A 56,766-nucleotide genomic window follows, 5' to 3' on the forward strand; every position below is an offset into this window, starting at 1 on the left:
TGACGGTAAGAACAGGGCATGATCGATCGCGAAGGGTTGGCGGCGTTCCTGGTCGGCCGTCGGGCGTTGTTGCAGCCGGAGGACGTGGGGTTGCGGCGTGGTCAGCGGAGGAGGACTGCTGGGCTGCGGCGTGAGGAAGTGGCGGAGCTGGCTCACATGTCCACGGACTATTACGCGCGGTTGGAGCGCGGCACCGGTCCTCGGCCGTCCGCCGAGATGATCGCGTCCATCGCTCAAGGGCTGCATCTGACGCTGGCGGAGCGTGATCACATCTTCCGTCTGGCGGGACACAGTCCCCCGGCGCGGGGGTCGGCGAGCGAACACGTCAGCCCCGGGTTGCTGCGGATCATGGATCGGCTTCAGGACACTCCTGCCGAGGTCATCACCGAACTGGGCGAGACGTTGCGGCAAACTCCTCTCGGTGTGGCGCTGACCGGCGATGCTTCGCTACGCAATGGGCCGTCGCGAAGCCTCGGCTACCGGTGGTTCGCTGATCCTGCCGCTCGTGAGCTCTATCCACCCGAGGAGCGTGAATTCCTGTCGCGGCTCTACGTTTCGGGCTTGCGTGAGGTGGTGGCGGTGCGGGGTCCGGGGTCGCCTGCCGCGACGATGGTGGAGATGTTGGAGTCGGAGAGCGACGAGTTCGCGCGGCTGTGGGCGGACCACGAGGTGGGCCTGCGTCCGCCGGACGTCAAGCGATTCGATCACCCCTCCGTCGGCAGGCTGGAGCTGCAGTGTCAGACGCTGCTGGACCCGGACCAGTCGCATCGCCTCCTTGTCTACACCGCTGTCCCCGGCAGTGAAAGTTACGAGAAGCTGCAGCTCCTCGCGGTCGTCGGCGCCGAGCCTGGTCTGTGAGCGGATAGAGGTGGATCGGTAGGTCCTGGTTCGTCGGGTTCCATGCGCCGAAACTTGTGTTCACACATCCACTTCGACGGGAGCTGCATCATGGCACGCAAGATCAGTACAGAACTTCTCGACTCGACAGGCAAGCTGGCTGTCGTCACCGGCGCCAGCGACGGTATCGGCAGTGTCATAGCGACGCGTCTCGCTGCCGCGGGCGCCGAAGTGCTCTTACCCGTGCGTAATTCGACGAAGGGCGAGCGGGTCGCGGAGCAGATCCGAGCAACTGTGCCGGGGGCCAACGTCTCGATCAGGGCGCTGGATCTGTCGTCTCTGGAATCCGTTGCAGCGCTTGTCGATCGACTGACCACCGAGGCGAGGCCGATTCACATCCTCGTCAACAACGCCGGTGTGATGCAGCCACCGAACAGGCAGGTCACCCAGGACGGTCTGGAATTGCAGATGGGCACCAATCATCTCGGTCACTTCGCGCTCACCCGGGGACTTCTACCGCTGTTGCGCGACGGTCGCGCCCGGGTCACCAATCAGACGTCCATTGCTGCTCGTAGCGGCGGAATCAACTGGGACGACGCGAACTGGGAACGCAGTTACGACGTCGGCAAGGCGTACAGCCAGTCGAAGATCGCGGTCGCGCTGTTCGCGCGTGAACTCGATGCTCGGAGCAAGCAGGGCGGGTGGGGGATTACCAGCAACATCGCGCATCCGGGTGTGTCCCCGACGAATTTGCTTGCTGCTCAGCCTGGAATGGGGAGGAACAAGGACACGCTCGCGCGGAGGGCCGTCGACGCGTTGGCCCGCGTGGGTATCGCCGGCAGCGTGGACAGTGCAGCGATGCCTGCGGTGGTCGCAGCGGCGGGTATCCACGCCGAAGGGGACGAGTTCTACGGCCCTACCCGCGTCGTCGGCGGCCCTCCCGCGCTTCTGTCGATGTGGAAGACGATGACGGGCATGGACGACGCCCGACGGCTGTGGGACCTGTCGGAGGAGTTGCTCGCCCGGTAGCCGATGCCGAGATCGGGCGGTGCTCGCCGGTCTGCGCCGGTACCGTGGGTGATATGGCCAGCAGAACCATCGACGACGGTTCGCGCTACGGCGCGGGCGGGTGGCGATGGAACGCGGGCGATGTCAGGCTGGTCGTCACTGCTCTGCTGGTGGCCGTCATGGCCTTGGGCCTGGTACTGCGGTTCTGGTTGTTGTTCGGTGCGGTTGCGATCCTGGCCGTCGCGCTGTGGTTGATTCAGGACAGTGCGGTTCAACGTCAGGCTCGACGCGAGCTCGAGGAGCGCCGTCGCGCGGATCTCCGGTCGCGCGCCGACGCCGAGCATCAGGCGTTCCTGCGTGGTGAGCCTCGCGGGTTGTACGGCCAATACGAGCCACCCGAGGTCTGACTCCGACAATCTGGACAGCCAAGGAAGGTTAGTCTAACCTCCCTCTCGGGCGCCGCTGTGGCGTTCGACGAGTCCGGAGGATCCCATCACGATGAACGTTTCCACCAGGATGTCTGCTGCCCTTCGTGGTGTCGCGGTCGCGTCGATTACCGTGATCGCTCTTGCGGGGTGCTCCGGGAACAGCGACTCGGCGGCGGAATCCACCGCGGCTGCGGACTCCTTGCTGCCGGCGGCGGAGGGCAAGACCGTGTATCCGCTCACCGTGGACACCGCGACCGGTCCGGCAGTGATCGAGGAGCGTCCCGAGCGCGTGGTGATGGCAAGTTCCTGGGACGCGGACCTTTTTGCTGCACTGGGTGTTACGCCGGTGGGGACCGACGAGCAGATCGACTTCTATCCGTGGGCGGTCGAGAAGATCCCGGGTGAGATCGAGACGGTCTGGCCCATCGGCGACACCGCGTATCCGGCGGAACAGGTAGCCAACACCACGCCTGACCTCGTCGTCGACACCCTGGCGGCGGACCCCGTGGACACCGAGCAGTTGGCCGACATCGCACCTGTCGTCGGCGCACCGGCCGGCATCGAGGCACCCCTGTGGGAAGACCGGCTTCGTCTTCTGGGTGAAGCTCTGGACCTGTCCGACCGCGCTGAGCAGTTCATCGACGAGTACGGCACCACCTTCGAGAACATCCGCGCCGAGCACCCCGAGTTCGAGGGCAAGACCGTCGACTACCTCGTGTACTGGGGAGGCGGCAGTGGCACCGGCTTCATGAACACCATCGACAGTGAGCCCGAGGCGCTGCTGACCTCCTTCGGATTTGCGGAGAACACCAACGCCGCAGTGCTGCCGCAGGACGGAGAACTGAGCGACGAGTTGCTGGGCACGTTGACCGGCGACGTTCTCGTGATCTCCAATCAGGCTGCCGACCAGGCGGAGTTCGACGCCTGGTATTCGAGCCCCCTGCTTCAGCGGCTCCCCAGTGTGCAGGAGGGCCGGACCGTGATTCTGAACCTGGCGGCCGACAACACTGTCACCTACGACGGTGAGCGTCAGGACTTCACCGGCCACTTCGGTCGAGCGTGGTCCGTCGGCCCTCTCGCGCACGAAGAGCTCGCCGACTTGCTGGTGCCCAAGCTGTCTGCGGTTCTGACCTAGACCGGTCCGGCGGGGCCGATCCATTCGCGTTGTGCCGGTGGTCCCGGGGCGGAAGTCGACCGATTCGATTAACCTGATTCGGGACGAATCAGTCCAGAAAACGGGAACATTCAGGAGTCACATGAAGAGTGTTCGCGGCGCAGAAGTGACCGGCCGGGAGCACGTGAGGATCGGGAGTGGTCATGTCGCGTGAGGACAAGGCTCGTGCAGGGGCGCAGGCGGCCGTCGGTGGTGATCGGATTCTCGACGTCGCGTTGACTGTTCCGAAGGGGTCGACGTTTGCCGGGGCCGTGGGTATGGGTCTCGGCGCGGGTGTGGGCGGAGGCGGTTCTTCGACCACGGCATGGGAGGTCGGTGGCCTCTTGGCTGGCCGCGGTATGGCCGAACGCCGTCAGAAGATGCCGCCGTCGGTCGTGCTCGCCCTGTCGGAGACGACGCTGTATGCGTTGGCGCGTAAGCGTTCAAGTCTGTTCGGTTCGTGGAAGAACTTGGGGTTGCTGGTGAAGATTCCACGCCGCCACCTGAATGTGACACATCGCCGTCGCGGAACTGTTCTGCATCTGACGTTCACGGACACCACCTCGGGTGTTGCGCTCGAAGTCGAAACAGCCCCGGTTGGAAATCTGGGGATCGACGACTTTGTGAAAACTCTCGACAGCACCTCGCAGGGCTGACCGACACGAACGGTCCGCCCTTCGACCGAAGGTGACGGACCGTTCGTGGTTTTCACGCTTTGTCAGGTATTGCGGTTCCGAAGCCGCAGCACCTCGGATCGCGCGAACTGCACAGCCGGGGTGTTCGCGCCGCGGTCACGTGCAATGTGGTCGGCGAGGTCGCTAGCGGCAGCGATGATCCATTTTTCGCGGTGTTTGGCGGCTCGACCTTTCTGCGCTGTGCGGAATCGACGTCGCTGCTTACGATCTCCGGTGATCGCCGTCAATTCGTCCTCGGTGAGAACACCGTCGGCTGCTTCGGGCGCGAGGATGTCTCGCAAGTACCCTCGTTCCTTGCTCACTACCAGGTGGAACACCCAGATGACGATGGCGAGGAACACGACTACGGCGATCGCGATGTGCGCCATCGACACTGGGAAGGACGAGGACGGGAACAGCGCGGACATCGAATCCCACACCCCGTGCATCAGCATTGCCAGCACGATCAACCCGAGTCCACGTGCGAGGTTTCGTGGCTCACCAGGGCGACGGCCGAGTAGATAGACGACGCCCGCACCGAAGATCGCCGAATATGCGATGTGGCCGGAGAGTCCGGTGACCATACGCACGACTGCGTTGAGGAACGCGTGCTGTCCGGGATCGACCCCGAATCCTGACGCGGCCACGTTGAGCGCATACAGCAGGTCTTCGACTATCTGGAACCCGAGTCCGACGAAGGCGCCGACGACGAACCCGTCGAACGCGGTTCGAATCACTTTGGGCGCGATATACATCAGCAGTACGACGCCGAGGCCCTTCGATATCTCCTCGGTGAACGGCGCGGCCAAAGCGGCACTCCAGTCGGCCGCGAACTGCTGTCCGAACAATTTGGCGTAGATCGACCCGAGAGGTGTGTTGGCCCAGATCGCAATCCCCATCGTCGCAGCGAAGCCACCCCATACAAGCGCGGTGAGAATCAGCTTTCCCGGTACCGGCGAGTATCGGTCGATGTGACGGGTGAACCACCACAGCACGATTCCGTAGATCGCCAGCAGTGTGATCGACGCGCCGATGGCGGCGCCGTAGACCTTCAGGGGTGTCGGGAACTCGGTGAATGCGCCGAGCACACCGTAGCCGACGAATACGACGAAGACCCACCAGCACAGGTTGCGTGGTTGGGCGAAGTGGAAGCGTGCGGCACGGCCCGAGGCTTCGATCGCATCGAGTTGCGCGCGCACCTGTTCGGCGGTTCGGCCGTTGTCGACTGCACCGTCGGTGGAGTCGTCGGTCGCGGTGGAATGCCTTCCTTGTGTTGTACTCACTGGTTCTCCCCGGAGATGGTGATGCTCTCGATCATGCGGGCGACGTCGTCGGTCGACTGTTTGTCGTAGTTGGTCGGTGACACTGCGACGACTTCCAGCCCGGTGCCGTTGCCTACGAACGCGGCGATGATGCCGTCGATGTTCGGTCCGTCGTAACTGGCCATGACACCCCGATGCCCGTCACCGGTGGTCACTGCGACGGTGTTGCTTTCGACGACCGGCGATTCGATTCCGTAGGCCTCTTGGTTGTCTCGAATCCGATCGAGCAGGTCGTCGGGCGTGCCGTCGTACGAGGCCGCTTGAAGTTCGAACGTCACACCGCCTTTGGTCAGCACCGCCTCCGTCGGGTACTCACCACCTGCGGCGGGCTCACCTTCACGCAGTCCTGCTATGACGTTCCACCCCGGGATCGGGGTGAAGGTGACGTCCTCGCCGACGGCGATGACGTCCCCGGACACAGTCGGGTCGTCGTAGTCGATCCGGCCGTCGAGCGCGGTCGGTCCGAAGGAGATGAACGCGGCGATCACCAGCACCACGAGCCCGGGGATGATCGTGCGGCGGTCGAGTCCGAGCTTGCGTTGATCGGCGGGTATCCACGAGTCCGGTGGCTCGTATGGCGCAGGCGTCGAATCATCGAAGGCGGGCGATCGGGGCGGGGATGTCGTCGACATGGAACTCCTTGTCCAAGTGTGTGGTCGGTGCAGTGCACAGGTCAGGTTGCGGATCCGTGCGGTTCGATGTGGCGTCGGCGAACGAAGAGCACGATGGCCAGGACCACCATGGTGAGGATCGCGAGGAGGCCGAGCGGGTAGAGCTCGTCGGGAATGACCTGGCCGGAGATGAGCGAGAAGTCCCAGAGTCCGTGGATGAGTGCGGGGATCAGAAGTCCTCCGGTACGTCGTCTGATGATGTAGAGAAAGTAGCCGGCCACGATGGTGGTGAAGACCTGCATGAACGCTTTGGGGCCCTCGGAAATCAGGTTCGTGGAGTGCGCGACTCCGAACAGGACGGTGCTCCACAGCGCTACCTTGCCTTCGGTGAAGCCGTTGCGCCGAAAGACGGTGACTCCGATCCCGCGGAACATTGTCTCTTCGGTGAGGCCGACCAACAGGCACATGACGAGAAGCAGGATGGAGAACGTCGCGCCCTTGTCAGCCAGTGCGCTGTAGTCGGTGACGACGACGATCGTGAGGACCATCAGGATCGGTACGAAGATCAACCAGCCCTGTACGGGGCGGTCGTCGATCCATACCGGTCGCCACCACCCCAGATAGGCGACGACGCCGTAGGCGAATACGCAGGAGACCGCGACCGGCAGGAGATATGCACTCCATAGCTGTCCCACATCGGCTGGGGCTGCGTATTTCACGTCGTCGTTCCTGGACATGAAGAAGCTCAGCCCTTGGACTATGACCAGATAGATCACGGCGATGGCAACGAATCCTCCCACCGAAAGTCGGCGTCCGGAAACGGTCGGGGATGAGGGCGCTCGGCTCGTCATAACAGTTCACGTTAGGGCTAGGCGTTCCATCCTGCGCGGCGAAACCCGACTTCGGTTGAAGAATTCGTCATCGATGCCGATGGGTGGCGTTGTTTGCTAGGTTTTCAGGACCTCCAGAATCCAAAGAGCTTCTCGCACAGTCAGCTACAGGAAACCTGGTTCCAGGACCGAATTGCAGCGCTACGTCCGATCAGGTCAGAAAAGGATACCGATGACTCACGAACGCGTCGACGATCCGGCATCGCAACGGTTCGGCCGTCGCATCGAACGCCAGGACGGCCTCGACTTTCCGTATTACAACGGCAAGCCGGTCTGGGTGAGCGGTCATCAATGGATTCTGGTGGTCGTCGCAGTTCTCGTCGCCTATGCCATTCTGGTCACGGTCGAGTTCGAGAATGAAATCCTGTCTTTCATCCCGATAGTGGCGCTTCCCCTGTTGCCGTTGGTTGCTCTCGCCGTTGTGACTCGCGGCCGGTGGACGGCTCTCTACCACCGCGTCGCGATCCGAGATTTCGGACTGGTTGCCGGTTTCATCGCCCTCGGGTTGGTAGTGGCGGCGGTCATGGACGTGATCGTGCGTGCCACCGTCGGTACGGCAGGCAACCCGGAAGCCGACGAACTCGTCGACTCCTCCCTTGGAGACGCTCTGCATTTCTTGGTAAGCAGCGCCATCCAGATCATGGGCGAGGAGCTGTTCGTGATCCTTCCGTTCCTGGCGCTGCTCTATCTGTTCGTGCAGAAGTTCGGGTTGGGCCGAAACTCAGCTGTGGTGGTGGCGTTGATCGTCACCTCGATCGTGTTCGGGCTCTCGCATCTGCCGACCTACGACTGGAACTGGGCGCAGTGCTTGCTGGTTATCGGTGTGGGACGAATTTTCGACACCTACGTCTATATCCGAACCAAGAACCTCTGGCTGTCGTACGCAACGCATCTTCTGGGCGATTGGCTTCTGTTCGGCACACCGCTCGTACTCGGCGCAGTCGCAACCTGATACGCGATTTCGGTCCTCGGCAATCGTCACCGAGATGCCTTGGTGGTGAAACGGCGAACGACGTACAGCAGGACGCCTACGGCCAGGAGTAGTGCTGCGCGAAGCCAGGTTTCGGCGGATTGCTGGGTGGCCAACACCACGCAGGTCACAAGCGCGAGGATCGGCAGGATCGTCGGCGCGCGGAAGTGGTCCTCGCCGGTGTGGTCGCGACGCAGGACGAGGACGGCGACGTTGGTGCTGACGAACACGAACAGCAACAGCAGCACGACGGTTTCCGCCAGGGCTGCTACCGATCCCGTGAGGCAGAGTCCCATCGCGACGACGGTGGTGGCGATGATTGCCGTCCACGGCGTGCGGCGTCCGGGAAGGACCTTGGCGAGGACGGAGGGGAGCAGGCCGTCGCGAGCCATTCCGAAGGTCAGCCGTGAGGCCATGATCATGGTCAACAACGCTCCGTTCGCCACGGCGACGAGTGCGATGAGACTGAAGAACCACGCGGGGATGCCGGCGTCGGCGGCGTCGACCACTTCCAGGAGAGGCCCGCTCGACGCGGCGAGGGCCTCCGGCGGTACGACGGTGGTGACGGCGAGGCCGACCAGTGCGTACACCGCTCCGGCCGCGGCGAGTGCCCCGAAGAGTGCCCGCGGATAGACGCGACGGACATCCTTCACCTCCTCGGCGATGTTGGCGGAGGTCTCGAATCCGACGAACGAGTAGAACGCCAGCAACGCTGCACCGAGCACCGCCAGGGCGGGCGTGGAGCTGTCGTCGAACTCGAGAACGCGGGACGGGTCGCCGTCGCCGCGCCCGAGCACCAGTCCTGCAAGCGCGATGATCAGGACCAAGCCGGACACCTCGACCACCGTCATGACGAGGTTGGCGCGGAGAGACTCGGTGATGCCGCGTGCATTGAGGAGGGCGACGATGACCAGGAATGCCAGTGCTGCGGGCACGGTGGGAACGCCCACGAAGACCTGCAGGTAGTCGCCGGAGAAGGCAAGTGCCAGGCCGGCTGCGCTGGTCACGCCGGCCGCCAGCATGCAGAAACCGACCATGAACGACACGATCGGGAGTTTGTAAGCGCGCTGAGCAAATACGGCGGCGCCGCCGGCGCGGGGGTACTTGGTGACCAGTTCTGCATAGGACGCGGCGGTGAGCATCGCCATCACCAGGGCGACGACGAGGGGGACCCAGACGGCGCCGCCGACTTCTCCCGCGATTTCGCCGACGAGGGCGTAGATGCCGGCTCCCAGCACATCGCCGAGGATGAAGACGAACAGCATCTTGCCGCTGATCGCGCGAGCAAGAGGTGTGGTGTCCTGCCGATCCTGCGTCGCGTCGATCGCTCCGTCGTGGGTCCGTCTCGGTCGCATGCGAACCTCCGTGATGTGGTGGGGAAACACGTGGAGGGCGACGCGGTGTCACCGCGTCGCCTCCACCTGTCTTGATTCAGTTGTATTACTTGACCTTCGGGTCGTTCGCTGCAGCGATCTCCACCTCGGCGGTGGCCTGGATCAGCGCCAGAAGATCCTTGTCGAGGCCCGGTGAGAACTCCTCGCGCCGCTCGGGCGAGATCTTGATGGGGACGCCTTCCGGCATGATGGCCGTGGACAATTCGGTTCCGTCGTTCGACGGTGAGGCGCCGCGGTAGAGCTTGGCCGCCTGGCTCTTGTCGTCGGCGCTGAAGGTGTACTGGATGCTCTGCAAGCCCTTGTCCAGCAACTTCTTGACCTCGGGGAACCGTTCCGCGTTGGTCTTGGGGATCGGCAGCACCGAGCCCCAATTCACGCCCAAGCTTTCCAGTGCTTTGGCGAACGCGTTCTCGTGCGCCTGGTCGCGGACGATCAGGTACGAGATCGTCGAGCGGGCAGTCTTGTTGTCGGTCATCTCGTAGATGCGGCACTTCTGAAGTCGGCCCGTCGATTCCAGCATCAGGTTGTACAGCAGGTCCAGCACGAGGTTGCCGCTGTTGTAGACGTAGGAACCCGACCATGGGTTTCCTGCAGCATCGACCGGGAGGGCACCCTGTGCGCCGACGAGGTAGTGGTGAATGTTGCTGGTGTCCAAAGCAATCTTCAGGGGTGTAGCGCCCTTGGCGCCGGGCTTGTCGACGGGGTCCGTCTTCTTGCCGTTGTATTCGGGGGATCCGTCGAGCAAACGGGAGATTGTGGTGCCGATGAGTTCGACGTGGCTGATCTCTTCCGTACCGACGCCCTGCAACAGGTCCTTGTACGGCTTCGATGCCGGATCTCCGCGAAAGTTCATGGACTGGAACAGGTATTGCATCATGGTGCGCATTTCGCCGAACTGTCCGCCCAGGCCCTCCTGAAGGGCGTTGGCAGCGGCCGGATCCGGCTCGTCGACGGCGATGTCGTTGATCAATTGTTCGGTGTGTAGATACACGATTCTCCCTAGGACAGCAGTGCATCGAGCGTGAACGATCGGGTTGTCTGCGACGCCGAGACTTGACTGTCGCTTTTCCGCCTTCGGAGGCGTGCTGGGAATGCATCAGCCCTCCGGCTATACCCCTGGATGGCAGGGAGAAACATCACATCCGACCGGAGGTCCGGTTTGGTACCGCAGTCTTCGGGGCACTCCTGCATTTGCGCGACACGGCTACCGAAGACGGCGGAGGGCAAATAAACGTATGCATGACGAGCACGACGTAGTGGTATGGAAAGAAAACGTTCAGCGGCAGGCGTGGTGGGAATCGATTCTCGGGCTGGCTCCCGAAGCTCGGTCTCTCACAGTTGTGCCGCCTCTCGATGCGGACGACGTCGCAGCCGCGTAGTTGTGACCACCTGAATCGACTTGTGTATCCCGGCCGCCGGAAAACCGGCGGCCGTTCTGTTGCGTCCGGCCGGTCCCGAGCTGCCCGTCTGTCGAGCGTGCGTAGGCAAAGTTCGGGGTGTGCCGGATTTGCCCAGGCTGTAGTGTCCGCATTCATGATCAGATCAGCTGTGGCGAGGTCGGTGGCGATTGCCGGTGCAATCGTGGCGTCGGCTTTCGGTGTACCGGCCGTGGCGCACGCGCATCACCAGGAGTTCACGCCACTACCGGTGGCGTACTCGCTGGGCGAGAATTTCTCGGTCCCGTGCAGCGGGCAGCTGACCGGTTTTGTGCACACCCCGCACGACAGGCCTGGCCAAGTCACCGTAAGCGTCACGTGGCTTCCGTTCTTCACCGGTCCGTGCCACAACGCAATCTCAGTGAACTACTTGTCCGCTGCTGGTTCGGATGGTCCCGGAAGTGGAAATCCGTCGATCCTGCTTCCCTTCGATTCCCGGGCGTTCGTTCCATTGACCGGTGAAGTCACTTTCCCGATGCCATCCGGTGGAGGCTCGGTCGTCGTCACGCCCAACGCGGTGAGCACGACATACCTGAACCCCTTGGCGAATACTGTCAGATTCACGGTCGCCTGAGATCTCTGGAATGGCATCCCGCGGACTGGCTCACCTGACCGTTTTCGTCGGTGCGTTCACGGCAGTGTGGGCGGTGGTAGTCACGCCGGCGCATAACTTCGCGTACGTCGCGGGAGGGGACCGCCTCGACGTCTTCGTCGGAAGTGCGGCTGCGGCGGCCACAGTGGCAGCCGTCGTGGCCGTCGTGGTGGCTGTGTTCGTGACTGGCCGTCGAACTGTGTACGCGACAACGGGTATCGGCGTCGTGCTGCTCGCGGCTGTGTCTTTCGGTTCGTTCGACGTGCAGATGCATCTGCGTGCGCTCGCGGGTGGGTTGATTCTCGGTGGTTGTGCGGTGCTCGCCGGTTGTGGCAATCGTCGAACCATGCAGTGCGCGTTGGTAGTCGGTGTGCTCGCCGGCATGGTGCTGGTGCCGCACATCGAATCGAGCCCGGTCCGCTATGCCGAGTACCTCTCCAACGATTCATCCGGGCACTACATTATCGTAGCTCTTGCGGTGTTGGTCGTGCTGCTGGTTCTCTCGAACGTCGACGGGGTTGTCGAGCGGGTGCAGCACCGCACACGAGTGCTGACCGTGGGAGTTCTCGTCCCTGTCGGCGGTCTGGTTCTGTACTGGCTGTTCGTGCGCTCGGTGGACCGGCTCGGTTCGGACGGAGCGATGCAGGATCGCTGGCTTCTGGGCATCGCCGTGGTGCCGTTGCTCGTCGGCGCGGCGTTCGCTCTGCCCCGGACGACCGGCACCGTCGTACTCGCCGCATTGGCGTGCGTGGCGGCTCAGACGACGGGTTCGATGGGATTCGCTTCCGCGGTCGTGTTCGTTGCATCGTCGATCGTGGGCGTCGTGGTGGGGTGGCGGCGTCCGCTTCCCCTAGTGGGTTTCCTACTGATCGCGCTGGTTGCAGCGATGGGACTGTTCGCCGATTCTCAGCTCGACGCCATCGAATCGGCAGCCACCGTAGTGATCCTGCCCGTCGCCCTTGGACTCCTTTTCTCGTCGCTGCTTCCGACGAGCCCACCGGCCTCGGTGATCGCCGTGACCACCCCGATCGCAGTGACGGTCCCGATCGTCGCCGAGTTCGGGTGGACGGCCTACACGCCACTGACACGCGCGCAGCCTGTCTTTTCTCCGAGCGGGTGGGAGTGGACGTCGACGGCAATCAGCGTCGGTTCCGTCCTGGCCGCGGCGGGGGCGTACCTGCTTCTTCAAGCGCGCCGAGGGCGGCCGAACGGCACCACTGAGGATGTAGGTGAGGTTCCCGGAGGCTCGTAACACGGATTCGGACTGGGCGATACGTGAGTATGAATACAGTGCGCGCCACGTTCGTTGCATGTGTCATCGGAGTGATCCTGGTCGTCACGTCCGGACCCGCCAATGCGAGTCCCGGCAGTCCGTCGGCTCCGCAGTACGAGTGGCTCCCCGACTTCCTCTATCCCGTGTGGTCGTGGCTGTGGTGGTTCGGTTATCTCGCCGACAAGGGTGTCAACCCGTTCCCGATCATGTTCGGATCGAGCTGAAGTCGTGTCGTTCTCGTCATCGGGCGGTCGTATGAGGATCAAGGTTGTACTCGGCGCAGGTGCACTGACTGTCGGTCTGGGTGTGTTCTTTGCGCCGACGGCGTCGGCGCAGGACGCGGGTTTCAGTGACTATGCATGCAGCGACCAGTTCGCGGTCCCCTGGTCGCTGGATGCGTGGACTGGAGAGCGCAGTGCGGTGATCAGTCCGTACGGAACCGCTGACATCCGCTGCTCGTCGTTCCACGGGCAGACGTCGGCGTATCAACTCGATCCGCAGGGGCGTAAGCATCTGTTGAATCCCTTCGGCATCCTCGGACCCACGCTGTACATCTGGGACGTCAACGGTCGTTGAGCACCCGTATTCGTCCTGCCTTTCCCTTCGGTTGTGCTCCTGTAGCGCCCTTATACGACTGGCAAGACGAAAGTCTGCGACTACCCTTCGATCATGAGCAGCGTGAGGTCTCTCCTGTGCCTTGCAGCTGTTCTGGCGGTGGTGTCTTCATCGTGCTCATCTGGTCTGAATCCGTTCGTCGACAGCGTCTCGTACCGACCACCGACCGCAACGGTGGACTCGTCCCAGGACTGTCTGGCGGAGAACATCTACACAGACCTGACCGGCTTGGGACCGTGGGATCCGGCGTTGACGTCCGATGCGTCGCCTCCGGGATACCCGCCGGCTGCGTTTGTGCCTGTTGCGGTGGTTCGCTGCGAGCGTGGCACCGACGACGCTGGGTTCATGACGGTGGATTCGGTGCGGCTCGAAGGTGACATCGACGCCGTGGATGCTGCGTTCTCTGCGAAATCGGAGCGCTTTCCCGACGGCGTGATGGCGTCGTGTGCGTATGCAATGAAGCCTCCGGTTGGTCTGTGGTTGGTCGACGACGTCGGCAAGGCGTTTCGACCGGCTTGGCCGGCGAGCCCGTGCGGACTTCAGAACGCACCGATCGAGGCCCTCGCCGACCTCACCGAAGTCTCTCGCGTCTCTCACCCGACCGGTTACACCGACCGATACGACACCACGTGCGCTGCCGGTGCTTATGGATGGGAATTCGAGAACACAACACCTGAGGACGTAGCTGCCGCCGAGGAACGCGAACAGTCCCCCGACAGCACTGTGGTGCCGTCCCTGGTGATGCCGATGGACGATGTGGACAAACTCCAGTTGTGCACCGTCCCCACATCGACCGAACAGCCCCTCGACCCCTCTATCTCGGTGGTCGGACAGGCGATGACGCTCAGCCGAGAGGACAGTGCGTCGACTGTGAGATCCGTGGCGAACGCGCCCTTGGCGCCGGCCTGCGACAGACGAAGTAGCCGCATTGCGTCGACCGAATTGCGCCGTCCAGACGGCTCTGGCAGCTCGTTCGTGTCGTTCGAGCTCGATGGTTGTCAACGTGCAACCGGGTTCGGGTATTACCGCGCAATCCCCGCCGATGTGCTGTCGATCCTGACGCGAACCGAATGAAGTTACTCCAAAACTGTTGATGCGCCGTCATGCCCATGGCAAGCGTCGGTCCCACCATTGCAACCCGGCAGGTGCGTCGACTTCTATCGTTGCCTCGCGGTACCTCTCGTCGAGATGAGTGACTGCTGCCCTGAGGCGGTGGGCTTTGCGGCTGTTGCCCCGCATTATCCGTTCGAGGCGGTCTCGGGTTCCGTTGCCCGTGAACGGGCTGTCACATGCGGGACAGCCGGTCGGTCCCGCGACGATGGCCGGGTAGGTATCGAAGTTCGATGTGGGACGGCACTCGAAAGCTACGCGCCGCTCGACGCGTTCCACGCGTCGGCGCCACTGATCGAGCAAGTCGAGGGTCCCGTTGTTCGTGCGTGGTCGCCTGCTTCTGTGCTGTACGCGGGTCATAGTCGATGCGTCATGACGGAGACGCAGGCCCGGTGAGTGGATCGAGTTGTACTGTGGTGTGCGCGCTACACCGTGATGCGTCGAATATGCTGAGCCAGTGTCTATTCGGGCGCTTCTCGCCGCGCAAGAGGTCGGTCCGATCTTCGTCGACCGCGGAACGTGCTCGCTTCTGCGAGTTTCATGATCTACACCCCGGTTCGCTGGGACCGAAGGTGGTGAACGTGAAGGCGCTCATGCGCCTTTCGACGTGTCGAATGAAGTCATAGGAAATTGGTACCACAGATGAGGATTGTCGGTCTACCCCACGAACGGCCCGGGACTGCCGTAACAGTTGCGTACCCGTCAGGCGGGATCCCGGCTCACGCGTGCGCAATTGTTACACCAGGACCGGTGTGCGCTTATCTCCTCGCGCTCTCGACGTCGAAGTCGTCGAGATCCGCGTGTCGTGTCATGTTCCAGTAGTCGACGATGCGCCAGGGGAGTGTGGAGACGACTCGGCCGGCGTCGTTGCGGTACCAGTTGTCCATGCCCTGGTGGGTCCAGATCATGCGGGAGTGGGCGTCGTCGTGGCGTCGGACGTAGTCCTGTTCCACTTCTGGTTTACATTCGACGGCACCGATGTTGTTGTCCGCCATGGTGCGTAGCAGGTCGACGATGTAGCGCACTTGGCATTCGGCGATGGTGATGTAGCTTCCGCCGTGACCGAGCACGGTTCCCGGTCCGCAGGTGAGGAACAGGTTGGGGAAGTCGGGGACGGTGATGCCGAGGTGCGCGTGGGCGTCTTCGGGTCCCCAGAAGTCCTTGATCGATACGCCGGATCGTCCTCGAATGTCGATGGGGCTCAACAGCTTGTGAGTTTCGAATCCGGTCGCGAGGATCACGACGTCGACCTCGGCGACGTGTCCGCCCGATCCGACGACGGAGTCCGGTCCGATGGATGCGACTCCTTCGGTCACCAACGTGACGTTGTCGCGTTTGAGCGCGGCGTACCACCCGTTGTCGAGCAGCATCCTCTTGCCGAAGGGCGGGTAGTCGGGCAGAGACTTCTCGATGAGGTCCGGCCTACCGTCGAGTTCCTTCTCGACGTACCGCGTGAAGACGCGGCGGTGCGCGTCGTTGATGGCGTTGATGGAGCGGCTCGGGTTCTCCCATTCGGGATCGACCTGCAGCGACGGGTGAACGCGGTCGTTGAAGTTCCAGGCAAGCCGCACTCGGTACCACAATCGGTACAGCGGAACGGCTTCCATGAGATAGCTGACGTCGTCGTCGATGGGTTCGAAGTAGACGTCGCTCGACGCCACCCATTGCGGTGATCGCTGGAACACCGTCGCGTGCCCCACGGTCTCGGCGATTGCGGGTAGTACCTGCATCGCGCTGGCGCCGGTGCCGACGATGGCCACCCGCTTGCCTTGCAGGTCGAGGCCGTCGGGCCACTCGGCGGTGTGGAAGATGGGTCCGTCGAACGTGTCCAGTCCCGGAATATTCGGCACCTTGGGACGATTGAGCTGGCCGGTGGCGGTGATGACGATGTCGGCCGTCAGGGTGTCGCCGTCCATCGTGGTGACGGTCCACGATTGTGTGTCCGGCTGATACACGGCGGAGTCGACCTCGGTGTCGAACCTGATCCGCTCCCGCAGATCATGTTCGGCCGCAACATCACTGAGGTACTGCCACACTTCGTCGCGCTTGCCGAAGTGTGTGGTCCAGGACCGCGGTGCGAACGAGTACGAGTAGAGGTGGCTCGGTGTGTCCACGCCCGCGCCGGGGTAGGTGTTCTCGAGCCATCCACCGCCGACGTCGGAGTTCTTCTCGAGGACGATGTGCTCGATACCGGCTTCCTGCAGCTTGATGGCGGCGAGCATGCCGGACACGCCGGCTCCGATGACGATGACCGAGAAGTCGCACGGCGTCGCAGGCGCAGAAGAATCCTGGGGCGAGGGTTCGGAGGTGAACCCCATGTCCTCGGCGACCATCTCCGCGAACTCGGGAGGGACGGATTCTCCGACGGCGGCGGAGATCATCTCGACCAGCTCGTCTCCCGTCGGCGTCGGCAGTGCTGGGGGTCGTCCGTCGGTGATCGCGTCCAGTGCGGCAGCCCGGATGAGGTCGGCTACATGGGGTGCGAAGCCACCGCTGTCGTTGTCGTCCATGCCGCGGCTGCGCGTCGGGCGGTACGGGTCTTCGAGCCACGTGCGGTCGCCGGTGAGTTGATAGAGCACTGCGACGAGACTGGGCATGTTGGCCGCGTCGAGTGCTCGGACCAGCCGATCTCTTCTCAGTGCAGTCGGGGCTGTGACGGTCACCGGAACCTCCTTCGTGGCACGAGTCGCACGGGCCTCTCGCAAACTAACCACAGTTAGGCAAATTGACGCAATAGGCGTGCAACGCCGGATTCCGACCCTTGACAATGTGGCTTGCGCCACACAATGCTGTCACCACTACCTAACAGTGGACAGGCGAAGGGAACTCCCCATGGAACTCACCGAGGCAATGCGCACCACCGGAACGTGTCGGCGCTACTCGACCGAGCCGGTACCCGACGAGGTGTTCAAGAGCGCGTTCGACGTCGCCCGCTTCGGTCCGCAGGGCGGCAATCGTCAGCCGGTCCGGTGGCTCGTCGTCCGTGACGCTGCGCGCAAGCAAGCACTCGCGGATCTGTATCTCCCCATGTGGGACGCCTACTTCGCCGGCATCACCGGTGGCACCGTCGCGGTGGGGGCCTTGCCGAAGACCGTGCAGGATGCGGACTATTTCGCCCGTCACCTTGCGGAGGTTCCCGCGATCGTGGTTGTCTGCGCCGCGATGGACGGGCTTCATCCCACCGATCACGAGCTCGGCCGACTTTCCGTCGTCGGCGGTGCGTCGATCTACCCCACTGTGCAGAACCTGTGCCTGGCGCTTCGCGATCAAGGCGTCGCGACGGCCGTCACCACTCTGCTGTGCCACGAAGAGCCGGCTGTTCGCGCAATGCTGGAGATCCCCGACGAGTACATCACCGCCGCGCACATCACCGTCGGCTACCCGGAGAAGAACTTCCCGAAGAAGCTGACGCGCAGCCCGGTCGAGGAAATCGTTGCGCTGGAGACCTTCTCGCAGCCCATGTTCGATCTGTCCCCCGCACTGTAGAGATTCCCCGCACTTAAAGATCTCAGGAGCCCACCGTGCCCGGACCCGCCCCCCAGCACAGAGCCGCTATCGGCCGCGCGACCATCGGCGATCAACTTCGTCGCCACGCGCGAACCCAACCCGACAAGACGGCGTTCATCAGTTACGACGCAGCAGGTGCCCGTGTGGTCACCACCTACGCGGACCTCGACACCCGCGCCAATCGATTCGCCAACCTGCTTCTCGATCTGGGCGTCGGGCACGGTGACCGCGTCGCGTCGATGGCGCGCAACAGCGTCGACGTCGTCGTCGCGTACTACGGCACACTCAAGGTCGGTGCCGCGTTCACGGGCATCAACGTGCTCTACCGGGGGCCGGAGGTGAAGCACCAACTCGAGCACGCGGAGCCGACGGTGATCGTCGCCGATCCCGAGTTCCTCGGCGTCATCGAGTCGGTGAAGCCGGATTCCGCGACGCTCGTCGGGTTCGGGGCCCACTACGACGAGCTCACCGCGAACACGGTCACCACGGAACCCGACGTCGACATGGACGAGAACGACGTCGCGATGGTCATCTACACCTCGGGTACCGAGGCCGCGCCCAAGGGCGTGATGATTCCGCACCGGAACTTCCTGATCTCGACGGCTCCGGCATGGAGTTGGGGACTGCGGACGGGGCCGGAGGACACGTGGCTGTTCGTCATGCCGTTCCACACCATCGCCGGCTTGGGTTCGATGACGACGTTGACGTTGATGGGGGCGACACTGGTCCTGCCTGCGACGGCCGATCCGACGAGGTCGCTGCAGATCATCGCCGACGAGAACATCTCCGTCATCGCGCAGACTCCGACGTTCTATCTGGCGCTGGCGCGGGAGGCGAGCTTCGGGCCTGCCGCCGTCGGGCAGGTGCGACGCTGTCTCACCTACGGTGGTCAGGTCTCTCCGCACACCATCACCGCGTGGGCTCAGGCTGCGCCGGAGGCGATCTGGGGAACGTATTGGGGTCAGTCGGAGCTGTCTCAGCTGGGTTCGGTCGGCTGGTTCACCACTCTCGACGACATTCCGGGCGGCGATGCGTCGTGGATCGGCAAGCCGGTCACGCACCTCGAGATCAAAGTGGTCGACGCGGACGGTAAAGAGGCGGAGATCGGTGAACTGCTCTGCCGGACACCGTCGGTGATGCTCGGGTACTTCAAGGACGAGGCCAAGACGGCTGATGTCTTCGCAGACGGCTGGGTGCACACCGGTGACATGGTGCGCATCGACGCCGACGGAAATCTGTTCTTCTACGATCGTATGAAGGACATGATCAAATCCGGAGGTATGAACGTGTCGTCCCAGGAAGTCGAGCGCGCCCTGCACGCGCACCCGGACGTGCTGCGCGCTGCCGTCGTCGGGATGCCGGATCCGTACTGGTCCGAGGCCGTCACGGCGTTCGTCATCGCGGCGGAGGGGTCGACGCCGGATCCAGCTGCGCTGATCGAGCACTGCCGGACGTCGCTTGCTTCGTACAAGGCGCCGAAGGCCGTGCACGTCATCGCAGAGCTCCCGGTGGATGCGCAGGGCAAGATCCTCAAGCGTGAGCTTCGGAAAATGGCTGTCGCGACGGAGGTCGTGTGACGGCGCCCGACGAATCGGAGGTGGTGGTCCCTCGCCAGATCCGCACCAGGCGTCGCAAGGAGGACATCGCGGCGAAAGCCGCCGAGATCTTCGCGCGCGACGGGTACGCGAACGTCGGGATGCGCGATATCGCCGACGCCGTGGGCATCAAGGGCGCCAGCCTGTATCACCACTTCCCGTCCAAGGAAGACATCCTGTTCGCTGTGTGCCTGACGGTCACGCAGGTCCCGGTGGAAGAGACGCTTCCGCTGCTCGACGCGCCGGGCACACCGACCGAGCGAATGTCCTCACTGGTGCGCGCACATCTGGTGCATCTCAATTCTCGACGCGTCGAGTACATCGTCGGTTTGCACGAATTAGCTTCGTTGACAACGGAACACCGAGCCATCGTCGAGGACTATCGCCGTCAGTATCAGCGTCGCGTGCGCGACGTGGTGGCAGCGGGGATGCGCACAGGTGAGTTCACGGTGCCCGATGCGCGGCTCGCCTCGTTCGCGTTGACGGACATGCTGAACGGAATCAGCAACTGGTTCCACGACGACGGTGAACTGAGCATCGAGGACGTCGCGGACAACTACGTCGAACTCGCTGTTCGCCGCCTTCTGGGTGCCCGCGCATGACGGTTCACGGTGAGTGCCTTGCCGAGTTCAGCGGTGTGCGGGATGCTCTGGCCGCCAACATCGATTCGGGTGACGAGCTCGGTGCGTCGATCGTCGTCGACATCGACGGCAGGCGCGTCGTCGATATCTGGGGCGGGTACCGCGACGTGGATCGAACGACGGAGTGGACCGAGGACACGATCACCAACGTCTGGTCGACGACGAAGACCGTCACCAGCCTGGCGGCGCTGATGCTGATCGATCGTGGATTGCTGGACCCGTATTCGACTGTCGCGCAGTACTGGCCGGAGTTCGCCGCTGCGGGGAAGGATCGGATCGAGGTACGGCACCTGATGTCGCATACCTCCGGCGTCTCCGGGTGGGATAGGCCGTTCTCCACCGAGGACATGTACGACTGGGACTTGGCGACGTCGAAGCTCGCGGCTCAGCAGCCGTGGTGGGATTCGAGGACTACATCCGGCTATCACGCCGCCGATCAGGGACATCTGATCGGGGAGCTGGTACGACGCGTCACCGGAAAGTCGTTGCGCTCGTTCGTCGCCGACGACATAGCGGGCCCACTGGGCGCGGACTTCCAGATCGGGGCCGACGAGAGAGACTGGCACCGCATCGCCGACGTCGTACCGCCGCCGCCACCGGCCGCGGACACGTACTCCGATCCGCTGAGGATCAGGCGTCGAACATTTCTCGGCCCACTCGTTCAGGCTGCGTCCGCGAACACCCCGGCTTGGAGACGTGCGGACATGGGCGCGGTCAACGGCCATGGCAATGCTCGATCGGTCGCCCGGATCCTGTCAGTGATCTCGCGGGGCGGTGAAGTGGACGGCGTGCGCCTGCTGGGGCCGGACGTGATCGATTTGATCTTCCAGGAGCAGAGCAACGGAATCGACCTCGCTCTCGGCGTGCCCCTGAGATTCGGTATCGGCTTCGGACTCCCGCAACTGGACACAGTGCCCTACATCCCGGACGGGCGCATCTGTTTCTGGGGAGGATGGGGCGGATCGCTCATCGTCATGCACCCGGATACCCGAATGACGTTCTCGTACATGATGAACAAAATGGGCCCGGGTATCATCGGCTCGGATCGTGCCGAGCACTACCTCCGGGCGACGTATGCTGCAGGCGGTCGAGAGGTCATATAAAGATAGTTGGCACACTAGGGTGTGTTCGTGACGATCGGTGAACGGCCCTGGGCAGTCCCTCCAGTGTGGTGGCGTCGCGGCGAGGCCGTGCATGGCCGGACTCCGGTGACGAGAAGCAAGGTGCGGGTGCGGGAGTCATCGGTCATGCAGGGGCTGGTGGGAGATGCGACGCGTATCGGCGACGCCATCCGCCACCCCGATACCGACGCAGTCTCGGCTGCAGCGGGTCTGGAGTTTCTCGACGCGCATTCGCATGGCACGGCGCCAACAGCGCGCGCCATTGCTTTTGCGTTCAGGGCCACGATCGATCACACCAACTACAAGCTGAGTGTTCCTTTCGTCGACGAGGTCATCGTCACCAGGGGAGCAGCATTCGCTGCCGAAGTGATCGTCGCCGCGGCCGGTATGCGGGTCGACATGAGGTCGGAGCGGAGTTCTCGCGGTAACGTCCTGACGGTCTGGGTAACCGAACGCCGCGATATGGACATGCTGAACTTCGGCATAGGAGACATGCACTCTCGTGTGCGGACCGCGGTCGCCGCACTGCCGGACGAGGAGTACCGGTGCGTCGTCGATGTCCTGGCAACGCTGAGAGGCGCCAGCTATTCACGCGACCTGTCGATCTCGTTCCTCCTGCCGACCGAGTCCAGCTGGGTCGAGGAGGACTTGGCTGCTGCTTCGGGTCTCCCTCGGTATCACGAGCAAGACCACATGCCGCTGCTGGCGTGTGTCACTTCCGCCCGTGATGTCGAACGAATACTCGACGCGCACAGGACACGCGACGACGCGATGTGGAGTCTCGGGATGCGGATGAATCTCGTGCACGCGATCTGCGCGAACCTTGGCCCTGGCGTCGAACCACTTGTCGGAGAGCTTTTCGACGGAAACTTGTCCTCGCAGAACAAGAAGCGATGTGCTGCGATTCTCGCCGAGTTCGACACCGATGACGGGTTCCTCGAACTGGTCGAGCGTCTCGGGCGCAAGTACGTCGAGCCCGCTGTCCTGGCAGCGATGGAGGCCGCGCCGTTCCGCGCTCACCGTTTGCTCGGTGCCACAGCGGGCCCCAAGGCGGCACGACTGAAATTGGATCTCGAACGGCTCCACCCCGACCTTTCCGGGGACCGCGATGAGAACGAGCCGTCGGTACCGCAGGCGGGCCCCGTGCCGACCCTGCTTGCCGAACCGCCGTGGACGGGTGATCGTAGACAAGCCCGCATGCCCGTCCTCGACCTGGAGGCTCCGCGCGATGCGTTGACCGTCACGTGGCTTCAGGACGAACGAGACCACTTCGCAGAACCTGAGCCGGACTACCCGATGTATCTGGGTCGTCGTACCTGGTCGGACATTCTCCGTCCCGTCGCGGAAGGTTCCGACGCCTACCAGTTGTACGAGATCTCGCGCGGTCCAGAAGAACTACTACGACCGCTGCTTGCCGACGCCGCGATCCCGCGCTGGATTTTTCGCCCCGAGGCCGATCTCCGGAGGCTGTTGGTCCGATTCGGCGACGACGCAGTGGATTACGTCTTCCGGGTGGTGGTAGCCAGGCCGACGTTCAGCGCATCGGTGCTGCTGCCGGTGACGGGGTCTTCGGTGGCTTCGACTATGGCGACCTGGCTCGGCTCGAAAGCCATGCGGCCGGTCGCCTTGCAGTGGTTCGATCGGCATATCGACAGTGCAGCGCCAGTCGTAGTCGTGGCAGCATCGGGGAAATCGAGTGATGCGAGGAAAGCTGCCCTCGCAGCACTTCGCACGCTCGCGAAGCGTGGGCACCGCGACGCACTGGTTGCGGCAGCGACCGAGTTCGGATCCTCGGCTGCCACTGCCGTCACCGCGTTCGTGGACTCGGACCCGCTGTTCGACCTACCGACGCGAATACCTACCTTGCCCGCATGGCTGGATCCCGCTTTGCTGCCCACTGTCACTTCGGTCGACAGGAAAGAGCCGTTGCCTCCGGAGGCGGTCGGGAACATCTGCACGATGTTCGCGTTGTCGAAGTTGGACGAGATATATGCCGGCGTTGCGGTGGTTCGCACGCTCGTCGCTCCCGGCAGTCTCGAGTCACTTGCATGGGATCTGTTCGAACGTTGGTCCAGCGCTGGATGTCCCGATGCGCAACGGTGGTGCTTGGACGCGCTCGGAATAGTCGGAGACGACGAAACTGCACGGCGTCTGGCGCCGTTCGTGCGGAAATGGCCGCTGCAGTCCGCACACCGGCGAGCAGCGGCGGGGTTGGACGTGCTCGCCGCAATCGGAACCGATGCGGCGCTCGGACACATCTGGGCGATATCGCAGGGGTTGCGGTTCCCGGCTTTACGCGCGAAAGCCGACGCTCGGATTCGGCAGATCGCAGACGAACTGGCCCTCACCCCGGCCGATCTCGCGGACCGACTCATTCCCGATCTGGGCCTCGACGCCGACGGCACAACGATGTTCGACTATGGGTCGAGGTCGTTCACGTTGTCGCTGGACCATGCGTTGAAGATCGCCATCACCGACAGCAACGGGAAAACGCGCGCTCGAATGCCGCGGCCAGGTCCCGACGATGCGGATGAAGCGGCTGAGGAGTTCAAGCGGTACACCACGTTGCGACGGGACCTCGACGCAGCGCGCGGCGAGCTGATCCAGCGCTTCGAACGCGCCATGGTCACCGGCCGCAGGTGGACATACGGGCAGGTTCGACGGCATCTCGTCGGACACCCGGTGGCATGGCAGATCGTGGGTCGGCTCGTGTGGTCCACCGACAGCGGCGACCAGTTCGCTTTCTCGGCCTCACGGAACGCAGTGCGTCGGGATGGGTCCGACCCGAGCATCGATGACGCCGACGACGTATTCGTCATCCACCCCGTCACAATGGGTGTCGAGATCGAGTTGTGGCGACTTGCCTTCGCTGATGCTCACCTGGTGCAGCCCTTCGAGCAGGTGGACAGGGACGTCTTCCGCGACGATGTGTCCTCGGGATTGGCGGTGTTGGACAACACCAAGGTTGCAACTTCTCAATTGCTTGCGTTGGAGCGGCTCGGGTGGGAACGCGAAGAACCGCAGGACAAGGGCGCGCAGATCTCTATCAGCAAGCAAGTCGACGAGGACACGGCCGCTGTCATCTTGGCTTTCCCTGGGTTCAACGTGGCGAGCCCGGCTATGTGGGCCGAGCAGAAGATAGTCCAGGCATTCGTCACCAACCCGAACATCGGGGTTGTCGATGCGTCCGAGTTGCTCCGTGATGTGTCGACTCTCGCGTACGAGCCGATCACCGGCGATGAACCGGACTTGCAGGGTCCGTGACGGAAACGCGTGGACACACCGTGCTTCGAAGGTTTTCGGCGCCGTGCGTCGGGGCAACGCTCGAGGCCATCGTGGGGGAGCGATGTGGTGGGACCACGCTCGGTGTCGCTGTAGCACTGGTCGGTACTGTCATACGGTGACCGACAGCGGGCTGTTCGATCGAATCAGGACCATTTCGGTGGTCGTCACCATCGTTGCGGTGGGAGTCGTGGTCGCGAGCTTCATCCCGTCGGGGGAGACCGTCCCGTCCACGAACTTGGATTTCGTCAGCGCGCCGGTCGACGTGTCCGCGGACATCCCGGGGTGCGACACCGTCGAACCGCCGGACGACGAGGGCGGGTTGTACTCCCGGGCCACCTTCGGAGGGGACAGCACCTACGACAACCCTGCTTTCCCGTGGTTCACCACTGGCAAGGCCGCGGCGATGTCCGAGGCCGTGCGTGCAGCAGTGCCGGCCGACGTGGAGATCGAGTTGGCAGCACCCTCCAATTCGCTGAACTTCGGTCCTGTCACCGATTTCGGCGACAGCGAGTTCGACCCTATGACCACCGCGTACGCGGAGTTGACGCGTGACGGTGTCACGGCATTCGTCTCGGTCAACGTCGGGCCGTCGAGTGATGGCGTACCTCCATGTGTCGCAGGCGCTCTCGAACGGCGCGATATCGACGCCGACGGAACCGTCGTCGACAGTGGCGACTCATGGTACGAAATCGACGGCGTGCGGACCTACTCACGCTCGGCCACCGCCTATCGCGAGGACGGCACGCGCGTCAGCGTGTATCAGAGTGCCGGTTCGTCGCCGGCGATGCCGCTGGAGCAGCAAGAAGCCGCGGCCATTGCTTCGATACCGGAGCTGGCGATGTCGGCCCCGTCACCGACTGAAAGCCCGGTGCTCCAGGTCGATTGCTCGGTGTATCCGCCGGGCGACGGAACGGTGAAAGATCTGAGCCGCGAGGCCGTGGATGCAGCGAACGCAGCATTCACTGCGAGTTGGGCGGCAATTCGGGACGCACCGGCGTTGGACCGCCCCATCGGATCATTGGTCCCGGACGGTTCCGGGTCGGGAATCTGCACGGACGTGGGCGTCGGGGACGGCACCATTCGCTTGGCGGTGTCGGTTGCCGGCGGACAACCCCTCCCGACTGCCCCGGACCCGTACGATCCATCTTTTTACGGCCAACTACCGGTTCTCCGAACGCTGCCCGACGGATCGGTCGTCGAGTTTCTGGACACGGACATCACTCAGATGATGACGTCCGAAGACGGTACCGGGCTGTTGTCGCGGTCGGTGACGGTCACTCGCCCGTCCGGTGTGCAGGTGTCGGCGCGGTCGACGGTCGAGATCGCCGCAGGGGGACGAGCGCCCCTGACGCTTCCCGAGCCTCTGTCGGCCGAAGTGCTCGACGCCGTCGCCAACACCCCGATCGGACAGTGGCCGTGAGCAGAGCACGCAAGGACACGCTGCGGACCGCAGTAGCAGTGGTGGTCGCCGTGGCTGCCGTCGCGGCAGCGGGCGTCGCCCTCACTCGGACCACCCCCGATGCGCCCACCGACGATGCATCGATGACCGACTGGGCCGAGTACAGCGAAGTGGAGTCCGCGACCACCACCGAGGCCTCGCCCGGTCCCGCGCACACACCGGAGTGGTCGACCGACGCGTCGGCCGCGTACGGGCGTGACTTCGCAGCCTTGCGTGCGCCTTCGGCAGGGCTGTTGTTCGATTCCAGCCTCTACGGCGTCGTCGACGGTGGCGACGTGCTGATCACCGCCGTTGGCTTGCCCAACCCACGAACGTACTCGTTCGATTCGCCGAAGCTGCTGGGAATCGACGCCGGTGACGGCACCGTGCGCTGGTCGGCGTCGCCCGGAGGTGTCGACACCTGCGCAAGTCGACTCACTCGCGGAGAACTGGTGTGCCTGGATTCGTACGCGGACGTGCCGGCCATCGTCGCCATCGATGCGCAGGATGGGGCCATGCGCCGAGTTCCCCTGCCGCAGGGTTGGTTCACCTACGGGATCGAGTCCGACGGCGAATCGGTGTTCATCCTGGAGGGCAACCCGGAGGACGGTGAATCGGTCCTGCACGGTGGCAGCGTCGACGCGTTGGCCGGCGCCTGGTCTCTACCCGTCACCGGGTTCGCCACCTGGGACGGTATCGAGTCGACATTGATACACGTGCACGACGATCGGGGCGTCATCACTCTCGGTAGCGACGCCGAGTTCTTCGATACGGTGACGGGATCGGCCGTCGACAGCCTCAAATTACGCTCGCAAACAACAGTCTTCGACACGAAATCCGGCACCGAGGTATGGAAGCTGGAGGATCCGTACGCGGTCGAGAAGACGATCGGAGAGACTGTCTACTCCCAGGACGGCAGTTCGATCATCGCTGCTGACCGTGAAACCGGGGATGTGTTCTGGGCGTGGTCACTGCCAGTGGATGTCGACGGGTTCACTGCGTCGGGAACGGTTGTCGAGGCGGAATCCGGGGTGTACTTCGTGAGCTCCAGCTCGATCGTCAAGCTCGTCGAATGAGACGGTGATCGTTTTTGGACCATGCTGTCCCGGCATGCCGATCGGGAGCTTTCTACAGATCCAGTCCCGGTGACTGGAACACAAGCGAGGTCGACGGAGCCGCGAACTGCAGTTCGACTCCAGTGGGCAGTGATTCAGCCGATGGCGAAGGAGACACCGTCTTGGGCGGGCTGGACCACATCGCAGCCAGGTATCGCCACGGCGTCGGGCTGTGGGTTGTTGGTCGCACCGGCAATCGCCGTCCCGCCGGTCACTATAGCCGCCACGACCAGGACGTCGATCCACACGCCACCGCGTCGCCGGGTATCTCGCACCAGCAAAGCTTAGCCCGTAGAACAGCGCGTATCGGTCATCGTGCGAGGGAGGGACCGTCGGGTACAGCGGGAAATGGGCAGCGTCGGGGCTTCTGCTCGGCGCGCTAGGGTCACTGCATGAAACCTGCTCTCGCGGTTCTGGCGTCGGTGAGTGGTGCGTTCGTCGTCGCGCTGCGAATGACGATGGAGGGCAGTGTCGGGTCGGGTGTGGTGTGCGCGGTTGTGGCTTTCGCGGCGGCTATGGTCCTCGGTGGCAGAACTGCTTGTGCAGCTGCGGTGTTGGGTGTTCTGATTCTGGCTGTTCCGTTCTCGGAACCGGTGACGGGCGTTGCTGCGGGTTTGGTGGTCGGTGGCCTTGCCTCCGGACTTGCCGGGACCCGAGCAGCGCTGGGCGCGTTGGTGGTCGGCACCGTCGCGGGCTTCGCGTTGTCACCGATGTTCGAGTCGATCCCGCGGCGGTATGCCGATTACCTCCCGGAGCCGGTCGTACCGACGACCCACTACGTCGCGATGGGCGTTTCCGCGGTGTTGTTGCTTGCGGCGTTCTGGGCTGGCCTCTTCCAGTCGGCGGAAACAGGTGACCCGATCACGGCTGCGGATCGACGACGGTTCATCGTCGCCGGACTTGGGCTGCCGGCGTGCATTGTGGCTGCTTCGTCGTTCGATTTCTTCGAGCGGTGGCCACTTGCGCTGCTGATGATCGTCGTGTTCGTCGGTGCGGCGTTCGTGTTGCCCGGGTCGACGGGCATGGTGGTGCTCGCGGCGCTGGTGACTCTGGCGTCGGTGGCGTCTCCGGTGTACGGGTCCGAGTCCGGTGTCATCTTGCTGGCCGCTCTGCTCGCAGGTCTCGGGGTGGGGTGGAGGTGGTCGCGACCTGTGGTTGCGCTGGCTTTGTTGGCTGTCGGTGTCGTCGCCGAGGCGTTGGGCGTTTTCCTCATGGGGATGGTGTTCGTGCCGTTGGCGTGGGGGATGTTGTACGCGTCGGTGCGTCCGTCGAGTGGTCCGGCGACGGTAATTGCCGTCACCGCGATTCCGCTTGCAGCGGCGATACCGATCACCGTCCAGTTCGGGTGGACCGCGTACACCCCCCTGACCAGTGCATTGACTTCCCCCTATTCATGGCTGTGGGCAACGTCGTTGGTCGCTGTCGCTGCATCGGCCGTCGGCGTAATGGTGCTGCAGCGGCGACGGAACGGCAGCGTGTAGTTCAGCTCCGTCGTTCCCGGGGAAGAACGGCGGCGAAGCGGAGAAGAAAGTCGCGGATGACGGCGAGGGTGGTGTCGTCGTAGTCGGCGAGAGCGGTTTCGAGGTCGGTGGATGCCCGGCGTATGAACGGGTCGATTCGTTCGCGCGCGAGCGACGTGGAGCGCAATGCGACACTTCGCCGGTCGGTGCTCTCCCGGCTGCGGCGCACGAGCTCCTGCCTTTCGAGGCGATCGATCAGTGCGGTCGTTGCCCCGGAGGTCAACCCGATCCGGGCCGACAGTACGGCGGGAGACAGTGGTGTGCCTTCGTTTTCGGCCCAGATGATCTCGCCGAGCGCGTTGCCGTCGCTGGTCGGCAGGTTCATCCAGCGAGCCAGCTGATACGCGGACTCCTGGTAGCTCACCGCATAGTGACGAAGCGCTTCGAGCGTTTCGGTTCTCACTGTCGACATCGGTCGATCCTTTCGGCCAGGCGGTGATCAGGCGCGCAGAAGCGGATAGTCCGCAAGCGTCGGAACCTGCTTCTCGTGCGTCAGCAGGTTGGCTTGAAAGAACCGGCGTACCGGTGCCGAAGCCGCGACCTTGTACGCCGAATGCAGGACCTTCACACCCATATTCGACGACGGGTGGAGTAGCCGAGCGCTCCCTCGTCGCATTCCTTGCGCGCTGTCTGCGTACGCGCGCATCTGCTTCTCGTAGCGGCTGAACGCTTCTCGATGGTTGTCGGGGTTGGCTGTGAGTTCGCCGGTAAGGATATGTGCCCCGACGAGGGACAGTGTGGTGCCCATGCCGGTCGGGCCGGATCCCCATGCAGCGTCGCCGATGAGCGCGACGCGGCCCTTGCTCCACGTGGAAACGAGTACCTGTTCCATACGCTGGGTGTAGAAATCTTGCGGCCGCTCGTGAAAGCCGTCGAGGATGCGTCCGGTTTGCCAGCCCGCTCCGCGGAATCGCTCCGTCAGGATGTGCAATTGGGCATCCACCGGTAGGGATTCGAATCCGAAGGGCTCGGATTCGAAGGACAGAGTCGCTCGTATTGTGCCCTCGTTGTCGGGCCGCAGCGTCGCGACGCGACCTCCGCCGGCAGTGCACCAATCCCAGGTATCGACATCGGTGGGTAGTCGATCGATGGTGCCGTACGTGATGCTGACCCCGAAATCCCGCAGCGTGGTCTCGTCGTCGAACACGATGCGTCGGGTCCGAGAGCTACGGCCCTCGGCGACGAGTACAAGATCGAAGCGTTCGGCGCCGCCACCGTCGAAGGTGACGTCGACACTGGACGAGTCTTGCTCCACACCGACGACGTAGTCGCCGAACCGCTGATCCACCTCGCGGGGAACGATGTCGACGAGAATCTGGGCGAGCCGTCCGCGGAGGATCTCGATCTCTGCGGTCGGTCCGTCCTGGCCCTCCTCGCGAGGAAACACCGCGTGGGGCGTTCCGTGCCGGTCGACGAACCGCGTGCCCTGCTCGCCGGTCAGATTTTCCAGAATGGTGTTCTCGACGCCCATCCGACGTATCACCTCGCGCCCGAGTCCGCGTATGTCGATGTTCTGCCCGGTCTCGCGCGGAGCTGGAGATCGCTCGAGAAGGGTGACGTCGAATCCGGCTCTGGCCAGACCCCATGCCAAGGTGGGTCCGGCGATGCTCGCGCCGGTGACGAGGACCCGCGCGGGCCGTTGATCCGATCTCGACATGGTGTTCCTCCCGCGAACCGCCTAGGTATCGCTGTGACGAAGTTACTTCACTGTGGAGGTACTTGCCCGGTTGCAGGTCTCCGCAAACCCGCCGACGTGAACGTGCTTGAGAAGTATCGCGACGAGCTCAGTCATCGCACGCGATTACCCTCCCCGCACTGCCTCGTCGATCATCGCGCCTACAGCTGCAGCACCGACCGAGGTCATGATCGTTCCGGCGTGATCGAGTCCGGCCAACGGGCGGACGGAGGTCATGTCGACGGCCTCGATGTCCTGCGGTGAGTACATCGGCGGGGAATCGGCTCCGACGCTCCACTGCGCGTGCAGGAATCGAATGGGCACTGTCAGTTCTTCGAACCTCGAGTGGCCGAAGAACACGTCCGTGGCGTCTGCGACGACTGCATCCACCGACAGTCGAACTGAGCCGTCGACCAGGTCGTGTTCGGCGTACTGCCGGAGCAGCGGGTCGGCTGGGTCGAGTAGCGGCAACGACGTCGAGACCAAGAATTCGATGTAGTCGTCGACGCTGTTCCACTGCTGCTGTGTTCGAGCGATCCTGTCCCCGAACACTGCTGCAACGTTCTCCCGTGTCAGACCCTCGGGCGGTCCTACCGGCACGCCGCCGTCGACGAGGACGAGGCTCTTCACTCTGGACGGGTAGCGGGCTGCGAACTCGACCGCCACGAACGCACCCATCGACATCCCGCACACGTGCACCGCATCCTGGCCCAGTGCATCGACAACAGCGTCCAGGTCCTCGGCGTGCTGGGACAGTGATGACGGGCCTGTGACGTCCGCACTGTCTCCTCTCCCGCGCAGATCCGGTGCGACGAGCGTCAGATGCGGAGCCTCCGCGTGCAGCCAACCCCACAGTGTGCGCTGGCTGGAGACCCCGTGCACCACGAGAATGGGTTCGGTGGTGCCGGAGAGAGTCTCGACGGCGATGCTTCCGCCCGCTACAGGTACCTGATCGATGGACATGTCCAACACGTTATCGGCTGGAAACGAAGGAGAGCGGTGAACCGGTCAGCTATGCGGTGGGGGCTGAGCGCCCAGTGAGCGGCACGTTCTCGGCGAGGAAGGCGAGCTGGTCGCGAATCACTGCCGAAAAGAGTAAATCGACATAGGGATCGAAGTGACCGCCGGTATAGGTGCGGACCGTGGCTGTGCGGATCTTCTGCGCAGCACGGAGGGCGACCGAGGCGGGAGTCACCGTGTCCTCGGACATGATCTGCACCAACGTGGGGCAGCCGATCGCCGACGCCGTTCGGCCGGGCGAGTACAAACCGATTTTCAGCAGAATCCGAGCTGCCACGGTCTGGGGATAGTCACCGTGGGTGAGGCCGGATTCCTGCATCATCCGATCGCGCCCGGCGTTCGCATCCGGCGAGACCATCACAGCGCGCGTTCCAGGCAGGCCGACACTGTCGATGTAATGCGGTGACTTCTTGCGAAGTGCTCGAACGACGTCCTTGACGGCCGAGGGCAGGACACGCAGCGTGTGCCGGAATCCGACTGCACGGACGGCGGCGATCCCGTCGATGTGGGGTACCTGCGCGATGACAGCGGCAAATTCGACGCCGGTGCCCGCGAGGGTGAGTACGTGGCCTCCGGCGAAGGACGTTCCCCATCCGACGATCCTGCTCGAATCGACTCCGTCGAGCGTCCGCGTGAAGGCGACAGCTGCACGCCAGTCGTCGAGTTGTTTCGGTACATCGAGCAGTTGTCGTGGTTCGCCGTCGCTGTCACCGAAGTGTCGGTAGTCGAATACACACACGACGTAGCCTGCGGCGACGAAACGTTCCGCGTACGCGTAGAGGCGCATTGCCCGGGGTGTGCCGAAGCCGTGCGCCATGACGATCGCCGGCAGAGGTGCGGCGCCCGCTGCCTGGGGTCGAAATACCGTTGCCGCGCAGCGGATATCGTCGGAAGTGAATGATGCTTCGGTACGGGTGAATTTGGAACGTTCGTGGGTGGTCATCGAGTATCTCCTTGCGATTCGCGATGAGCGAGTCAGTGTTTGAACGGGTTCAAGGTCTTGCCCAGGAAGTACCCGAGCCGGGTGGGAATCGGCTTCGCGGCGGCTGCGGTCACCTTGTTCACGACGCCCGGTATGCACACCGGTTTGCCCGCCTCGACTGCCCGCCAGCCCTCCCGCACAACGGCTTCGGGGTCTTGCCACAGAATCGACGGTAGTTTCGAGGTGGCTGCATCACGGGTCCCCATGACATCGTGGAATTCGCTGTGGGTGAAGCCCGGGCAGAGAGCGGTGACGTGGACGCCATACGGACGAAGCTCCATGTCGAGAGCTTGCGAGACATCGAGGACGTAGGACTTGATGCCGGTGTAGAGCAGGCTGGCTGCCGGCGGCATGAAGGCAGCCAGCGACGACAGATTCACGATCCGTCCGTATCCGCGTTCCTTCATGCCGGGGACGGTCAGGTGTGCGAGTTCGGTGACAGCGGTGATCATCACCTGGATCTCGGCGGCGAGCGCGTCGAACGGGGCGTCCGCGAACGACGAGTTGCCCGACATGCCTGCGTTGTTGATCAAGATGTCGACGTCGATGCCGAGGGAGTTCGTGCGTTCGATGATCGTGCGCGGGGCGCTGCTGTCGGTCAGGTCAGCGACGACGACGTCGCAGCGCACGTCGTGCCGCTTCGCCAGTTCGTCCGCAAGTGCGACGAGCCGTTCCTCGCGACGTGCAACGAGAACGAGGTTGTGTCCTTCCGCGGCCAAGTGGCGTGCGAATTGCGCGCCGATGCCAGCCGATGCACCTGTGATCAGCGCTGTTCTCCCGGTCATGCTCATTGCAGGCCCCCGTCTCTTGAATGGTCATCAAGAACGGTAGCAGTGTCTTGATGGGCGTTCAAGATAGAATGTTTGGCATGCCCAAGAACCGCGGACTGCACGACAGGGAGGCGAAGCGGGCCGAGATCATCGGCGTTGCTCGTGAACTGTTCGTGACCGACGGTTTCGAGCGCACATCCATCAGTCGGTTGGCCAAAGCTGTCGGTATCACGCCCAACACCTTGTACTGGTATTTCGAGGACAAGGACGACATCCTGGTCGCCGTTCTGACGGCGATCGTGGCCGAGGACGCAGCGGACTACGCCGACATCGCCGATCGCCCTCTCGCTGAACGTCTCGAATGGCTTGTCGAGCGGTTACAGCGAGTGGGGCCGTTGGTGTCCACCGTGCACGAACGCGCAATCAAGTCGGAAGCCATAAATCTCTGGCACAACGGATTTCACTCGTATGCCGAATCGATCTTCGCTGTCGACGTAGCCGCCTCGGGCTTCTCCGGGCCGGAGGCAGACGCAATGATCCGCATCGGGACGTTCGTCGTCGAAGGTCTTCTGACGCACACGCCGTCGCCCGCCGCGACGCGGGCTGTGATCGACCAGCTCGTCACTGCGATGACTCATGGTCGTGTTCCAGGCGGCTGACGGCGGGTGGACTCGATTACCGACGGAGTTCGGGTGGGAATCAGGGTGTATGGACCGATGCGAGTCCATCGTGCAGACAGCGGGGTCGGTGTTCGCATGAGTACACGCACAGCAATTCTCGCGACGGTCGTTGCCGTGGTGACGTTCTCGGCAGCGGTATACACGGTGGTCACAACCGGGTTCGACGTCGATTTCGGATACGAAGGAGCCACGCTCGGTGTTGCATATTTCGGCGGAGGAGGGGACTTCGAGGGTGACGCCGGTGTGACTGCGCTGCTCGTCTAGACCTGGATGAGGGCGACTGCTGGGGTGAGGATGCCGAAGTATTCGGGCGCCAAGGGGATCAATCCGGACCATCCTGGTATGCGGCCGTAGACCATGACGACGACCGGGCCGCTGCCGGTGGGCAATACGGCGGTCCTGTCGATGGTCGGGTAGAGGCCGTCGATCGTTCCTGGTGCGGTGCCGAGGAATTCGGTGATTCCCGACTGGCCGGTCCTGAGGTTGACCCATCCTGCGTGGAGTTCCGACGGCTCGTACTCCAGCCAGCGCTGCACGACGGTGATGGAGCGGGCCGAGTGATCGATGACGGCGTCGACCCGCGATCCGGGAAATCCGCCCGTCGGGTGGGCGAGGTTGACGGTATCGACGGTGCCTGCGACAGGTGTGGGCGCGGTGGCCAGCGCAGCGATCTCGGCCGGTACGCCAGCCGACCGCAGGGCCGAAACCGGATCGACGGCCGGGTTTGCGTGCGCAACGGCGCCGGCGCCGAACCCGACGAAGATGGCCATGACTGCGGCCGCGACCATTGCCGCGACCTTGCCGAGTCGAATCATCAGTCTCCGATCCTCGCTGCACTCGCACCCGAACCAGGGTGAGCACTCCTCAGTGTGACGTGTGGGCTCGGCCTGGTGGTTCATTGTGACGGGATCGTTGTGCAGCATCTGCCCATCTCAGGGCGCGACCAGGCATATGGGACCCACGGGAACTGCGGGGTTGACGTCGATGGTCGCGATCGGTCCGCCCGCCGAGGTCTGGTAGGCCATCAGTGAGTGTTCACCGGGTGCGGTGGGTGTCACCAGAGTGAACTTGTGCCCGAGAATCGTTGGTGAGTACCAGTATCCGTCGAACTGCCACATGAATTCCTCGATGGGCATCACCATGCTGTAATCCATCGGCCCGATGTCCGTTCGAGGCTCCGAGAAGCTCTCGGTTCGAGCGACGGCGACATAGGTGCATCCGACGCCGTACGGGGTTGTCGGTCCGAAGCTCAGCCCGGGGAGGATGTCGAGTGAGACGACCTCTGCGGACGCGTTCGGGGCAGCGAACACCGCCGCGCCTGCGCAGGCAGCGAGGACGGAGGCATAGCGGGCAAGCCGGATCATTTTCATTCCACTTGGTCGGTTCGAGGCCGGCGCGTGTTACACAGATCATTGCGGAACGTCTTCGTCGGTGGGCTCACGCCCGCCCGAACGCCAGCGCGACGTTGTGCCCGCCGAAACCGATGGACGTGCTGAGGGCGTAGTCGATGTTCTGCTGACGACGATGAGTCACCACATCCAGGTCGATTGCTGGATCTAGGTTTTCGAGGTTCAGTGTTGGCGGCACTTCGGCGTGCTCGATGGTCAGCATGGTCAGGATTGCTTCGAGCGCACCGACTGCGCCGATCGAGTGTCCCAGAGCAGATTTCGGCGCATAGACCGATGCATGCCTCGCTACGGCTGCAATGGCGGTGGCCTCGGATGCATCGCCGATCGGTGTCGCGGTGGCATGGGCGTTCACGTGCGTGATGTCCGTGTTCTCCAGACCTGCGACGTGTAAGGCCTTGGTCATGGCCTTGCGAATTCCGTTGCCCTCCGGGTCCGGGGCCACGATGTGGTAGCCGTCGGAGGTGATGCCCGCACCGAGCAGTCGACCATGAATGCGAGCGCCGCGTGCGCGTGCATGCTCTTCCGATTCCACGATCATCAGCGCCCCTGCTTCGCCGAACACGAATCCATCGCGGTCTCGGTCGAACGGTCGTGACGCCCGCGTCGGTTCGTCATTGCGCGTGCTCATCGCTCGCATCATCGAAAAGCTTGCGATGGGAACCGCGTCGATGTTCCCTTCGACGCCACCCGCGACGACGACGTCGGCTTCCCCGGTCGAAACGAGTCGCCATGCATGAGCCAATGCCTCGGATCCCGACGAGCACGCAGACACGGGTGTGAATACTCCGGCCTTGGCGCCGATCTCGAGGCCGATGTGTGCGGCAGGCCCGTTGGGCATCACCATCGGAACCGACATGGGCGAGACCTTCCGGTGTCCGCCGGCGCGCATGGCGTCGACCGCGCCGATCAGCGCGTCGCCGCCGCCCAGCCCTGTTCCGACGGCGACTGCCAGTCGGTCTCTGTCCATGTCTTCGAGTCCCGCGTCTACCCACAGCCGCCGGCCGAGGATGACGGCCAATTGTTCGACGAACGACAGCCGTCGACGCTCGACACGCGTCAACTGGTCGGCCGGATCGAACTGTAGAACGCCGCCGATTCGGACTGGCAGGTCGTACTCGGCGACGAAGTCGCGTTCCAGCTTTCCGATTCCGCTGTGGCCGTCGAGCAACAGCTTCCAGGTCTCGTCGGCGTCGTCCGCCAGCGCTGTCGTGGCGGTGTATCCGGTGATGACGGCGTTGCGGGCCAGAGTTTGTGTAGCGATCGGTTCACTCATGCGTTCCATGAGTACATGTAGCGACCGGTACAGTCAACCTGTGGCGCGGCCAATGGATCAGCAGAAGCGAGCGGTACTCCTCGCCGAGGTAGTGGACTACATCGGGACGCATGGGCTCGATAATCTGACCCTTCGGCCTCTCGCGGCAGCGCTCGGAACGAGCTCGCGCATGCTGATCTATTACTTCGAGTCGCGCGAGAATCTGATCGTGCAAGCGCTCGCGAGTCAGCGACCCGCATTCTCGGAAATGTTCGGCGACGTCCACGACGCCAGCGGCCTGCGAACCCGACTGAGTGAGCTGTGGACATCGATGACGGTAGGCGACGACGTCGTCAGTTCACGAATCCTGATGCAGGTCATCGGAATCGGATCGATCAACAGCGGTGTGCTCGGTGATTTCGCGGCAGCCACAGTGCATTCGCTCACCGATGCACTCGCTGAGTCTCTCCGAAGGTGTGGATTCGACGATGCCTTGGAGCGTGCGACGGTGTTGGGCGCGGCATTCCGTGGTCTTCTTGTCGACCGGTTCGCCACTGGCGATGTACACCGAACCGACGCCGCAGCTGCAGCGCTCTTCGAGAGCGTTGCCGCTCGGTAGCGGGCTGCTGCGTATGCCTGTCCAGGCAACCCGGGCGGTTCTCGCGTTCTGCGCGGCATTGCTGTTGGTGTGGTCGATTCTTCGTGTCACCGGCGACGATCTCGGGTCTCGCAGGACGAAGCGTGTGGCCGTGCTGTTGCCGGTCGGTGGCATCGTGGCGACGGCCTGTGGTGTGGGAACGGCATGGTTGTACGACTTCACCACCCGGCCGTACGTAGCAGTGGCGTCAACTCTCGTTGTGGTGCTTGTTCTTTCGGCCACCTTCACGGCAGCGAGGGTGTGGGCGCTCGGAGGGATTACTTCGTCGGCATCTTTTGGGCGATCGCCCACCGGTTCCGCGTGAACGGCCCGTTCACGGAGGTGTAGGTAGTGACGGTGGTAGCGGTACGGAACTTCTGTTGTCGCCGAACGAGTGTCGAAGGACATCGACGGCGCCGTGGAGTGCGGGTGAGGGATTGGCAGGGTCCCAGGCCATCCCGATTCGGAGCGTGCGCGCAGGCCCGGCCAGCGGGAGATAATGGACGCCGTCCATCGTGAGCAGTCGGGTGGACGCGACGACGACGGCAACGCCGACGCCCGCGCCCACCATCGCGAGCAGGCTGTAGGGGTCGGGTGCCTCGTGCGCGATCGTGGGGAGAAAGTCGGCGTCGGCGCACATGGCCAGTGTCGCGGCGCGCACTATCGACCCGTGCTCTGCCGGATAGAACACGAACCGATCGTTCACCAGTTCGCCCGGGTCGACCTCACGCGCCCCGGCCAGTCGATGCCCCGCCGGGACGGCCAAGATGAGCGTCTCGTCGCTCACGGTCACGGAGGCCAGGTGAGGCGGTGCAGGCAGGCCCACGATTCCCATGTCCAGTGTGCCGTCGGCTAAGCCGTCGATGACTTCCCCCGAGTACATCTGAGGCCGAAGGAGCAGGTCGATACCCGGGTGAGTGTCCGCGATGGATCGGGCGAGACGCGAGAGGGCCTGATAGCCGCTCGCTCCACCGAAGCCGATTCGGACCGAACCCAGTTCGCCGGTCCGCGCAGACCGGGCCACACTGCGAATGACGTTTAGTTGAGCATTGACCATTCGCACGGGTTCCAGCAGTGCTGTGCCGGCGTCGGTGAGCTGCACCGAGCGGGTGGTTCGGGTGAACAACTCGGTGCCGAGTTCGCGTTCGAGTGCGCGAACCGTCTGGCTCAGGGGTGACTGTGCGACGTGGAGCCTGTCTGCTGCGCGGCCGAAGTGCAGTTCTTCAGCAACGGCGAGAAACGCCTCGAGATGCCGCAACTCCATGTTTTCCTCCAGCGAATGGCACAAATTAAGCATCAAGACGATGTGCCACTCAATTGACTTCGATTACGTCTTGGACTCTACAAGATAGGTCGTGAATAGTGATCTGTATCGCATTCGGTAGACCCGTAGGACACCCATCTCAACGTCAGGACACTCGAGTGACTCTCCCAGAACACGGTGACGGCGCCGCGGCGCCGATTCACGATGTGAAGAAGGCGCGCAAGGCCGGCATCACGGCATTCGCGGGCACGACGATCGAATGGTTCGACTTCTACATCTACGGGACCGCTTCGGCGCTTGTGCTGGGCAAGTTGTTCTTCCCTGATGCCTCGCCTGCGGTCGGCACTCTCGCTGCCTTCGCCACGTTTGCTGTCGGGTTCCTCGCGCGTCCGCTCGGCGGCATAATCTTCGGCCACTTCGGCGACAAGTTCGGCCGTAAGAACGCCGTGGTCATCACGCTGGCGATGATGGGCGTAGGCACGGTCGGAGTAGGGCTGCTACCCACTTACGAGACCATCGGCATCTGGGCGCCGATCGCGCTGGTCACGCTTCGTGTGGTGCAAGGAATCGCTATGGGTGGTGAGTGGGGTGGTGCCGTCCTCATCGCTACCGAATTCGCTCCACCCAAGAAAAAGGTCCTCTACGGCGCGTTCGCACAGCAGGGTTCGCCCGTCGGCAACCTGATGGCGACCGTCGCCTTCCTCGCCTTGACCGCGATGTCGGACAGCGTCTTCGAATCATGGGGTTGGCGTATACCTTTCGTCGCGTCGGCGCTGCTGGTCGTCATCGCCCTCTACATCCGTCTGCACATCTCCGAGACTCCCGAGATGCAGAAGGCGGTCGCGAAGCAGGAGCGAACACGTTTGCCGCTGGTCCAGGTGCTACGTTCGCACCCGATCGAGTTGGTCCTGGGCGTCGGGGCCGTGGTCGCCGGCGTTGCTATCACGTACGTCAAAACCACCTTCGCGTTGTCGTGGGCGACGACGGATCTCGGTTTCGACCGCGGAGATTTTCTCCTGGTGATCACCTTTGCTTTGGTCGCGCAGGTCATCATCCAACCTTTCGGCGCCATCCTTGCGACCAAGATCGACCCGTCGAGGGCGATCAAATGGATGCTGTTGCCCGAGTTGGTGCTACTGCCGCTGATGTTCTTCCTCATCCAGACCGGGTCGGTGGCATGGGCAATGGTCGGCATGATCCTGGCCACCGCACCGCACGCCATGTACTACGCGGCTCTTGCGGGCATCTTGGCGCAAGTGTTCCCGACCAACGTCCGGTACACCGGGATCTCCCTGTCCTACCAGTTCTCGACGGCGATCTTTGCCGGTACCGCCCCGTTGCTCTCGCAATTTCTTCTCACCGCCACCGGCTCGATCTGGGTGGTCGTCGGTCTCGGGCTGTTCTACGTCCTGTTGTCGGTTGTCTGCATGACGGCGCTGCTGCGCCGGGGCAAGCGGCTCGCACTGATCGCGGCAGACGACCCGTCGACACCACCGGCACTCAGCACCACCGGAAAGGCCTGACCAATGAACTACGCACGCCGTGACCCTGCGCTCCACGCCGTTGTCCGTCGCTGGACCGACGGGGACGATCGAGTGAAGCTCGACGCCCTGCTCGACACCCTGGGAGAGGACGCGGCGGGGAGACTCGATGCTCTCGCCGCCGTCGCGGACAAGAACCCGCCGGTGCTCCGCCAGTTCGACCGCGACGGCATCCGTGTCGACGACATCGACTATCACCCTGCGTATCTCGAACTGTGCGACGCTGCCTACAGTCGATACGGCCTCTCGGCTCTCTCGCACCGAGGATTGCACGGCTGGGATGCGGCCCCTCCGCACTTGGTTAAGTATTTGGCGTCCTACGTGTTCGTTCAAGCAGAGTTCGGCCTTGCCTGCCCCGTGTCGATGACCGACGCAGCAGCGCGTGTTCTGAAGTTGTTCGGAGATCCTGATGTCTTCGATCGGTGGATCGACGGTCTCACTTCCACCGATCCGGCCACCTCGATGACCGGCGCGATGTTCATGACCGAACCGCAAGCGGGAACCGACATTGCGATGACCGAGACCGTGGCCGAGTCGCGCAACGGTGAATGGCGCCTCACGGGCAAGAAGTGGTTCGCGTCCAACCCCGATGCCGATGTGATCGTGACGCTCGCCAGGTTCCCCGGCGGCGAGGACGGTTCCACCCGGGGGGTGGGCATGTTCATGGTGCCGAAGACACTCGCCGACGGCACACGCAACAGCTATACGATCGACCGCCTCAAGGACAAGATGGGCACCAGGTCGATGCCGAGTGGCGAGGTCACTCTTGCCGGAGCGTTCGCGCTCCAGGTGGGGCAGCTGGACCGAGGGTTTCTGCAGATGGCAGAGATGGTCAACACGTCGAGACTGTCGAATGCGATGCGCGCCAGTGCTCTGATGCGCAGGTCGGTTCGTGACGCCGTCGACCACACACGTCAACGAATCGTGTTCGGTAAACCCCTGTTCGAGCATTCGCTGATGCGTGCCACCCTGCTCGAGCTCTGCCTGGAATCGGAGGCATCCCTGGCGATGGTCGGCTACAGCGCGCAGTGCTTGCAGTCAGCAGACGCCGGCGATCCCGCTGCGAAGCAGCTGATTCGCGTACTGACACCGCTGGCAAAGCATTTCATCTGCAAGAAGGCGCGCGTGGTCACCGGGGAGGCGATGGAGGTGCGGGGCGGAAACGGATACATCGAGGAGTGGGCGCATGCGCGTTTGGTGCGCGATTCGCACCTCGGTTCCATCTGGGAGGGTTCGAGCAACGTCATCGCACTGGATGTGTTGCGGTGTTTGCGGAAGTTCGACGCGCACCGGCACATTGCCGCCGCCATGACGTCGATGCTGACCGACCTCGGATCCGAGTGCGCAGACGGCCGGGCGGTTCTGGTCGACGCGTGGGACCAACTTGTCGAGAGAGGCGACCGTCTGTTGGCTGGTTCGAACGACGCAGCGGAGGCCGGGTGTGCGCGGTACGCGAACGCGCTCGCGCAGACGATCATGCAGACCTTGTTGTTCGACCTGGCAGACCATTCCATCACCACCACGGGTGACTACCGCGGACTGTTGGTGGCCAACGCATACCTCGACCGTTCGGACGACGTCTCGGCCGAGGCGCTGCGCCATCTCGAGGCTGTCGTGGACGGAACTTCCGTCGATCGTGAATCCGCGCTGCACGTCAGCTCTTTGGCGGCTTCGACGGTGGGTGCGCTGCGATGAACAACGCCACCCGTCAGGGGCCGGCACCGCTGGCCGGTATCAAGGTGCTCGATCTGTCGAAGATCCTCGCCGGACCGTACGCCACCATGTCCCTGGGCGATCTGGGTGCAGAGGTGACCAAGATCGAGCATCCCGACGGCGGCGACCCGACTCGCGCGTGGGGACCACCGTTCGTCGGCGACGACGCCGCCTACTACCTCGCGATCAACCGTGGGAAGAAGTCGGTGACGGTCGACCTCAAGTCGGACGAGGGGCAGGCGGTGATACACCGCATGCTTGCTGAATCCGACATCGTGGTCGAGAACTTCAAGCCCGGCAGTGGTTTACAGAAGATCTTCGATTACCGAGCACTGTCCGAGCGGCACCCCCACCTCATCGTGTTGCACATCTCGGCCTTCGGCGACGAAGGACCGCTGCGTGACGAACCGGGCTACGACATTCTCGCCCAGGCAGCGGGTGGGCTGATGTCTCTCACCGGCGAGCCGGGTGGCGCGCCGGTCAAAGCCGGCTTTGCGATGGGTGATCTGGGCGCCGGCCTGTTCGGCACGATCGGTATTCTCGCTGCTCTGCACGAACGTTCGCGGACGGGTAGAGGGCAGTACGTCACGACCTCGCTCTACGAGTGCCAATTGGCGCTGCACGTGAACTGGGCGACGAGCTACTTCGCCACCCGGGAGCGGCCGGTCGCCATGGGGTCGGCACATCTCAACCTTGTTCCCTATCAGGCATTTCCTGCGTCGGACGGGCATTTCGTCGTCGCAGTCGGCAACGACACTCAATGGGGACAGCTGTGCCGTGCCATCGGACGCGACGATCTGGGGGCGGATCCGCGGTTTCTGCACAACCGCGACCGTGTCGACAATCGCGACGCTCTCGAGAAAGAGTTGTCGTCGGTGTTCGTCACGGCGTCGGTCGAGTACTGGTGTTCGCAGCTCAACGCTCATGCGGTTCCCGTGTCGCCGATCCTGCATCTCGACGAGATCTACGAACACCCGCATACCGCAGCATTGGGGATGGTGGAGACCGTGCAACACCCGTCGATCGGCCCGCTCGAGCAGGTAGCGTCGCCGATCAGTTTCGGGGGAGTTCGGCCCACGATGGCAAGCGCCCCTCCCGAACTCGGCGCCGACACCGACGAGGTCATGGCCCGATTCTCGGAGGACCGTCACCTCTGACGACCGTTACCTCTGACGACAGTCACCTATTACGGACTACGCCGACGCGAAGACTCGCGAACTCTCTTGCCGAACGAACGCACAACATACGGAGGAATCTTGTCCGCTCTTGTCTCGATGGAAAAATTGTTCGGTCTCGATTCGCTTCTCGAACCCGAAGAGATCGAAATTCGCTCTACAGTGCGGAAGTTCGCGTCGGATCGAATCCGGCCACACGTCGCCCAGTGGTTCGAGGAGGGCACCCTGCCTGCGCGGGACCTTGCCAAGGAGCTGGGGTCCCTGGGCGTTCTGGGAATGCACCTCGAGGGATACGACTGTGCCGGGATGAGTGCTACGGCTTACGGTCTGGCATGCCTGGAGTTGGAAGCCGTCGACTCCGGTATCCGTAGCCTGGTGTCGGTGCAGGGTTCACTGGCGATGTTCGCACTTCACCGGTGGGGCAGCGAGGAACAGAAGCAGACGTGGCTGCCGCCCATGGCGCGCGGGGAGGCCATCGGTTGTTTCGGGCTCACCGAGCCGGACTTCGGATCCAACCCCGCCGGTATGAGAACCAATGCGAAGAGAGACGGCGACGACTGGATTCTCAACGGTACGAAGATGTGGATCACCAACGGCTCGATCGCTGACGTCGCGGTGGTCTGGGCCCAAACAGACGAAGGTATTAGGGGATTCGTCGTGCCGACCGACACCCCGGGCTTCTCCGCGCCGGAGATCAAGAAGAAGGTCTCGCTCCGTGCGTCGGTTACCTCCGAACTCGTTCTGGACGGTGTGCGGTTGCCGGCGTCGGCGATGCTCCCGACCGCTCAGGGCTTGCGCGGCCCGCTGAGTTGTCTCAACGAAGCCCGCTTCGGGATCGTGTTCGGCTCGATCGGCGCAGCGCGTGACTGCTTGGAAACGGCCGTCGAGTACTCGATGTCCCGTGAAGTGTTCGACAAGCCCCTCGCCGGTTATCAGCTGACGCAGGCCAAGATCGCAGATATGACGCTGGAGGTCGGCAAAGGTCATCTCTTGGCGTACCAGTTGGGTCGGCTCAAGGACAGTGGCGGTCTCACTCCGGAGCAGGTCAGTACGGGCAAGCTCAACAACGTCCGCGAAGCGATCGACGTGGCACGGACGTGTCGGACCATCCTCGGAGCGAACGGCATAACACTGGAATATCCAGTGATGAGGCACGCCAACAACCTCGAATCCGTGCTGACCTACGAGGGCACTACGGAGATGCACCAACTCACCATCGGCAGGGCAATGACGGGAGAAGCGGCGTTCCGATAACCGCGACAGCGCACGAGGGCGCGACGACGATCAGAGCCTGTACACCGATTCGTACTCGTACCATGGGCCGTCGAGGTGAGTGAAGGAGCTGTCCTCGCTGGAGGATCCGGTCGGTGGATGGTCCGGTGAGTACACCCAGCCGCTCGTGAAGCTGAAGAAGACGGTCGAGTTGTCGACGAAGTAGACCTCGCCTCGCGTGTAGCTGTTCGCGCGTCTGATGTCGAAGGGCCCGATCTCGAACTCGTCGCGGGACGTGCCGGGGTTATCCCGAAGGTCGACGGCGATGGCTTCGAACTCGACGCGCTTGTCGAGGAATGTGGTGGAAGGTCCCCACACCACCAACGCGAAAGCGCTGAGGACGACGATGGGCGCAGGCAGTACCCACCAGGACCACCGGCGGTCGCGGCCCAGCACGTACAGGGTTCGGATGGCCCAGATCAGCCCGGTGACGGCCAGGACTGCGAGGACGACCAGGTGGGCGAGTAGCGGGTCAAGCCAGGTGTGCGCGCCGAACGGCGACGGCCAGAAGTTTCGCTTGACGCAGATCCACACCGCGGCGGCAACCGTCACGAAGGTCAGGAGTATCGGGCCAGGCGGTTTGGCCAGGGTCGGCTCAGCCGTCAGCCGCCGATAGACCCAACTGTCGAGCGATGTCCTTCGCGCCATCGAGTCAGCGTATCGGCTCTAGTGTTCGGAGCCGATTTCCTGCATACCGATTGCCCCGAGGAGTTCGAGCTTTTCGTGGGTATCGGTGCCGGGCGCTCCGCGGAAGAGGACGAGCCGTTGCCCGGAGGGCGGGCTGATGACGACGTCGCATTCGCAGTCGAGTAGGCCGACGCGTGGGTGCTGCAACCGCTTTCGGGTTCTCGCTGCTGTTTCGACGTCTCCGAGTTCCCAGATCCGCGTGAATTCCTCGCTCTCGCGGTGTAACTCGTCGATCAGGCTGGTTGCACGGGTGTCATCGGGCCGCCGTGTCACTGCGACGCGGAGGTCGGCGACGTAGTTGCGGCTCAGGTGGTCTCGGTCGTTGGGCGCGTACAGCGCGCGGTAGTCCGGGTCAAGGAACCAGTGCCAGATGAAGTTGGCGTGAAAACCGCTTTCGCCGACTAGTTTGCCGAGCAGCGCGATGTTGAGCGAGTTCTGTCCGACGATGTTGTGCATGTCGTCGGCAATCAACGCCGGCACGCGGGGAGCGAGGGCGTCGAGAACGGTCATCAGGCCGGGGTCGGCGAACCCCAGGGCGACGGCAGGTTCGGGTGCGTGGTGTCCGGCGAGGACGTAGAGGTGGTCGCGTTCGGCGAGGGTCAGGCGCAGTGCGCGTGCGATGGCGCCGAGCATGGCCGGGGATGGTTGTGGTCCCCGGCCTTGCTCGATGCGTTCGTAGTAGTCGGTGGACATGGTCGCCAGCATCGCCACCTCGTCGCGGCGCAATCCCGGTGTTCGACGACGCGGACCGGCGGTCAGGCCGACTTCGGCGGGCCGCAGGCGGTCACGCCGGTTGCGGAGGAACTCTCCGAGTTGCTGCTGCTGAAATTGGGGCATGGCTTGGCAATCTGTGTCAGTGGCTGCGGCCGCTGAGGGCCTGGAGGACCTCGTCGTAACGGCCTTCGGCAGTGGCGTTGCGTAGCCACTTTACGCGCTCGACCAGTATCTCCTTGGCCTCGGGCTGCGCGGCGAGCAGCGACATGACCTCATCGAGGTACTCGTCGAATGGCATGGCCGACGGGCTGTCCTCCTGGCCCATGAGCGTCGTCTGGACGGCCGGAGGTGCCAACTCGACCACACGGACAGCGGTGTCGGTGAGCTGCACGCGTAGCGATTCGGTGAACGAGTGAACGGCTGCTTTGGTCGCGCTGTAGGTGGGCGTCACGGGGAGGGGAACGAATGCGAGCCCGGAACTGACCGTCATGATCGTGGCACTCGGCTGGGCCTGCAGGTGCGGCAGGAACGCGTGGACGAGACGGATGGTGCCGAGAAGGTTGACGGTGACCGTACGTTCGGCGACGTCGATCGATGCAGGGTCGAGGAGGTTCTCGGGCTCCATGATTCCTGCCATCGTGACCAGGGTGTTCAGTGCCGGGTGCCGCTCGGTGAGGGTGGCTGCAGCGGCGGAGATGGACTCCGTGCTCGACGTGTCGATTTCGATGGTGTCGATTCCCGGATGGGCGGCTGCGATCTCGCGCAGCAGCGCTGTTCGACGTCCACCGACGATGACGGTGTTGCCCGCGGCCTGGAGTCGAAGGGCCAGACCGAGGCCGATGCCCGAGGTAGCGCCGGGGATGAAGATCGTGTTGTTTGCGTTGATGTTCATGCTTCGACTGTGCGCCCGTTCGGGCTGCCGAACCACACCCCGCTTATCCCCGGACCGGCGATCCGGGTTTCGTGGCGTTCGGTGGCTCGGGTGAAACGAGAACACCGGCGGTCACCGTTGCCGATGACCGCCGGTGCCAGTGAGGGTGGCTCAGAGCTCGATGGGAGGTGCGGTCTCGGAGCTCCCCGAGAACAGCTGAGCGAGCAGGAGAAGAAGGGAAGGGGTGATTTCACTGGACGAAAACACTGATGAACTCCTCGAGAGTTGGGGTCGGTGTAGGTAGCGAGATCGGTGATCCGCCGGTACCGGCTCCATTGGTATCAGAGCCAGCACGCACCCGCGACCGGTGCGAGCATAAAAGTCTGAAAGCTTTTGTTTCGCACATGAACCGGCGGATTGTTACCGGCTGCATATCGGGCTCCGGCACGGTCTCCGAGCGAGTAAACGAGCGCCAGTCTGCTCATAGCCGGAGGGTGCAGTCACCTGACGTCTTTCGGCTGAGGAAAGGTGTACAACCAGGTGTGGCTCAGTTCGACGGGCGGCGGGTCATCGCCGACGAGCCGGGGACCATGTCGTCGGTGACACGCGCTTCGAACCCGAAGCGTTCGTATAGCCTTCGGCTCGCGGGAGTCGTGGATTCGAGGAAAGCCGGCGCGGAGCCGACGTGGTCCAATCGGTGCTGAATCAACGTGGTGCCGACTCCGGTGCCTCGGGCTCGTGCTGAGGTAGCGATGTCGTGGATGTACCAGTGTGGTTCGTCAGGCCGCTGATCGTCGATCGCTCGATCATGTGCCTGTCCGGCTTCGGTGGGGCTGAAGCTGCGGGATTCTTTGCGGGAGCCGGGAGGTTCCCAGATCAGTGCGCCGAGCAGCTGTCCATCCTCGTCGACTGCGACATCGACGTGCTCGGGTTCGCTCTCGACCTCGCTTGCGTAGAACTCGGCGAGTGCGCGGCGACGGGAGGACGAATCGGGAAGATGCGCCGCCCACACCGGATCGTCCTCGAATGCTTCGCTGAAGATCTCCCCGATTTCGCCTGCGTCGGCTGCGGTTCCGGGCCTGATCGTCGCCACGGGTGGATCCTCTCGTCTTGTGTGTGAGTCGGTACTAGTGGTCCTTCTTCAACTCGTCGGCGAGCGCGAACAGCCGACCGAAGTACTCGTCGTTCAGCACTGAGGTTGCGGCGATCTTCGCTTCGGCGTCGAGCCCGAACTGCAGGTCTACCAACTCGGCACCGATCGTGATACGCCGCTCGTCCAACTGCCGTAGCTCAGCGGACAGGGCCTCGACTTTGGTGGCGGCGTCACTGTGATCGGACATGTCTCGCATCGTAGTGGACTCGTAACCGGCAGAAGCCGAGCGCAAGTTCCGTGAGGCGGCCGCGCGCATTCACCAGGTGGTAAAGCGAATCAATGCCAGGCCCGGTCAGCGTGAGGCGACGCAACTGCACGTCGAGCCCGGCCGGGTTATGACATGCAAAGATTTGGCCGAAATTTTTACATGTACCTGAGATGTGGCAAGTTTCCTGCTACGTCCTCTTGACCTGGGCTCCTTCGGACCGCACCAGTAGTTCGAGGAAATCCCGGTTGATGGACAACCGCTTCCTCCCGATCTTCTGGTCCTGCTGCAGTCCTGCTTCGACGAGTGCAGCCAGCTTGCTGCGCGTCCCAGCTCGCCAGGATCTCCTGTGAGTTCATCCGGCCAGCCCGAACCGACGGAGCCCGTCCGCAAGTTGCTCGGTGCCGCCGACGTTGCGGATGGACGGATCCATGGTGGTGCCGTCGAGAATGATGTATCGCTTGTTCTTCACGGCGGTGAGCTGGCTTGCTACGGGGTCGGATTCGAGAAACGCGATCTTGGCGGCCGCGCTGTCTCCGTCGCCACCGCGGTCGAGGTCGGCAAGGACGAGGGCGTCGGGATCGCGGTCGTAGACGGCCTCCCAGTTGATCTCGGGCCAGTACTGAGTGCTGTCGGCGAAGGCGTTGATGGCGCCGACCGCCGATGTCATGAGTCCGGGCGCGCCGCAGCAGCCCGCGAGGTATGGAGTGCGGGTGGCGGCGTACCACCAGGCGAGGCTGACGTCCTCGGCACCGAGATCCGTCGTCGCCTCGGCAGCCCGATCGCGCAAGCTCGTGACCAGTTCTTCGCCGCGTTCCTCGACCCCGAACAGAGCCGAGACCTCACCGATCTCCGCGTAGAGATCGTCGAGCGTCAGCGGTCGTGTCTGTTCTGCTTCCTGCCCGCTGCACTCGCTGGGAGATTGGTAGGTTGCAACACCCATCTCGTCGAACCGGTCGCGGCTCGCGATGCCCTCGGAGGTGAAGGTGTAGTCGAAGGTGGCGTAGACGAAGTCGGGGTCTCGATCGAGGACGGTTTCGAACGACGGGAACTCGGCATCGAGGGGTTCGACTTGTGAAAGCGCGTCTTCGAGCTCGGGAAGCACACCGTCGTCGCTGATTGCGTAGCCGACCATCCGGTCCTGGAGGCCGAGTGCGAGCAGTAGCTCGGCAGCGGGCTGGTTGACGGCAACCGCTCGCTCGATGGGTTCGTCGATGGTGACCGTTCGATCGCAGTTGCTCACAGACGCGGCGGCGTCGTTCTCCGTGGGTGCGTCGCCGCTGTCAGAGGAACAGGCAACTGCCGATCCGGCGATCAGGACGGCGAGAACGGTGGTGGTGAATCTGGGTGTGGCCATGCGCATGCAGGAACGCTCGCTTCGTCGGGGACTCGGGTCGCGGAGTCCGTCTCGGTATGAACACTCCGCCTTCGGCGAAGCGTTGCCGGCCGGTCTTCGGACTCGAATTCATCCCGACGAGGCGCCTTCCCGAGCGTTCGTGCTCAGTGGCGTGTCGCCCCGCCGGTCCATCTCACCGCTGCGCGTCAGTTCCGGATTCCCACCGGATTCCCTGACCACCTGTTCCCAGGCAGTCTGCTGGCGGAGGAAATTTACCATTGCGCCCCAGGCCTGAGCCGATCCGGCGACGGTCTACCGCTGGAACTATCACGGCTGGGCGACGCCGGTACCGTGCCTCGTCACGCTGCCAGTTCGCCTGCGGCGGCCGAGCCCCGGAGGGCATCCCGCCAACGGCGACGGTTGCCGACGGCGTTGCCTTCGTCCGGTGTGCGGGCGAGGGTCGCGAGCGCATCCCCAACAGGGATCAACCCGGCTCGCTCGCGGTAGGAGAAGGCAGTCAGTTCCGCGCGGGCATGTTCGGGGGAGTAGCCACACAGCCGAACGAGGATTTGGACGTCGTCTTCGATGTGCGTGTGCGGGGCATCGGACATGGTGTCACCTCTTTCGGCTGGGGAGTGTTCATCGTCTGTGACGGAGGGGTGGAAGTACACAGTTGTGATCGTGATGATTCATATCGGTCCAACGTGTCATTCGCATGAATGAGTGCTGAAAAAGTGACCAACGCTTGGTTCACCCGATGTTTGTGTCTCGTTGGCCTGCGGGCGATCTCGAACACCGACTATTGCGCTGCGAGGTCAAATGGCGGATGCACACGCCGCGCATTCTGTCGGGCTGTCCGACTACTATGTGCCAGGCAAGGTCAAGCCGTCGACGTCGACGAGCCTTCATATATTTCTGACGTATTCATCCGGCTCTCGGGTTCGGCACTCTTACGGGGGAAGACAGAACGATGCGTATCACCGTTTTCGGCACGGGTTATCTCGGTGCCACGCATGCAGCCTGTATGGCTGAGCTGGGCCACGAGGTGCTGGGCGTCGATGTCGACCCGGCGAAGTTGGCCAAGCTCGAGGCTGGGGAGGTTCCCTTCTACGAGCCCGGGTTGGAAGAGGTCCTTCAACGCAACATCGCGGCCGGCCGGCTCCGCTTCACTTCTTCCTACGAAGAGGCTGCCGAGTTCGCTGAGGTCCACTTCCTCGGGGTGGGCACTCCCCAGAAGAAGGGCGAGTTCGCTGCGGACATGATCTACGTCGACGCCGTCGTGACGACGCTTGCGCCGCTGTTGACCACGCCTGCCGTCATCTTCGGCAAGTCCACCGTCCCGGTGGGCACTGCATCTCGCCTGGGCGCGCTTGCACGTGAGCTGTCGCCGGCGGGCGCTGACGTCGAGGTCGCCTGGAATCCGGAGTTCCTCCGCGAGGGCTATGCAGTCAAGGACACGCTGCATCCTGATCGCTTGGTTCTCGGTGTGGACCGAGACCGGTCAGGTCGTGCAGAAGGCCTGGCACGTGAGGTCTATGCCCAATTGCTCGACGAGAAGATTCCGTTCCTGGTCACCGACTTGGCGACGGCCGAGCTGGTCAAAGCCTCGGCCAACGCCTTCCTGGCCACCAAGATCTCGTTCATCAACGCCATCGCCGAGGTGTGCGAGGCTTCCGGCGCCGACGTGAAGGTTTTGGCGGACGCGATCGGCCACGACGACCGGATTGGCCGCAAGTTTCTGAATGCGGGCATCGGCTTCGGCGGTGGTTGCCTTCCCAAGGACATCAGAGCTTTCATGGCTCGCGCCGGCGAGCTCGGTGCCGACCAGGCACTGACATTCCTGCGCGAGGTGGACAACATCAACATGCGCCGACGTACCCGCATGGTGGAGCTGGCCAGGGAAGCCTGCGGGTCTCTCCTCGGGGCGCGCGTCGGCGTCCTCGGTGCGGCGTTCAAACCGGACTCCGACGACGTGCGCGACTCTCCTGCGCTGAACGTCGCCGGCCAGATTCAGCTTCAGGGTGCGGCAGTCAACGTGTTCGATCCGAAGGCCATGGACAACTCGCGTGCGCTGTTCCCGACGCTGGGGTACAGCTCGTCTGCCCTCGAGGCGTGCGAGGGCGCTGACGTAGTGCTTGTTCTGACAGAGTGGAAAGAGTTCAAGGCGCTGAAGCCGGCGGACCTCGACGGAGTGGTTCGGTCCAAAACCTTGATCGACGGCCGGAACTGTCTCGACCCGGACGAGTGGCGGGCCGCTGGATGGACTTACCGCGGGCTAGGGCGTCCGTAACCGTCCTCGAAGCTTGTTTCAGCCCATTCAAGACGCTCAACTCGGGTTTTGAAGATTGCGTGAAACCAGCGTCATTCATGTGAATTAACAATTTCTATTTGACGTTTGTGCGGGACAAGCAAAACCGGCACAATGACCGCTTGTGCTTAACGACGCGCCGCATGGAAGGTTTGTCGAAGCAATTGGACGTCTTGTGTAAAAATCAGGCGCACTTGCATGTTTCGACGATGTAAATGAAGCTCGCTCAACGAGGCGAAGTTGTGAAACTTACGCAGACTTCCGTTGTGTCGCAGTGAGACTCACAAAACTTGGCCTCTGGCTGAGTTGGCTGTAACGAAAGTTGAATTTTTGTCGATGCATCTCGCGTCGGGAAATCTCACAAACTTGCCCACGGGCAAGATTGCGGGTGTGGTAAACCAGTTGGGTCGACGTAATCATTCTGTGATGTGACCCACTTGGAGAGTCGCTTTTCCGATTGCGTGCGAAAATTTGAATGCTCGAGCAGCGGGCAGGTAGCGATCGGTTCCCTCACGTCAGTGCAGATGTGTCGAGCCACGGTTCATTGACGACAGTCCGCCGGCCTTCGAGCTGCGGGAGCAGAGTGAGGAGGGGAGTCGGTGGCAACTATCGGATCAGTGCAGCGGACTCCGGGCGGGGGCACGCTACAGAAGGCACCGAAGCGTGAGAGACGACTTACCTCTCGCCGTGTCTGGGAGCATCAGTACGTCGACAGGCTTCGTGTCACGGACGTTGTCGTTGTCATCGCTGCGGTTGCCGCAGCTCAGTTGATCAGGTTCGGCGAGCTACAGTCCGAGGGAGCACGCGCCTTCGCGAGCTACACCGGAGTATCGGTCCTGCTGGCAGCAATCTGGATCTCGTTTCTCGCGATCTTCCGTACCCGCTCGCCCAGGGTAATCGGCAACGGCGCGGAAGAATACCGCCGCATCGTGTCCGCGACGTTCCGACTGTTCGGCGTGATCGCGATTCTGTCGCTTCTCTTCAAGATCGATATCGCTCGGCTGTATCTGGCGATCGCGCTGCCCGTGGGACTTCTCGGTCTTCTGCTGAACCGATGGGCGTGGCGTAAGACCGTCGCCTCGAAGCGCAGTAGAGGTCAGTACCAGACTGCCGTGCTCATCGTCGGAAGCCGCAAGGCAGCTGTCTCGATGGCTAAGCAGTTCGAGCGGAACCCCGCCGCAGGCTACAGCGTGGTGGGAATGTGCCTGCCCGGTTACGAGCCCGAGCGCGATGCCATCACGGTCGACGGATTCGAGATCCCGATCCTCGGTGATGAGTACAGCGTGGTCGACGCAATCGAAAAGTCCGGCGCCGACACGGTGGCCGTCACCGCCACTGAGCACCTGGGAACCAAGGGCATTCGCAAGATGGTCTGGGACCTCGAGAAGAAGAACGTAGACCTAGTGGTCGCGCCTGGCGTGGTTGACGTTGCCGGCCCGCGATTGGTGATGCGACCCGTTGCTGGCTTTCCTCTGATCCACGTGGAGAAGCCGCAGTACAACGGCGCAACGCGCTTCAGCAAAACAGCGTTCGACTTTGCATTCGCCAGTGCGGTTCTCCTCATGATCACCCCCGTTCTCCTTGTCGCAGCGTTGGCCGTGAAGCTCACAAGCCGCGGTCCGGTCTTCTACAAGTCGGAGCGCATGGGCATCGACGGCAAGCCGTTCGACATGATCAAGTTCCGCAGCATGGTCCAGAACGCAGACAAGCAGGTCGACGCTCTACTCGCGCAGAACGAGAGCGAGGGCGGCGTGCTGTTCAAGATGCGCGACGATCCGCGTGTCACCAAGGTTGGAAAGTTCATGCGCCGCTTCAGCATCGACGAATTGCCGCAGTTCCTGAACGTGCTGAGGCGAGAGATGAGCGTCGTCGGCCCTCGTCCGCCCTTGCGTCGCGAGGTTGAAACCTACGACGGCGAGGTTCGCCGGCGCCTCCTGGTAAAGCCTGGGATTACTGGACTCTGGCAGGTGAGCGGGCGTTCGGATCTTTCCTGGGAAGAGACTGTGCGTCTCGATCTTTCGTACGTCGAGAACTGGTCGATGGTCGGTGACCTTTTGATTATTGCCAAGACGGTGAAGGCAGTTGCGGGGAGCTCTGGAGCCTACTAGTTCACCTCGACGCAGGATATCTGCGGTTCACTTCGTTGATTGTATGTTTGGCCTGAAAGTGAATTATGCCGAAAGAGGACTGACGGTTGAGATCAAACAAAAGAGCTTTAATGCTGAACGTATTCTATTGGTCCACCGGTCAAGACGACAATCTCGGAGACGTTGTGCTCCGCCGCCGGCTTCTGAACGTTCTTCTAAACCAGCGCGATACCGAAGGACAGTCTCTCCATGTCTACGTAGGTTCCGCATCTGCGGGCTTTATCAAAGGCCTCGGAATCCCGGTAGATGCACATGTTTACACGAGCAAAACGGCATGGCTATTAGCTATGGTCATGAACACACTGCAGCGTCGACCGCCGGTCCTGGTCTTTAATCCGGGCGAAGTGCAGCTTAACTTAAAAACCACGGTTGCTTATATGTCGTTGTGGGCACCCGCGGCGATCATTCGTTTACGCGGCGGGGCGGTCGTGCGGACGGGTACAGCGCTCGATAATCGCGTTACACAACCAATCGCAGTCCTGGCAAAACTAGCGGTGCGGGTCGCAAACTTAGCTACCTCAATAGGCAGCTGGAGAGACGTTGCGTCTCGCGACGAATTTGGCGGCGGAAAACTCGTGCCTGACTGGGCAATCGAGAAACCATCTGAGGATAAAGATGGGTACCGCCGAACGCTGCTCGCAGTCACCTACAGATCAGATCGTGGGCATGCATTCGATGAATACGCAATCAAACGGATACGTGAGATGGCTGAGCGGTATGAACTGAAAGTAATAGTCTACTGCCAGGTTCGACGCGACCAAGTCGCGATGCAAAAACTGGCCAAGGACCAAGGGTGGGAGTACATAGCGTGGGCTTCAACTACTCCTCACCTTGAACAGGAAATAATCGTCCGAGGCCTTTTAGTGAAGTCACGATTCGTGTGCAGCAATCGAATCCACGCGCTCATAATTGGGCTTACAGAAGGTGCACAAGCCATATGTATAAGCTCCGATGATGAGCACAAGGTCCGGACGCATCTCGAATATTTCGGACTTACGACCATGATACTTTCAAATCCGATAGAAGATTCATTGGACTTTAACGCCGTAGTGCCTCAGCGAAATGAGAGCGCAGAGGCGCTTGCGAATGCGTCGGCTGTCGTGGCGGATCTATCACGCCATGTCAGTGCATCCGTGTGCCAGTTTAAGGAGATTGAGCACCGAGACGGAATTAAGACTGGATTGGTAACCGAGATTTCAATCAGGAAAAATCATGAAAACTAGCTCGGAACAAGAACACAATTTTATACACCGCCTAGTGCCAGTTTTGGGCGTCGATGTAACTCCCGGTAGCGCGACGCAAATTGTGAACTGGCTATCCTCTTCCAGCGGAAAGAGACGACTTCTTAATCATAATCTCCATAGCGTGTATCTGTCATATACGAATAGCGATTTCAAGCGAAGCTTTCAATCTGCGGACGTGGTGCTGATAGACGGTTTTCCCTTAACCTTACTTATGCGTCTCGGTGGAAGAAAAGACAAGGAACACCCAGTCCCTCGAGTCGGATCGTGCGACTGGATCATTGAGTTAGAAGACGCTCAGCCAAGTAGAATCAAAAAGATTGCGATAATCGGAGCGTCACCTGCTTCGAACCTTGCACTCCAAGAACGGTTTTCTAGAACAATGCCGAAAGTACTTGTCCAAGGCTGGGACGGGTATGAGGGTTTAACGAAATTGATAATCAGCGAATTCGAAGAACTTTCTCAGTTTCGCCCCGATCTTGTGCTTTTGGGGCTCGGAATGCCCAAACAAGAAATTATTTTGGACACGTACTATGGTCTCCTGCCTGAATCGGTGTACGCTACCGTCGGTGGCGCCATCGATCAGTTAAGCGGATTTCAAAAAATGCCGCCTCGATTTCTTGGAGATCTGGGGTTGGAGTGGCTTTTCCGGCTAGTCCGCGACCCGCGCCGGTTATTCTTCCGATACCTTGTCGAGCCAATCTTTCTTGCAGTTCTAGTCGCGCGCAGAGGAAAATCTAAATGATTAGTGCAGAAGACGGTAAAACCAACCGCGTACAAATCACTGTTGTCATTCCAACGATCGGGCGTCCGGAGGTATCGCGTGCAGTTTTGAGTGCCGCCAAGCAAAAAGACGTCGACACACAAATAATTGTGGTAGTTGATCGACCTGATATGTACGAAACTGTCGTGAATATGGTCGGACATAGTGCCAGTGTCGTTCCAAATAGGGGCCATGGCGGCGCAGCCGCACGCAATGAGGGAGCGAGAATCGGCTCAGGCGACTTTATAGCGTTTCTTGACGACGATGATTGGTGGGAGCCGACCAAGCTCGCAGCCCAGGTAGCGGTAATGAGGGGCGCCGGGGCGAATTTCTGCTTTGGATCTGCCTGGTTCCATAGCGCGTCTGATCTAAGACGCTTGCCAGGAGTTCCATACAATCCAGAGGTTGAGTCCCTGGCCTCGTACATGGTGCGCAGGCCAGGTCTTCGTTTCGGTTACAGCCTTGTTCAATCCAGTAGTTTCATCGTCAGTTCTGAGGTGGCACGGACATGTGGTTGGGACAGCACGCTGCGAAAGCATCAAGACTGGGATTACGCCCTGCGTCTTGAAAAGCGCTCTGATGTCACGAGTGTCTTTCTCAACGAGCCACTGGTCCACGTGGCGCAGGCGTCCGTGGGGTCGGTCTCAAAGCAATACGACCCCGACTCATCTTTGCGATTTCTAAAGCGGCATGCTGAAGAGATGGACAATGTGGCCTATGCCGACTTTGTCGGTGTGATTCTTCTACGAGGCGCATTCGCTACGCAGAGTGGTCGGCAGGTAGCGCAAGCATTTGGGCTAATGCGTGAGCGTTGGTCTGGCCTGCGGTGGCCTGCACTTGTCGTCGCTCTTTCGGGATTATATCTGGGGGTTCGACAGGGGGTTAAGAGCACCGCTTCTTGTGTAGTACTTGGCCCAGATAAACAGCGTCCATAGAAAGTCAGCTAGTTGCAGATCCTCTAGGGAAATGATTCCATTTTGAATGAACCCGTTTACAGATCATGAAGAAAATACTAGGTCAGGCCTTAACCGTTCTCAGCGGTCGAACGCTTATTCGTGCTGTTCAATTTCTTTCCCTGATAATTCTGGTCCGGTCGTTGTCGCCATCTGAGTTTGGGTGGTTTGGGATTCTAACATCCGCTTTTGCACTAGTCGGCGCCCTGGGTAGCCTTGGGCTTCGCCAATCGTTTGCGTATGAGATTGCCCGCGGGAAGATCAGCGTAGGCGAGGTGCTTGGTCTGACGTTGTGCGTTCTGCCCATCCTGGCATTGCCGTCCGCAGCAATTATTAGCCTATTGTATGCAAACCGATTACCGGGGTTTAGTGTCGTTTTAGGTATCGGAGTTATCGCGGTTGGTGTACTATCGGCGCTTAGTTTGAATCTCTTGCAGGGAGTCTTTCTCGGAACGGGGCGGAT

Annotated in this window: 56 protein-coding genes and 1 riboswitch (1 of these 57 cut by a window edge); of the genes, 33 read left to right on the forward strand and 23 right to left on the reverse strand. The window is 62.6% G+C overall.

What is annotated here, in order from left to right; all coding sequences use genetic code 11:
- Window positions 1-18: 18 nt before the first annotated feature.
- The 5 genes from ACFULT_RS04145 (at window position 19) to ACFULT_RS04165 (ending at window position 4,082) form a co-directional block, all read left to right on the forward strand.
- Window positions 19-858, forward strand: a complete 840-nt coding sequence (locus tag ACFULT_RS04145) for a helix-turn-helix transcriptional regulator (RefSeq protein ID WP_378480692.1) — start codon at window positions 19-21, stop codon at window positions 856-858.
- A 90-nt stretch (window positions 859-948) separates the two neighbouring features.
- Window positions 949-1,866 (forward strand): SDR family oxidoreductase, encoded by a 918-nt coding sequence (locus ACFULT_RS04150; RefSeq protein WP_378480693.1) that lies wholly within the window; start codon window positions 949-951, stop codon window positions 1,864-1,866.
- 53 nt (window positions 1,867-1,919) lie between these two features.
- Entirely contained in the window at window positions 1,920-2,252 is a 333-nt protein-coding gene (locus tag ACFULT_RS04155) for a hypothetical protein (RefSeq protein WP_094719823.1), read from the forward strand.
- Between the two features lie 91 nt (window positions 2,253-2,343).
- Window positions 2,344-3,408, forward strand: coding sequence for an ABC transporter substrate-binding protein (locus ACFULT_RS04160; RefSeq protein WP_378480694.1), 1,065 nt, complete (start codon window positions 2,344-2,346; stop codon window positions 3,406-3,408).
- Between the two features lie 182 nt (window positions 3,409-3,590).
- Window positions 3,591-4,082, forward strand: a complete 492-nt coding sequence (locus tag ACFULT_RS04165; protein WP_378480695.1) for a hypothetical protein — start codon at window positions 3,591-3,593, stop codon at window positions 4,080-4,082.
- 62 nt (window positions 4,083-4,144) lie between these two features.
- Here the strand turns inward: ACFULT_RS04165 and ACFULT_RS04170 are convergent, their stop codons facing one another.
- Genes ACFULT_RS04170 through ACFULT_RS04180 form a run of 3 tightly spaced genes read right to left on the reverse strand, consistent with a single transcriptional unit; the run spans window position 4,145 to window position 6,833 of the window.
- On the reverse strand, window positions 4,145-5,383 hold the full coding sequence (locus tag ACFULT_RS04170; protein WP_378480696.1) for a PrsW family intramembrane metalloprotease: 1,239 nt from the start codon (window positions 5,381-5,383) through the stop codon (window positions 4,145-4,147).
- Window positions 5,380-6,054 carry a hypothetical protein gene (locus ACFULT_RS04175; RefSeq protein ID WP_378480697.1) on the reverse strand — a complete coding sequence of 225 codons (675 nt, stop codon included), beginning with the start codon at window positions 6,052-6,054 and terminating at the stop codon, window positions 5,380-5,382. Before ACFULT_RS04175 ends, ACFULT_RS04170 begins: the two co-directional genes overlap by 4 nt.
- A 41-nt stretch (window positions 6,055-6,095) precedes the next feature.
- Complete coding sequence (locus tag ACFULT_RS04180; RefSeq protein ID WP_378480698.1) at window positions 6,096-6,833, reverse strand: CPBP family intramembrane glutamic endopeptidase; 738 nt, start codon at window positions 6,831-6,833, stop codon at window positions 6,096-6,098.
- A gap of 262 nt (window positions 6,834-7,095) precedes the next feature.
- On the opposite strand from ACFULT_RS04180, the gene ACFULT_RS04185 reads away from it, so the two are divergent.
- On the forward strand, window positions 7,096-7,875 hold the full coding sequence (locus ACFULT_RS04185) for a CPBP family intramembrane glutamic endopeptidase (RefSeq protein WP_378480699.1): 780 nt from the start codon (window positions 7,096-7,098) through the stop codon (window positions 7,873-7,875).
- Window positions 7,876-7,901: 26 nt separating this feature from the next.
- Here ACFULT_RS04185 and ACFULT_RS04190 read toward each other — a convergent pair whose 3' ends face one another.
- A complete protein-coding gene (locus tag ACFULT_RS04190) occupies window positions 7,902-9,248 on the reverse strand; it encodes an APC family permease (protein WP_241483857.1) in 1,347 nt (448 codons plus the stop codon).
- 85 nt (window positions 9,249-9,333) lie between these two features.
- Complete coding sequence (locus tag ACFULT_RS04195; protein WP_037111795.1) at window positions 9,334-10,278, reverse strand: manganese catalase family protein; 945 nt, start codon at window positions 10,276-10,278, stop codon at window positions 9,334-9,336.
- Window positions 10,279-10,820: 542 nt separating this feature from the next.
- Here ACFULT_RS04195 and ACFULT_RS04200 point away from each other — a divergent pair.
- From ACFULT_RS04200 to ACFULT_RS04220, 5 genes are all read left to right on the forward strand, one after another.
- The gene (locus ACFULT_RS04200; RefSeq protein ID WP_378480700.1) at window positions 10,821-11,297 is read left to right on the forward strand and encodes a hypothetical protein; all 477 of its coding nucleotides are present in this window, start codon (window positions 10,821-10,823) and stop codon (window positions 11,295-11,297) included.
- Between the two features lie 10 nt (window positions 11,298-11,307).
- Window positions 11,308-12,567 carry a hypothetical protein gene (locus tag ACFULT_RS04205; protein WP_378480701.1) on the forward strand — a complete coding sequence of 420 codons (1,260 nt, stop codon included), beginning with the start codon at window positions 11,308-11,310 and terminating at the stop codon, window positions 12,565-12,567.
- 29 nt (window positions 12,568-12,596) lie between these two features.
- Entirely contained in the window at window positions 12,597-12,812 is a 216-nt protein-coding gene (locus ACFULT_RS04210) for a hypothetical protein (RefSeq protein WP_037111791.1), read from the forward strand.
- Window positions 12,813-12,843: 31 nt separating this feature from the next.
- Window positions 12,844-13,164, forward strand: coding sequence for a hypothetical protein (locus ACFULT_RS04215; RefSeq protein WP_378480702.1), 321 nt, complete (start codon window positions 12,844-12,846; stop codon window positions 13,162-13,164).
- 93 nt (window positions 13,165-13,257) lie between these two features.
- Entirely contained in the window at window positions 13,258-14,277 is a 1,020-nt protein-coding gene (locus tag ACFULT_RS04220; protein ID WP_378480703.1) for a hypothetical protein, read from the forward strand.
- A 794-nt stretch (window positions 14,278-15,071) separates the two neighbouring features.
- Here ACFULT_RS04220 and ACFULT_RS04225 read toward each other — a convergent pair.
- The gene (locus ACFULT_RS04225) at window positions 15,072-16,976 is read right to left on the reverse strand and encodes an NAD(P)/FAD-dependent oxidoreductase (RefSeq protein WP_037111787.1); all 1,905 of its coding nucleotides are present in this window, start codon (window positions 16,974-16,976) and stop codon (window positions 15,072-15,074) included.
- Between the two features lie 169 nt (window positions 16,977-17,145).
- Between ACFULT_RS04225 and ACFULT_RS04230 the strand changes: the two genes are divergently transcribed.
- From ACFULT_RS04230 to ACFULT_RS04260, 7 genes are all read left to right on the forward strand, one after another.
- Entirely contained in the window at window positions 17,146-17,799 is a 654-nt protein-coding gene (locus ACFULT_RS04230) for a nitroreductase family protein (protein WP_378480704.1), read from the forward strand.
- Window positions 17,800-17,834: 35 nt separating this feature from the next.
- Window positions 17,835-19,397, forward strand: a complete 1,563-nt coding sequence (locus tag ACFULT_RS04235; protein ID WP_378480705.1) for a class I adenylate-forming enzyme family protein — start codon at window positions 17,835-17,837, stop codon at window positions 19,395-19,397.
- A complete protein-coding gene (locus tag ACFULT_RS04240) occupies window positions 19,394-20,017 on the forward strand; it encodes a TetR/AcrR family transcriptional regulator (protein WP_378480706.1) in 624 nt (207 codons plus the stop codon). Before ACFULT_RS04235 ends, ACFULT_RS04240 begins: the two co-directional genes overlap by 4 nt.
- Window positions 20,014-21,159 carry a serine hydrolase domain-containing protein gene (locus ACFULT_RS04245; RefSeq protein ID WP_378480707.1) on the forward strand — a complete coding sequence of 382 codons (1,146 nt, stop codon included), beginning with the start codon at window positions 20,014-20,016 and terminating at the stop codon, window positions 21,157-21,159. The genes ACFULT_RS04240 and ACFULT_RS04245 overlap by 4 nt, the downstream gene beginning before the upstream one ends.
- Window positions 21,160-21,186: 27 nt before the next feature.
- Entirely contained in the window at window positions 21,187-24,441 is a 3,255-nt protein-coding gene (locus tag ACFULT_RS04250) for a DUF4132 domain-containing protein (protein ID WP_378480708.1), read from the forward strand.
- A gap of 136 nt (window positions 24,442-24,577) precedes the next feature.
- Window positions 24,578-25,882 carry a hypothetical protein gene (locus ACFULT_RS04255; RefSeq protein WP_378480709.1) on the forward strand — a complete coding sequence of 435 codons (1,305 nt, stop codon included), beginning with the start codon at window positions 24,578-24,580 and terminating at the stop codon, window positions 25,880-25,882.
- Window positions 25,879-26,976, forward strand: coding sequence for a hypothetical protein (locus tag ACFULT_RS04260; protein WP_378480710.1), 1,098 nt, complete (start codon window positions 25,879-25,881; stop codon window positions 26,974-26,976). The genes ACFULT_RS04255 and ACFULT_RS04260 overlap by 4 nt, the downstream gene beginning before the upstream one ends.
- Window positions 26,977-27,110: 134 nt before the next feature.
- Here ACFULT_RS04260 and ACFULT_RS04265 read toward each other — a convergent pair whose 3' ends face one another.
- Window positions 27,111-27,290 carry a hypothetical protein gene (locus ACFULT_RS04265; RefSeq protein WP_378480711.1) on the reverse strand — a complete coding sequence of 60 codons (180 nt, stop codon included), beginning with the start codon at window positions 27,288-27,290 and terminating at the stop codon, window positions 27,111-27,113.
- A 117-nt stretch (window positions 27,291-27,407) separates the two neighbouring features.
- Here ACFULT_RS04265 and ACFULT_RS04270 point away from each other — a divergent pair, with 117 nt between their 5' ends.
- A complete protein-coding gene (locus tag ACFULT_RS04270; protein ID WP_378480712.1) occupies window positions 27,408-28,496 on the forward strand; it encodes a hypothetical protein in 1,089 nt (362 codons plus the stop codon).
- A gap of 1 nt (window position 28,497) precedes the next feature.
- Here ACFULT_RS04270 and ACFULT_RS04275 read toward each other — a convergent pair whose 3' ends face one another.
- The 5 genes from ACFULT_RS04275 to ACFULT_RS04295 form a co-directional block, all read right to left on the reverse strand.
- Window positions 28,498-28,947, reverse strand: a complete 450-nt coding sequence (locus ACFULT_RS04275) for a MarR family winged helix-turn-helix transcriptional regulator (protein ID WP_378480713.1) — start codon at window positions 28,945-28,947, stop codon at window positions 28,498-28,500.
- A 27-nt stretch (window positions 28,948-28,974) separates the two neighbouring features.
- Window positions 28,975-30,192 (reverse strand): FAD-dependent monooxygenase, encoded by a 1,218-nt coding sequence (locus ACFULT_RS04280; RefSeq protein ID WP_378480714.1) that lies wholly within the window; start codon window positions 30,190-30,192, stop codon window positions 28,975-28,977.
- A gap of 144 nt (window positions 30,193-30,336) precedes the next feature.
- Window positions 30,337-31,173, reverse strand: a complete 837-nt coding sequence (locus ACFULT_RS04285; RefSeq protein ID WP_378480715.1) for an alpha/beta fold hydrolase — start codon at window positions 31,171-31,173, stop codon at window positions 30,337-30,339.
- Window positions 31,174-31,222: 49 nt separating this feature from the next.
- The gene (locus ACFULT_RS04290; RefSeq protein ID WP_037111776.1) at window positions 31,223-32,173 is read right to left on the reverse strand and encodes an alpha/beta hydrolase; all 951 of its coding nucleotides are present in this window, start codon (window positions 32,171-32,173) and stop codon (window positions 31,223-31,225) included.
- A gap of 32 nt (window positions 32,174-32,205) precedes the next feature.
- Entirely contained in the window at window positions 32,206-33,003 is a 798-nt protein-coding gene (locus ACFULT_RS04295; RefSeq protein ID WP_378480716.1) for an SDR family NAD(P)-dependent oxidoreductase, read from the reverse strand.
- Between the two features lie 77 nt (window positions 33,004-33,080).
- Here ACFULT_RS04295 and ACFULT_RS04300 point away from each other — a divergent pair, with 77 nt between their 5' ends.
- Complete coding sequence (locus ACFULT_RS04300) at window positions 33,081-33,641, forward strand: TetR/AcrR family transcriptional regulator (protein ID WP_378480717.1); 561 nt, start codon at window positions 33,081-33,083, stop codon at window positions 33,639-33,641.
- A gap of 96 nt (window positions 33,642-33,737) precedes the next feature.
- Complete coding sequence (locus ACFULT_RS04305) at window positions 33,738-33,926, forward strand: hypothetical protein (RefSeq protein ID WP_378480718.1); 189 nt, start codon at window positions 33,738-33,740, stop codon at window positions 33,924-33,926.
- Here the strand turns inward: ACFULT_RS04305 and ACFULT_RS04310 are convergent.
- From ACFULT_RS04310 to ACFULT_RS04320, 3 genes are all read right to left on the reverse strand, one after another.
- Entirely contained in the window at window positions 33,923-34,477 is a 555-nt protein-coding gene (locus ACFULT_RS04310; RefSeq protein WP_094654959.1) for a hypothetical protein, read from the reverse strand. The two genes, ACFULT_RS04305 and ACFULT_RS04310, sit on opposite strands and share 4 nt — an antisense overlap.
- 117 nt (window positions 34,478-34,594) lie before the next feature.
- Entirely contained in the window at window positions 34,595-35,026 is a 432-nt protein-coding gene (locus tag ACFULT_RS04315; protein ID WP_378480719.1) for a hypothetical protein, read from the reverse strand.
- Window positions 35,027-35,099: 73 nt separating this feature from the next.
- The gene (locus tag ACFULT_RS04320) at window positions 35,100-36,344 is read right to left on the reverse strand and encodes a KasA/KasB family beta-ketoacyl-ACP synthase (protein ID WP_378480720.1); all 1,245 of its coding nucleotides are present in this window, start codon (window positions 36,342-36,344) and stop codon (window positions 35,100-35,102) included.
- Between the two features lie 40 nt (window positions 36,345-36,384).
- Here ACFULT_RS04320 and ACFULT_RS04325 point away from each other — a divergent pair, with 40 nt between their 5' ends.
- A complete protein-coding gene (locus ACFULT_RS04325; RefSeq protein WP_378480721.1) occupies window positions 36,385-36,942 on the forward strand; it encodes a TetR/AcrR family transcriptional regulator in 558 nt (185 codons plus the stop codon).
- Window positions 36,943-36,955: 13 nt separating this feature from the next.
- Window positions 36,956-37,285, forward strand: a complete 330-nt coding sequence (locus tag ACFULT_RS04330) for a hypothetical protein (RefSeq protein WP_378480722.1) — start codon at window positions 36,956-36,958, stop codon at window positions 37,283-37,285.
- Between the two features lie 9 nt (window positions 37,286-37,294).
- Here ACFULT_RS04330 and ACFULT_RS04335 read toward each other — a convergent pair whose 3' ends face one another.
- The gene (locus tag ACFULT_RS04335; protein WP_378480723.1) at window positions 37,295-38,224 is read right to left on the reverse strand and encodes a LysR substrate-binding domain-containing protein; all 930 of its coding nucleotides are present in this window, start codon (window positions 38,222-38,224) and stop codon (window positions 37,295-37,297) included.
- 158 nt (window positions 38,225-38,382) lie between these two features.
- Here ACFULT_RS04335 and ACFULT_RS04340 point away from each other — a divergent pair, with 158 nt between their 5' ends.
- The 4 genes from ACFULT_RS04340 to ACFULT_RS04355 all read left to right on the forward strand — a co-directional run bounded on the left by ACFULT_RS04340 (window position 38,383) and on the right by ACFULT_RS04355 (window position 43,907).
- Window positions 38,383-39,747 (forward strand): MFS transporter, encoded by a 1,365-nt coding sequence (locus tag ACFULT_RS04340; RefSeq protein ID WP_255122742.1) that lies wholly within the window; start codon window positions 38,383-38,385, stop codon window positions 39,745-39,747.
- A 3-nt stretch (window positions 39,748-39,750) separates the two neighbouring features.
- A complete protein-coding gene (locus ACFULT_RS04345) occupies window positions 39,751-41,460 on the forward strand; it encodes an acyl-CoA dehydrogenase family protein (protein WP_378480724.1) in 1,710 nt (569 codons plus the stop codon).
- Window positions 41,457-42,635 carry a CaiB/BaiF CoA transferase family protein gene (locus ACFULT_RS04350; RefSeq protein WP_378480725.1) on the forward strand — a complete coding sequence of 393 codons (1,179 nt, stop codon included), beginning with the start codon at window positions 41,457-41,459 and terminating at the stop codon, window positions 42,633-42,635. Before ACFULT_RS04345 ends, ACFULT_RS04350 begins: the two co-directional genes overlap by 4 nt.
- 117 nt (window positions 42,636-42,752) lie before the next feature.
- Window positions 42,753-43,907, forward strand: a complete 1,155-nt coding sequence (locus ACFULT_RS04355; protein ID WP_378480910.1) for an acyl-CoA dehydrogenase family protein — start codon at window positions 42,753-42,755, stop codon at window positions 43,905-43,907.
- A 30-nt stretch (window positions 43,908-43,937) separates the two neighbouring features.
- Here the strand turns inward: ACFULT_RS04355 and ACFULT_RS04360 are convergent, their stop codons facing one another.
- The 7 genes from ACFULT_RS04360 to ACFULT_RS04390 form a co-directional block, all read right to left on the reverse strand.
- Window positions 43,938-44,573 (reverse strand): DUF1109 domain-containing protein, encoded by a 636-nt coding sequence (locus ACFULT_RS04360; RefSeq protein WP_378480726.1) that lies wholly within the window; start codon window positions 44,571-44,573, stop codon window positions 43,938-43,940.
- An 18-nt stretch (window positions 44,574-44,591) separates the two neighbouring features.
- A complete protein-coding gene (locus tag ACFULT_RS04365; RefSeq protein ID WP_378480727.1) occupies window positions 44,592-45,449 on the reverse strand; it encodes a helix-turn-helix transcriptional regulator in 858 nt (285 codons plus the stop codon).
- 16 nt (window positions 45,450-45,465) lie between these two features.
- On the reverse strand, window positions 45,466-46,218 hold the full coding sequence (locus ACFULT_RS04370) for an SDR family oxidoreductase (protein WP_378480728.1): 753 nt from the start codon (window positions 46,216-46,218) through the stop codon (window positions 45,466-45,468).
- Window positions 46,219-46,744: 526 nt separating this feature from the next.
- A complete protein-coding gene (locus ACFULT_RS04375) occupies window positions 46,745-47,290 on the reverse strand; it encodes a GNAT family N-acetyltransferase (RefSeq protein ID WP_378480729.1) in 546 nt (181 codons plus the stop codon).
- A gap of 34 nt (window positions 47,291-47,324) precedes the next feature.
- Window positions 47,325-47,537, reverse strand: coding sequence for a hypothetical protein (locus ACFULT_RS04380; protein ID WP_020110622.1), 213 nt, complete (start codon window positions 47,535-47,537; stop codon window positions 47,325-47,327).
- Window positions 47,538-47,910: 373 nt separating this feature from the next.
- Window positions 47,911-48,918: an ABC transporter substrate-binding protein gene (locus ACFULT_RS04385; RefSeq protein WP_378480730.1), complete on the reverse strand. Its 1,008-nt coding sequence runs from the start codon at window positions 48,916-48,918 to the stop codon at window positions 47,911-47,913.
- A gap of 63 nt (window positions 48,919-48,981) precedes the next feature.
- A riboswitch (cobalamin riboswitch) is annotated at window positions 48,982-49,169 on the reverse strand.
- Between the two features lie 81 nt (window positions 49,170-49,250).
- On the reverse strand, window positions 49,251-49,502 hold the full coding sequence (locus tag ACFULT_RS04390) for a hypothetical protein (protein WP_378480731.1): 252 nt from the start codon (window positions 49,500-49,502) through the stop codon (window positions 49,251-49,253).
- A 359-nt stretch (window positions 49,503-49,861) separates the two neighbouring features.
- Between ACFULT_RS04390 and ACFULT_RS04395 the strand changes: the two genes are divergently transcribed.
- The 6 genes from ACFULT_RS04395 to ACFULT_RS04420 form a co-directional block, all read left to right on the forward strand.
- Complete coding sequence (locus ACFULT_RS04395; RefSeq protein ID WP_378480732.1) at window positions 49,862-51,181, forward strand: UDP-glucose dehydrogenase family protein; 1,320 nt, start codon at window positions 49,862-49,864, stop codon at window positions 51,179-51,181.
- Between the two features lie 635 nt (window positions 51,182-51,816).
- A complete protein-coding gene (locus tag ACFULT_RS04400; protein ID WP_378480911.1) occupies window positions 51,817-53,307 on the forward strand; it encodes a sugar transferase in 1,491 nt (496 codons plus the stop codon).
- 110 nt (window positions 53,308-53,417) lie between these two features.
- Window positions 53,418-54,569, forward strand: coding sequence for a hypothetical protein (locus ACFULT_RS04405; RefSeq protein ID WP_378480733.1), 1,152 nt, complete (start codon window positions 53,418-53,420; stop codon window positions 54,567-54,569).
- 142 nt (window positions 54,570-54,711) lie between these two features.
- Window positions 54,712-55,332: a WecB/TagA/CpsF family glycosyltransferase gene (locus tag ACFULT_RS04410; protein WP_378480734.1), complete on the forward strand. Its 621-nt coding sequence runs from the start codon at window positions 54,712-54,714 to the stop codon at window positions 55,330-55,332.
- Window positions 55,329-56,285: a glycosyltransferase family 2 protein gene (locus tag ACFULT_RS04415; RefSeq protein ID WP_378480735.1), complete on the forward strand. Its 957-nt coding sequence runs from the start codon at window positions 55,329-55,331 to the stop codon at window positions 56,283-56,285. Before ACFULT_RS04410 ends, ACFULT_RS04415 begins: the two co-directional genes overlap by 4 nt.
- A 65-nt stretch (window positions 56,286-56,350) precedes the next feature.
- Window positions 56,351-56,766, forward strand: the beginning of a protein-coding gene (locus ACFULT_RS04420) for an oligosaccharide flippase family protein (RefSeq protein WP_378480736.1). The gene runs 841 nt beyond the window's last position; 416 of the gene's 1,257 nt are visible here — the first part of the coding sequence; it begins with the start codon at window positions 56,351-56,353; the stop codon falls past the right edge of the window.

Source organism: Rhodococcus sp. NPDC057297 (assembly GCF_042667435.1).
Classification (GTDB): Bacteria; Actinomycetota; Actinomycetes; order Mycobacteriales; family Mycobacteriaceae; genus Rhodococcoides.

Coding starts and splice junctions, on each gene's coding strand:
- ACFULT_RS04280 (WP_378480714.1), bottom strand. CDS start 30,192: ATGTCGAGATCGGATCAACGGCCCGCGCGGGTCCTCGTCACCGGCGCG.
- ACFULT_RS04415 (WP_378480735.1), top strand. CDS start 55,329: ATGATTAGTGCAGAAGACGGTAAAACCAACCGCGTACAAATCACTGTT.
- ACFULT_RS04190 (WP_241483857.1), bottom strand. CDS start 9,248: ATGCGACCGAGACGGACCCACGACGGAGCGATCGACGCGACGCAGGAT.
- ACFULT_RS04350 (WP_378480725.1), top strand. CDS start 41,457: ATGAACAACGCCACCCGTCAGGGGCCGGCACCGCTGGCCGGTATCAAG.
- ACFULT_RS04160 (WP_378480694.1), top strand. CDS start 2,344: ATGAACGTTTCCACCAGGATGTCTGCTGCCCTTCGTGGTGTCGCGGTC.
- ACFULT_RS04360 (WP_378480726.1), bottom strand. CDS start 44,573: ATGGCGCGAAGGACATCGCTCGACAGTTGGGTCTATCGGCGGCTGACG.
- ACFULT_RS04185 (WP_378480699.1), top strand. CDS start 7,096: ATGACTCACGAACGCGTCGACGATCCGGCATCGCAACGGTTCGGCCGT.
- ACFULT_RS04285 (WP_378480715.1), bottom strand. CDS start 31,173: ATGTCCATCGATCAGGTACCTGTAGCGGGCGGAAGCATCGCCGTCGAG.
- ACFULT_RS04395 (WP_378480732.1), top strand. CDS start 49,862: ATGCGTATCACCGTTTTCGGCACGGGTTATCTCGGTGCCACGCATGCA.
- ACFULT_RS04305 (WP_378480718.1), top strand. CDS start 33,738: ATGAGTACACGCACAGCAATTCTCGCGACGGTCGTTGCCGTGGTGACG.
- ACFULT_RS04320 (WP_378480720.1), bottom strand. CDS start 36,344: ATGAGTGAACCGATCGCTACACAAACTCTGGCCCGCAACGCCGTCATC.
- ACFULT_RS04220 (WP_378480703.1), top strand. CDS start 13,258: ATGAGCAGCGTGAGGTCTCTCCTGTGCCTTGCAGCTGTTCTGGCGGTG.
- ACFULT_RS04295 (WP_378480716.1), bottom strand. CDS start 33,003: ATGAGCATGACCGGGAGAACAGCGCTGATCACAGGTGCATCGGCTGGC.
- ACFULT_RS04390 (WP_378480731.1), bottom strand. CDS start 49,502: ATGTCCGATGCCCCGCACACGCACATCGAAGACGACGTCCAAATCCTC.
- ACFULT_RS04310 (WP_094654959.1), bottom strand. CDS start 34,477: ATGATTCGACTCGGCAAGGTCGCGGCAATGGTCGCGGCCGCAGTCATG.
- ACFULT_RS04165 (WP_378480695.1), top strand. CDS start 3,591: ATGTCGCGTGAGGACAAGGCTCGTGCAGGGGCGCAGGCGGCCGTCGGT.
- ACFULT_RS04145 (WP_378480692.1), top strand. CDS start 19: ATGATCGATCGCGAAGGGTTGGCGGCGTTCCTGGTCGGCCGTCGGGCG.
- ACFULT_RS04315 (WP_378480719.1), bottom strand. CDS start 35,026: ATGATCCGGCTTGCCCGCTATGCCTCCGTCCTCGCTGCCTGCGCAGGC.
- ACFULT_RS04370 (WP_378480728.1), bottom strand. CDS start 46,218: ATGAACATCAACGCAAACAACACGATCTTCATCCCCGGCGCTACCTCG.
- ACFULT_RS04275 (WP_378480713.1), bottom strand. CDS start 28,947: ATGTCGACAGTGAGAACCGAAACGCTCGAAGCGCTTCGTCACTATGCG.
- ACFULT_RS04385 (WP_378480730.1), bottom strand. CDS start 48,918: ATGCGCATGGCCACACCCAGATTCACCACCACCGTTCTCGCCGTCCTG.
- ACFULT_RS04290 (WP_037111776.1), bottom strand. CDS start 32,173: ATGACCACCCACGAACGTTCCAAATTCACCCGTACCGAAGCATCATTC.
- ACFULT_RS04355 (WP_378480910.1), top strand. CDS start 42,753: ATGGAAAAATTGTTCGGTCTCGATTCGCTTCTCGAACCCGAAGAGATC.
- ACFULT_RS04205 (WP_378480701.1), top strand. CDS start 11,308: ATGGCATCCCGCGGACTGGCTCACCTGACCGTTTTCGTCGGTGCGTTC.
- ACFULT_RS04365 (WP_378480727.1), bottom strand. CDS start 45,449: ATGCCCCAATTTCAGCAGCAGCAACTCGGAGAGTTCCTCCGCAACCGG.
- ACFULT_RS04175 (WP_378480697.1), bottom strand. CDS start 6,054: ATGTCGACGACATCCCCGCCCCGATCGCCCGCCTTCGATGATTCGACG.
- ACFULT_RS04245 (WP_378480707.1), top strand. CDS start 20,014: ATGACGGTTCACGGTGAGTGCCTTGCCGAGTTCAGCGGTGTGCGGGAT.
- ACFULT_RS04345 (WP_378480724.1), top strand. CDS start 39,751: ATGAACTACGCACGCCGTGACCCTGCGCTCCACGCCGTTGTCCGTCGC.
- ACFULT_RS04230 (WP_378480704.1), top strand. CDS start 17,146: ATGGAACTCACCGAGGCAATGCGCACCACCGGAACGTGTCGGCGCTAC.
- ACFULT_RS04155 (WP_094719823.1), top strand. CDS start 1,920: ATGGCCAGCAGAACCATCGACGACGGTTCGCGCTACGGCGCGGGCGGG.
- ACFULT_RS04330 (WP_378480722.1), top strand. CDS start 36,956: ATGCCTGTCCAGGCAACCCGGGCGGTTCTCGCGTTCTGCGCGGCATTG.
- ACFULT_RS04150 (WP_378480693.1), top strand. CDS start 949: ATGGCACGCAAGATCAGTACAGAACTTCTCGACTCGACAGGCAAGCTG.
- ACFULT_RS04270 (WP_378480712.1), top strand. CDS start 27,408: ATGAAACCTGCTCTCGCGGTTCTGGCGTCGGTGAGTGGTGCGTTCGTC.
- ACFULT_RS04210 (WP_037111791.1), top strand. CDS start 12,597: ATGAATACAGTGCGCGCCACGTTCGTTGCATGTGTCATCGGAGTGATC.
- ACFULT_RS04405 (WP_378480733.1), top strand. CDS start 53,418: ATGCTGAACGTATTCTATTGGTCCACCGGTCAAGACGACAATCTCGGA.
- ACFULT_RS04335 (WP_378480723.1), bottom strand. CDS start 38,224: ATGGAGTTGCGGCATCTCGAGGCGTTTCTCGCCGTTGCTGAAGAACTG.
- ACFULT_RS04200 (WP_378480700.1), top strand. CDS start 10,821: ATGATCAGATCAGCTGTGGCGAGGTCGGTGGCGATTGCCGGTGCAATC.
- ACFULT_RS04380 (WP_020110622.1), bottom strand. CDS start 47,537: ATGTCCGATCACAGTGACGCCGCCACCAAAGTCGAGGCCCTGTCCGCT.
- ACFULT_RS04300 (WP_378480717.1), top strand. CDS start 33,081: ATGCCCAAGAACCGCGGACTGCACGACAGGGAGGCGAAGCGGGCCGAG.
- ACFULT_RS04215 (WP_378480702.1), top strand. CDS start 12,844: ATGAGGATCAAGGTTGTACTCGGCGCAGGTGCACTGACTGTCGGTCTG.